Here is a 43,480-nt window from a genome sequence, read left to right as displayed (position 1 = left end):
TCCCTTCGGTTCTTAATATTTTCCTATACGGGAGAACCGAATGGTTTCCCAGACGGGGCTTTCCGACTCAATCCGCTTCGCAGGCTTCGCGGAGAAGCCTCGCGTCTTGACCGACCCCTCTCCGATTATTCTAGTCCCCTTAGAGCCACACCTACTGCTATTGCGTAACTAGGCCCTATTTCCTTTAAAGTTTTTTCAAGGATTGGGGGATATAAAATATTGGAAAAGGGATTAGCAATTTCTACTTCTTTTTTGAGACCTTCTGTGAGATATTCTTTTAGACCAGGAAGCAAGGCTATTCCTCCAGCTATAATAAATTTTTGGATTTCTTTTTTTTCAGCTCCATATAGGGTCCGAGAGGTTTTTTCCATTTCAATTAAAATTAAATCAATCAAGGGGATTAAAATTTCTCTAATATTTCTCTCTGAAGGTATTAACCCGTATTCTTTTTTTAAATTTTCTGCTTTTTTATAATCAACATTCAGAGATTTAGATATCATTTGGGTCAATTCATTTCCTGAAACATCAAAGCTATGTGATATTTTTAAAATTCCCTGATCAATAATGCTGACGGTAGTACTCTGGGCTCCAATATCTAACAAGGCAATTACTCTTTTATCCTCTTTAACTAAAGATCTTACCAGTGCAAATGCTTCTGCCTCTAGGGCTTTAATTTCGAGATTGGCCAGAATTGCTATTTGTTGATATTGGGAAATAATACTTTTTGGAACGGCGACTAATAATATTTTCAGAGGAGTTTTTTTTTGGTCAACTACTCCTCCGACTATTGACCAGTCTAAAACTATCTCAGATAAAGGAAGAGGAATATGATGTCGGGCCTCAAATCTTACTGCCTCGGCTATTTCTTCTTTAGTCATTGGTGGCAGTTCAAAATTGGTAAAGAAACTGGAGAAATCAGGAATGGAGAAAATAGTTTTTCTTTCTGAAATTTTTGTTTCTTTTAAAACAGCTGAGATTGCCCGGGCAATATCTCGACTAGAGAGTAAAAGGGTACTTTTTTCAGAAGTTCGGAATGGTTTTTCATAAAGGGTTTGAACCGCTATTTCACCATATCTTTCTAATTTTACTTTCTCTCCCCGGAGAGACAACTCAACAATTTTGATACTCGATGTTCCAATATCTATCCCCAAACATCTTTTAGATGCGATTTTAAAAGGGAATCGAATCATCTTTTCTATAATACCATTTTAAAGTAGAAAATGCTATCTGAAAATTAAGTTTTTAAAATTGGTGAATTATTATGATATATTAAATTATAACCTAAAATAGAAGAAATTGGAATGCTTCTCATTATGAGAATTTTTGCTAAATTGAAAAATTTTTTATTAGAACTCTTTTTTCCAAAATCTTGTCTAGGTTGTGGCCGAGAGGGAAAATACCTTTGCGAAGATTGTTGTTCAATAATTGAAATTTTAGAATATCAATTCTGTCCTGGCTGCCAGAAAAGAGTAATAAATGGAGAAACCTGCCGGGGCTGTAAAGAATTTATAAAACTAAATGGGCTTTACTTTGCTGCTCCTTATCAAGATTATCTCGTAAAAAAAATAATTAGTCAATTTAAATACCAACCTTTTATAAAAGAACTGGCCAAGCCTTTAGCTTCTTTAATAATAACTCATTTTTTAATTCTTGACAAAGAATTTTCAGATTCTGAATTTCTAATTATCCCTATTCCTTTGGATAGAAAGAGGTTAAAATGGAGAGGATTTAATCAAGCAGCTGAGATTGCAATTTTACTTTCGAAATCTTTAAAAATTCCTGTTTTAAAAGATGCTCTAATAAAAATCAAGGAAACCCTTCCCCAGGTTGAGATTGAGGATAAAGAAGAGAGGAAAGAAAATATTTTAGGGGTATTTCTTTGCCAAAATCAAGAAAAAATAAAAGGGAGAAAAATTCTCTTGGTGGATGATGTCTATACAACTGGTGCTACCATGAATGAGGGCGCCCGAGTTTTGAAGGAATCAGGCGCTAAAGAAGTCTGGGGAACAGCAGTGGCTAGAGGATAGAAATTAACAGCTATATTATTAAATAGTTAACAAAAAACCGGCGGAAGCCGGTTTTTGATTTAACGGAGAGGGCGGGAATTACCCCGCACTTTTGCGGCGGGAGGAGGATTCGAACCTCCGGTACCTTACGGTACACCTGTTTTCAAGACAGGCCGAATAAACCGCTCTCGCATCCCGCCCAAAGCGGAGGAGGTGGGACTCGAACCCACAGACGGGATTAACCGTCATGGCTTAGCAAGCCACTTCCTTGCCAATTCGGACACTCCTCCAGTTTATATTCTATCTATTAAAATTAATTAAGTCAATCTGGGTTGTGTATTCGAACAGAATATAGTATAATATTTAAAACTATCCGTTCAAATCAAAAAATGCAAAAAAAATCATATACACTAAAAGAGAAGGAAGAAGTAAAGCAATTGATATTAGCTGGGAAAAGTTATCGAGAAATACGAGAACTTTTAGGTGTACCGAAAAGCACTATAAGTACTTGGTTTGGAAAAACGATAAAAAAACCAATTACTAGAAAGGCAATGTTAGAGCATCTCGCCAAAATACGCAAATTAGCGGTGGTTGCTTTAAAAAATAAATGGAAGAAGAAAAGGAAAGAAGGGGCTCGATTACTAAAAGAAAAAATAGAAAAAGAAATAGAAAGCTATCCTTTAGGAGATATTGGGTTTTATAAATCATTGCTCGCTATGTTATATTGGACAGAAGGGAGTAAATATAAGGGTGTAAGTAAGACGACATTTATTAACACTGACCCCAACTTGTTACTTCTATATATAACGTTGCTCAGAAAGTGCTACGATATTGACGAAAGTAAATTCAGCATTTGGTTACGTGTACATTATTATCATTCAATAAAAAAGATTAAAAACTTCTGGTCAAAACTATTTAATGTCCCATTAAGCCAGTTCTATAAAGTTTCTGTAAAAAAACGCAGCAAAACAAAGCGATTTAGAAAAAACTTTGCGGGAATTTGTAGTATCCATTATAAAGATAGTAGTATAGGAAAAGAATTACTAGAGATAGGTCGTGTTTTACAAAAATTTATATGCAAAAATGCGCCCGTAGCTCAATGGAAAGAGCATCTGATTGCGGATCAGAAGGTTGTAGGTTCGACTCCTGCCGGGCGCACAAGCGCTTCGATGTTATATCGGAGCAATTTTTTGAATTCATGAATCTTTCTACTCCAATTGAGAGTCTGCCTCGAGTAGGTCCTAGATACCAAAAGAGGTTGAAGAAATTGGGAATTAAAACAATTGACGACCTTCTTTTTCACTTTCCTCATCGTTATGAGGATTTTTCAAAAATAATTCCTATTGCCAAAGTAAAACTTAATGAAACCTGCTGCATTCAGGGGAAAATTCTAGAAATAGAAAATACCAGAACCTGGAAAAAAAGAATGATTTTAACTCAGGCTATTATTGAAGATGAATCCGGAGCAATAAAGGTAGTCTGGTTTAATCAACCTTATTTAATAAAAGTTTTAAAGCCAAAAGGTTTTGTTTGTTTGGCAGGGAAAGTGGTCTTGGGAGATAAAGGGATCTATTTATCAAATCCAACTTATGAAAAAATTAGCAAAAAGGCTGACTTAATTCACACCGGAAGAATTGTTCCAGTTTATCCAGAAACTGAGGGATTATCTTCCAGGTGGCTAAGGTGGATTCTAAGACCTCTTTTAATTAAATTTCAAAATAAAATTCCTGATCCGTTGCCTGAGAAAATAAGAAAACAGTATCAACTTTTCCCCATCGAGCAGGCAATCTGGCAAATTCATTTTCCTAATTCCTTAAAATTAGCGAAAAAGGCCCGACAGCGATTCTCTTTTGAGGAGCTATTTTTTATTTCTCTTTTGGTTTTAAGAGAGAGAGTAAAAATTTCCCAGAGAAATTCTTTACCTATACCCTTAAACATTGAATTAATTCAGGATTTCACTAAGGCCTTGCCTTTTAAATTAACAAATGCCCAAAAAAAATCAGTCTGGCAGATTTTAAAGGATTTGGAAAGGTCTCGACCAATGAACAGGCTTTTAGAGGGCGATGTCAGCTCGGGTAAAACAGTGGTAGCGGTTATGGCCGCCTTGAATACAACAAAAGCTGGCTATCAAATAGCCATGATGTGTCCAACTGAGATTCTAGCTAAACAACATTTTCAGGAAATTTCTAAGACTTTAAGAGATTTTAATTTAAATATCGGTTTTTTGACCGGTAAAGAAAGTAAAATTATCTCAAAAAAAGCAAAGAGAGAAGTATTAAAAATTTCTCGAAAGAAACTTTTAGAGAAAGTAGTAAAAGGAAATATTGATATTTTAATTGGTACCCATGCCTTAATTCAGGAAAAAGTAAAATTTGGAAATTTAGCTCTAGTAATTTTAGATGAGCAACATCGATTCGGAGTTGAGCAAAGAGCTCGCCTCTGTCAAGATTCAGGGAAAAAACTTATTCCCCATTTATTATCAATGACTGCCACCCCTATTCCTAGAACCTTAGCTTTAACTATTTATGGAGATTTAGATTTATCAATAATTGATGAATTACCTAAAGGAAGAAAAAAAATAGTTACTAAAGTTGTGGCTCCGGCCAATCGAAAAGGAGCCTATGATTTTATTCGATCAGAAATCAAAAAGGGAAGACAAGTTTTTGTAATCTGTCCAAGAATTGAACCAAATCAAAAATCTACAGAGGGAAATCGAAAATCAAAAGAAGAGATTTTGGGTTGGGCAGAGGTAAAGGCAGTTAAGGAAGAATATGAAAAATTATCAAAAAAAGTCTTTCCCGATTTAAAAGTGAGGATGTTACATGGAAGAATGAAAACTAAAGAGAAAGAAAAGCAAATGTTAGATTTTAAAAATAAAAAAATTGATATTCTAGTTTCAACTTCGGTAATTGAAGTAGGAATTGATGTTCCTAATGCCACAGTAATGATGATTGAAGGAGCCGAAAGATTTGGCCTAGCCCAACTTCACCAATTTAGGGGAAGAGTAGGAAGATCTAAATATCAATCTTTTTGTTTTTTGTTTACTGATTCACCGGCTAAAAAAACAAATTTGAGATTAAAAGCCCTAGTATCCTCAGAGAATGGTTTTGAGCTAGCTGAGAAAGATTTAAAAATTCGGGGCCCAGGTGATTTTTTTGGAACAAGACAATGGGGAATTCCTGATCTGGCTATGGATTCTTTAAAAGATATACTTTTAGTCGAAAAAGCCCGAGAGGCAGCAAAGGAAATCTTAAGAAAAGATCCAGGGTTAAAAAAATATCCCCTACTGAGGGAGAAATTAAAGAGGGTTCAAAAAAGGGTCCACCTGGAATAGATTATTGTCGAATTTTCTCAGTCGGCCAAAAGTCGCTTCGCTCCCCAGACACCCACGGTTTCTGGCGCTTTCATCCTTCGCTAAGGCTTCGGAGAGTCGCTGTTTTCCTACACGGGGGACGCCACCCACCCACCACCCTCCCGCTTCGCGGGTCCCTGCCCAGTTCCCCCGACCCCCTTTCTGGTTTTTAGCCTCCTTCGAAATTCTTTCGGATTTTCTCGGTCGGCCAAAAACCCATGTATTTCCCTAACATCCACCTGGTCTGAGCATCTAAGGCTGGAAGGGAACTAAAAAATATCATAGTCAAGGGCAGGAACAACCATTGGAAGATTAAAATCAAGAATTTAAACCGACCATATTTGGGTGGCCGAGGAGGAAGTAAAAGGAGACTAAAATAAGCAGAACCTACTAAACCTATCATAGTTATGGTCAAGATATTTCTTGTTATTATTGGTAAGTTATAAGAAATTAAGGTTTGGGAAAACTCTTCTCCCCCTAAAATCAAAGGTAGCCACCCCAAGAGAAAGATTAAAATAGAGGCAGTGGCCCAAGACCAGTGACCCTCAATTGACTCAAATCCCAGAGAAAATTTTTTGGATATTGGGATTTTTTTATTTTTAAAAAAGCCAAAAAGAAAATAGGGTATATCCCCTACTCCATAAGACCATCTCCTTTGTTGTTTATAAATGTTAATTAATGTTCTCCAAAAACTTTTGGCTACATTAGCATCCATTGAAACTGGATAATAGAGAGGTTGAACATTATAATCTCCATCATATTTCAGAAAGCACTGCCAAAAAATTCTTGAATCGTCTGAAACAACATTTTTTTGTTTAAAATCAACATCAACTAGAGTTTTAAAACTCATTGAATGGGAAGAAAAAGTAATCAGTTTTTCTGGCCTTTCTTGGTTCATAGTATGCCAGAAAGTTGAGGAGAAAGAAAAAATTCGAGAAATACTAGGGGCCTGCCAGATATTATTAATGAAAAGGGGGACAGGTTGAAAACTGGTTCTAGCGGGCCTCTTTAAGGTTAAATAATGATAGGTTAAACAACTAAAATATTTCGGGAAAACACAGGTATCAGTATCAAAAGAAGAAAAAATGATATTTCGATAGGGAATTTTTAGAGGATCTATTAAAAGCTCTTTTACCCTTTTTGCCGCCCAGGCTTCGTTTGAACCCTTACCAGCAATTTCTCCTGGTAAATTTGCTGGATGAAAAGTGATTAAGAATTTAAAAAATTTTTTTCCAAATTCTTTTTCAATAATTTTAGCTGTTTTTTTTGCTTTCTCCCCTGCTCTTTCTTCACAAGCTAAAACCACAATCATTTTATCCTTAGGATAATCAGTATTTTCTAAGGCTCTAAAAGTCTCCCTAGCAATTTCCAGAGGCTCTTTATACATTGGGAAAATGATCAAATGATAAATATTTTTCCAATTTCTATTTTTCAGTTGATTAAGTCTCTCTAGCCAATTGGTATTCTCGTGCTCTTTCATTCTTTTAAACCCAGATCGAAGGTGAAAGGAAAGATAAATTGTTCGGAAAAACCAGTATATCACGAAAAAAATAATAAAAATAGCAACAAAAAAAGGTTTCTGCCAGGAGAGAATAATTACTAAAATTAATGTTCCCCAGGATATCAATCCTGGAAAAATCTCAAAAAACCTAAAAAGCGCCCTTTCTTTTGAATCCTTTAAATCAGAGGCCCGATTAACTTTAAGATAATAATCTTCTTCCATTAATAAAAATTATCAGAGCTGAGCTCTGAAAAATCTCTATGGCGCCAACGGGAATCGAACCCGTGTTTAGGGACTTGCCCCGCACCAAATTTATGGCCTCGACGGGAGTCGAACCCGTATTTCGACTTTGAAGGAGTCGTATCCTAACCACTAGATGACGAGGCCAGTCAAAGATTGATGCAGGGTTAAAAAAGCCCCTTGTCCTAGCCACTAGACGATGGCACCATTCCCTTTAAAATTTTAACTCAAAGGTCGCGGTACGCGTCGCTTTGCTCCACTAACACCGTTCCCCAGACACCCTCGGTTTCTGGCAGTCGTCGCTTCACTCCTCCCTGTCTTCCTATGCGGGGGACGCCACCCACCCGCCACCCTCCCGCTTCGCGGGCCCCCACCCAGTTCCCCCGACCCCCCTCTGTTTTTTTGCTAAATTAAATTTAGCAAAAAGATTGAAAAAAGGCAAGGAAAAATTTAAGATAGGTATATATATGATTATTTTAGCAATTGAGACATCCTGTGACGATACTTGTATTGCTTTAATTTTAGCTTTAGGAAAAAAAAGGCTTCGCTTTAAAATTTTATCCAATATTGTCTCGTCCCAAGTAAAAATTCACAGAAAGTGGGGGGGAGTCTATCCAAGTTTGGCTAAACGAGAACATCAGCACAATCTTGTTCCAGTATTAAAACAGGTCTTAATGGAATCGAGATTACTAAAATCAAATATCAAAAATCAAAAAGTAAAAAATAAACTTAGAATTAAAAATTTAGAAAAAATTTTGGAGCGAGAAGAATATCTTTTTGAAAAATTAAAAAAATTTTTAAGGGATTATAAAAAACCAAAAATTGATTTAATTACGATAACAATTGGGCCAGGACTAGAACCTTGTCTGTGGGTAGGAGTAAACTTTGCCAAGGCCCTAGCTTATTTCTGGGGATTAAAAATTTTACCAATTAATCATATTGAGGCTCACATCCTCGCTAACTGGCTTCCACCAGTTAGCTCAAATCTCAGGTGGCAAATCTCAAATCTCAAAAATATTTTTCCTGCGGTTTGTTTAGTGGTAAGTGGCGGACACACTCAGCTGATTTTAATGAAAGGTTTTGGAAAATACAAAATTTTAGGCGAGACAAGGGATGATGCGGCTGGAGAATGCTTTGACAAAGTAGCCAGAATTTTAGGGCTTGGCTACCCCGGAGGGCCAGCTATTGCCCAGATTGCCAAGCAATGGAAATCCCCCACCCCAATGACCAATAACCGAATTAAGTTACCAAGACCGATGATTAATTCTAAAGATTATGACTTCAGCTTCTCTGGTTTAAAAACGGCAGTTTTATATAATTTTAAAAGTCAATCTGAAAAAACCCAGAGGTCAAAAAAATATATCCGAAAAATGTGTGCTGAAACCCAACAGGCAATAATTGATGTCTTAATTAGAAAAACTCTCAGGGCAGCTAAAGAATATAAAGTAAAAACTATAATGCTTGGCGGTGGGGTTACTGCTAACGAAGAATTGCGCAAACAATTCCAAAAAATTATTAAGAAAAATTTGCCAAATACCAAATGCTTGATACCTGATACTAAATACTGCACTGATAATGCGGTAATGACAGGAATAACTGCCTATTGCCATTTGCTAAAAGGAAAAAAGAGAACTTGGCGAGAAATTAAAGTTAAAGCAAACCTGAGAATAAACTAAATGTTATGTTAAAATAAACCTAAGATGAAACTCTCAAAAGTTTACAATCCTAAAAAAGTTGAAGAAAGAATTTATAATCTCTGGCAAAGGTCAGGTTTTTTTAATCCTGATAAATTACCTCCTCGGCATAAAAAACCATACACCATTTTGATTCCTCCACCGAATATTACAGGTACCCTTCATATGGGCCATGCCCTAAATGCAACGGTTCAGGATATTTTAATTCGCTGGCAACGTCTTCGAGGTTTTAAAACTCTATGGCTCCCGGGAACAGATCATGCCGGGATTGCTACTCAAAACGTAGTTGAAAGAGAATTAAAAAAAGAAGGTAAAACTCGATTTGATTTAGGGCGAGAATTATTTATTAAAAGAGCAAGGTGTTGGAAAGAAAAATATGGAAATATTATTTTAGACCAATTAAAAAAGCTAGGTTCTAGTTGTGACTGGTCAAGAACTAGATTTACTATGGATAAGAATTATTGCCAAGCAGTAAAAAGGGCTTTTTTACATTATTTTAAAAAAGGCTGGATTTATCAGGGGAAAAGAGTTATAAATTGGTGCAAAAGATGTGGGACTTCTTTGTCAAATCTTGAGTTAGAATATAAAGAAGAAAAAGGGAAACTCTGGTATATTCGCTATCCGCTAAAAACTAAATCCTATATTGTTATTGCCACCACTAGGCCAGAAACCATGTTAGGAGATACGGCGGTGGCTGTAAATCCAAAAGATGAGAGATATAAAAATTTTATTGGGAAAAAAGCAATTTTGCCCTTAACCAATAGAGAAGTTCCTATTATTAAAGATTCGCTAGTTGATCCAAAATTTGGAACTGGAGCAGTTAAGGTTACTCCTGCCCATGATCTAAAAGATTTTGAAATCAGATTGCGTCATAATTTAGAAATTCGACAGGTTATTAATGAAAAAGGTCAAATCACAAAAGAAGCTCCTCTTCCCTATCAAGGATTAACTATTCTCGAGGCCAGAAAAAAAGTTGTTGAAAATTTAAAAAATCAAGGTCTCTTGAAGAAAATTGAAGATTATGTCCATCAAATTCCACGCTGTTATCGATGCAATACCAAAATTGAGTTAATTCCTTCTGATCAATGGTTTTTAAAAATGAAAGGTCTGGCAAAACTCGCAACTGGAGCTGTAAAAACTGGTAAAATAAAATTTCATCCAAAAAGATGGAAGAAGGTCTATTTTGACTGGTTGAAAAATATAAAAGATTGGTGTATATCTCGGCAAATCTGGTGGGGACATAAAATCCCGATTAAAGGTGAAAATGATGTTTTAGATACTTGGTTCTCTTCAGCCCTCTGGCCATTCGCTACCCTTGGTTGGCCCAAAAAAACAAAAGATCTTAAGAAATTTTATCCAACCGATGTTTTAAGTACTGGCCGGGATATTCTTAATCTTTGGGTGGCTAGAATGATTTTTTCTGGAATGGAATTTATGAAAAAAAATCCTTTTAAAACAGTCTATATTCATCCCACCGTCTTAACCAAAGGAGGGAAAAGAATGTCAAAATCCCTTGGTACTGGGATTGATCCAATAAATCTTATTGAAAAATATGGGGCTGATGCCACCCGATTCGGAATAATCTGGCAAGTCATGGGAGGTCAGGATATTCGATTTATTGAAGATAATATAATAATGGGAAAAAAATTCTGTAATAAAATCTGGAACGCCGCGAGATTTATCTTGCAACAAATCTTGGAGTCAAAAATCCCGCCAGAGGCGTCGCCTCGGGCGAACCTCGCCTTCGGCGGGAGGCTCGCCAAGGGCGGCAAAAATAAAAAAGCAAAAATACAAATCGAGATTAAAAAATTAAATAAAAGAAAATTTACCCAGGCTGATAAAAGAATATTAAAAGCATTAAATAAAACAATAAAATCGATTAACAAAGATTTAGAAAATTTTCTTTTTGGTCAGGCCAGCCATAAACTTTACAATTTTTTCTGGCATGATTTTTGCGATGAATATATTGAAAAAAGTAAATATCAAATGTCAAATATTAAATGTCAAAAAGAGACCGAAAAAATTTTACTTTATGTTTTATTAAATTCTTTGAAACTTTTACACCCTTTTATACCTTTTATAACTGAAGAAATTTACCAGAAATTATTATTGAAAAATAAAAAGAAATGTTTAATGATTGAAGAATGGCCCCAACGCGTAATTTGCTAATATGAATTATCCTCTTTATCTTATCTTTGGTCTTTTACCCAGTATTATCTGGCTTTTATTTTTTTTAAGAAAAGATGTTCACCCTGAGTCCAAGAGAATGATTTTAAAAATTTTCTTTTATGGGATGTTAGTGGCTATACCAGCAGTTTTTATTGAAATGGTAATTTTAAAAGGATTTTTAAAATTGAATCTTTCCCCAATTTTGATTCAAGTCTTAAATTTCTTTATCGGAATTGCCTTAGTAGAAGAAATTTTAAAATATTTAGTAGTTAAAGAAAAAGTGGTGTCTAATCCAGAATTTGATGAACCATTAGATGCTATGCTTTATATGATAATTTCAGCTTTGGGCTTTGCCGCCCTAGAAAATATCTTAATTTTTTTGTCTCCGAAAATATTTTTTTTACCCCTTGAGGAAACTTTAGTCTTAGCCTCTTTCCGTTTTATTTCTGCCACATTTTTACATGCTCTTTCCTCAGGGCTGATAGGTTATTTTCTTGCCCTGTCTTTTTTTGAAACAAAAAGTCAGGGCAAATTAATTGCTCAAGGCTTAGGGCTAGCTATAATCTTGCATGGGCTTTATAATTTTTCTATAATAGTAATAGAAGGAAATTTAAGATTAATAATACCAATAATCATTTTAATTGGACTAGCCCTATTTGTTTCTTTAGGTTTTAAAAAACTAGAGAAAATGGCCAGTGTCTGTAAAATTTAATAATATGGTGTCTTTTTTTGAAAAATTAAAAAAGGAAGGGGAAATGGAAGTTGAAGAAAAAATAAAAAAAGAGTCAGAAAAAGTTAAAAAGTTAGAAGTAGAAGAAGAACCAAAAAAAGTTGAGAAATCAAAAGAAAAGTGGCTTAAAGCAAAAGGGCAATTGGCAGTTGATGTTTACCAAACAGACGATAATCTTGTTATTCAATCTGCTATTGCGGGAGTAGAATCTGAAGATTTGGATATTTCAATAGAAAATGATGTATTGATGATAAAAGGAAATAGAGAAAAACCAGCTGAGGAAGTTAAGCAAAATTATTTTTATCAGGAATGTTATTGGGGACCGTTTTCTAGAGAAATCATCTTACCAGTGGAAGTTGACCCCTCAAGAGCTGAAGCCTCAATGGAAAAAGGAATTTTAACTATAAAAATACCAAAGATTGAAAAGGAGAGGAAAAGAAAGATAGTAGTAAAAGGCTAAAATTAATCATTAACTGATTTATCAAAAAACCGCTGTGTTTGAGGCAGCGGTTTTTTGTGTCCCTGGCAGGATTCGAACCTGCAACCCTCTCGGGATGTGGTCCTAAACCACACGTGTGTACCAATTTCACCACAGGGACAAAAAGTTGGGGATGCGTATTTCAGTTCTGCCACAAGGACATCTTAATTATCTTATCTTTTTAAAATCAAAAAATCAACCCCGCCTGGCGGGGTTGATTAAATTGAAATCACTATTGTTCTTTCCGATAAGAAAATCTCCTCCAACTTTCAATCCTACTAGTATATTCCTACTAGCCTTTTGGCAATGGCTGGAATAGCCCTGGCAAAAAGGGCAACTACCATACCTATTACTGCATACAAAATATAATTTCTCCCAGTGCTTACCTTATCAGGTGCTCCACCTGCCGTCACAAGCAAAAATGCTCCGGCAATTATCATAAGCCCAACAACACCCCCTATAATAAAAGTTAGCCATTTAGTAAGAATATAGATTGAATTCACTAAACAACACATCCCATACGTATCTAGATCTACGTCTGAACCGCTTGTACAGGTCGGGTCAATCTCGGTCAAATCTTCCTCTAAGTGACATGTATCTTGGGCTAGGGCTACCATTGGCAAAACTAAAAGACCTACCAGAGCTAAAACCGAAATAATTTTGTTCATATTTTTTATTTTTACTCAACCCTCTCTATAGTTTAAATTTAATCAAAATCTCTCGTTCTTTCCGAACAGAAGGTCAAAATCTTACTAATTTTTCTATCTCTATCCTCTAATTTTATCCTATTCCTAGAATTGCCTTTGCAATGGCTGGAATAGCCCTGGCAAAAAGGGCAACTACCATACCTATTACTGCATACAAAATAAGATTTCTTCCAGAGGTCACTTTCTCTGGATTACCACCTGCTGTTACAATCATAAATGCTCCGGCAATTATCATAAGCCCAACAACACCCCCTATAATAAAGGTTAACCATTTAGTAACAACATAGATTGAATTCACTAAACAACACATCCCATACGTATCTAGGTCTACTTCTGAACCTGCTGTACAATCTGGATGAATATCAGACAAATCTTCCTCTAAGGTACATGTGTCCTGGGCTAGGGCTACCATTGGCAATACCAAAAAAGTCAAAAGACTTACTAAGACTAGAACTGAAATGACTTTACTCATATTTTTTATTTTCTATTTTTTGTTTTTATTCGACCTTTATTTTTTTACTTTTTTCGACTTTTAACCTTCAGGTACTCCTAGTATTTGTTTTATCACAGTAATTAGTCCTTTGGCAAGTAAAACTATAGCAAATCCGATTATTGTCCAGAACATTATCTGCTTGGCAGTCCGAATTCTTCCCGGATCACCACCTGCGGTTACAAAATAAAAACCAGCTACAATAATCATTAAAGGAACTAAGGCTACAGCAATCACAAAAATAAAATCAATAATCCCCTCTACTATTTCTTCAAATGTATCATATTTAAGAGGATTTTCTATTTCTATCGCTTCAGCCAATAAGGGCATCAAAAGAAAAAATAGAAATGAAAAGAAAATTGTTTTTTTAAGACGGAGATTCATAAAATTATATTATTTTAGCATAAACTAAGTTCTAGTAAATATTAAGCCATAATGGTCGCTTTGCTCCTTAGAAACCCACGGTTTCTAACTCTCGCTCATTTCATTCGCTCGCTGTTTTCCTATACGGGGACGCGCCACCCACCCGCCACCCTCCCGCTTCAGACGCGGGCCCCTACCCAATCTCCCCGACCCCCTCTGTGCCATTATGGCTTAGAAAATATTAATCCATAATGGTAAGCCCCAGCTGTAAACTCTTTTTTTAATTTTAAATCAAGGTCTTCGGCTATTTTTTTTATATCTTTTAGGGCAACTCTTCCTTTTTTTGGACCTAGAGAAACCTCAGGTTTCCAATCAACAATCAAAATTTTCCCTCTTTTTTTTAATACTCTTTTAGCCTCAGACATTACTAATTTTTTATCCTCTATCTCAAATAAAAGATTGGTCATTAAAACCAAGTCTAAAAAATTATTAGCTAATTTTGAACCATTTTCCCTTTCCACATCAGAGAGAACTGTCTCAATATTTGAAATCCTCTCAATTTCGGCTTTACTTTTTAAGGCCGATAAAGGCTCCTCTAAGATATCAATAGCAAAAACTTTTCCATCTTTCAACCTTTTCGCCAAAGGTATTGCCCAACCACCAGAACCTGAGCCAAAATCAGCAGCAATCATATTTTTCCTTAGTTTAATTTGATTTAAAACTTTTTTTGGATTTAGAAATCCCTTTTCCACAGTTATAGATCCTGTCGTGAGCCACGGGTTATAAGGTCCCGGGCGAACGACACCTTATATTTCTTTGGCGGTTGGACACCTAGGGGCCCAAGCGAAGCTTGGGAGAATGGGTGGGCGGGTTGTAGTCTTTTGAAGAAAGGGGTCCAAGTGAATCAGATACAAGTTGCTGAGGCTACTTTATCTCCTTCTTCTAGCCTCATAATTTTTACTCCCTGGGTGGCTCGGGAAATCTTTGGAATCGAGGCAATTTTAGTCCTAATTACCTGGCCCTTTTGAGAAATAACAATTAAATCTTCCTCTAAACCAAATAGAATCTTTGAAACAATTAAATTTCCGGTTTTTTTAGTAATTTTAGCTGTCTTTATCCCGGAACCTCCTCTTTTTTGCAATCGATATTCTTTTAAATCTGTTCTTTTCCCAAACCCATTTTTACTCACCACCAATAGAATTTTTGATTTTTGCCGCCCTTGGTCCGCTTCGCCTGCGACGAGATTTTTGATTTTTGATTTTATTATGTCTATCCCTATCACCTCATCTCCTTTTCTTAATCTTATCCCTTTCACCCCGGCAGCACTTCTCCCCATGGACCTTATTTCTTTTTCCTTAAATTTTATAGCCTGACCCTTCTTTGTCACTAAAATAATTTCATTATCACCACTTGTTTTCTGAACACCTCTCAAGGTATCTCCTTTTTTAAGAGTGATAGCAATTAGTCCTGATTTTCTAATATTTTCAAAATCCTTCAAAGCTGTTTTTTTAATTATACCATCCTTAGTCGCCATTACCAGATATTTTATCCCCAGACTTTGATCATTCTTCCCCAAAGAAATTAGTGATAAAATCTTTTCTTGGGGAGAAATCTCTAAGAAATTAAGAAGTCCTCGGCCCTTGGCTACCCTGGTTCCTTGGGGAATTTCATAAACCAGAGTTTTAAAAACCTTTCCCGAGTCAGTAAAAAACAACAAAGAATCGTGGGTTTTTACTATTAGAAAATGCTCAACAATATCTTCCCCAATGGTTTTCATCCCCAAAATTCCCTTTCCTCCTCTTTTTTGACGTTTGTAAGTAGCCGGCTTTATTCTTTTAATGTAACCACCCTGAGTCAGAGTAATAATTGTTTCTTCAATAGGGATTAAGTCTTTTTCAGGAATCTCCCCGATCTTTCTAGCAAAAACTTTTGTTTTTCTTTCATCGCCAAAATTTTCTTTTATTTCCTTTAACCCCTCTCTGATAACCTCTTTTATCTTTTTGGGACTTTTTAGAATGGCTTGGAACTCTTTGGTTCTAACTAAAGTTTCCTTAAGTTCCTCTTGAATTTTTTTTCTTTCTAATCTTGCTAAGGCAGATAGTTTCATTTCTAAAATAGCATCGGCCTGAAGTAGGGTTAATTTAAATCTTTTTATTAAATTTTTCTGAGCTTGTTCTCTATCAGCTGAAGCTTTTATAGTTTTAATAACTTGGTCAATTTTTGAAAGTGCCTTAGCTAATCCTTTCAAAATATGAACTCTTTTTTTAGCTTTTTCTAATTCAAATTTTGTTCTTTTTAAAATTACTTCTTTTCGATGTAAAAGATAATAATTTAAATTTTCTACCAAATTTAAAACCCTAGGTTGGATTCCGTCAACCAAAGCTATCATATTTAAATGGAAGGTTTTCTGAAGATCAGTGAATTTATAAAGTTGGTTCAAAATCTTCTGGGGATAGGCATCTCGAGAAAGGTCAATAACAATTCTTAAACCTTCTTTGTCGGACTCGTCTCTAATATCTTTTATCCCTTCAACCCTTTTTTCCTGATAAACCTTGGCGAATTGCTCAACCAAAGTTGACTTCTGGACTTGAAAAGGAATTTCAGTAATTATAATTTGACTTTTACCTCGCTCGGCCTTAATCACTTCTGCCTTTCCTCTAATGACAATTGGTCCCTTCCCTTGGGAATAGACAGTAATTATTCCTTTTTGATCAAAAATCTGCCCTCCAGTTGGAAAATCTGGGCCTTTAATAAATTTGAAAAGGTCTTCGGTATCAGCTTTGGGGTGGGAAATTAAATAAATTAGAGCATCACAAACCTCAGAAAGATTATGAGGGGGAATATTAGTTGCCATCCCAACCGCAATTCCAAGAGAACCATTTAATAAGAGTTGAGGAAGGGGAGAAGGCAAAACAATTGGTTCTTTTCTTGTTCCGTCGTAATTTTCAACAAAATCAACAGTATCCTTGCCAATATCTTTAAGCATCTCCTCGCCAATTTTTGAAAGCCTGCATTCTGTATAGCGTTGGGCGGCCGGAGGGTCATTATCAATCGAACCAAAATTTCCCTGACCTTGAATTAAGGGATACCTTAAAGAAAAATCTTGAGCCATTCTAGCTAATGCATCATAGACTGCCTGATCACCATGGGGATGGTAATGGCCAAGGCAAAATCCAACTACTGTGGCTGATTTTCTAAATTTCGAGTCATGTTTTAATCCCATTTCATGCATTGCATATAAAATTCGGCGATGGACTGGCTTTAACCCATCTCTGACATCAGGTAAGGCCCGGGAGATAATCACTGACATTGCATAATCAATATAAGATTCTTCCATCTCTTTTGTTATCTCCCGAGGTTTAATATAGCCTATTTCAATTTTTTGTTTTTGAGATTTATTTGGCATTTTATTTTTCTTCTAGAGATTGTTTCTCAGCCTCTTTTATTAATTCTTCCATCTCTTCTATGGATTTTTCCAGTTCTTCTTCAATCTCATTTTTTGGTAGCTTTTCTAATTCTTCTTTAAGTTCTTCTTCGAGTTCTTCTTCAAGTTCAGGTAATTTTAATTCTTCAAAAAATTCTTCTTTTTGAAAACCTCTAATTCTTTTTTGGGCACTTTTTACCCAAAGAGTGCCTAAAATCAATCCTAAAATAACTACTATTGACCATAAAATAATTTTTCTTTTAATTAATGGCAGACCTTGAATTCTTTTTAAAAAATCACTCATTTTTATGGTTTCAGGATTACAATTTTCATTTCTTCGGTGGGTAGGTTTTTTTCCTTGACAAATAATTTAACTAAAGGTTCAATTGATTTTTGACCCATAGTCTTTAGAAATTTATCCAAACTTTCTAATTTTATATTCAATCTGGGAACTTGATAGTGCATGGGAATAACAATTTTTGGCTCAATTTGAGAAATTATTTTTGAGGCTTCTTTAGAAGAAATCGTATAAATTCCCCCTACAGGAATCATTAAAATATCAATCTGGCCAATTTTCTCAAGTTGATCAGGGTTCAATTCCCTTTGACCAATATCTCCTAAGTGGCAAAGTCGCATTCCTTCAGTTTCAATAGTGAAAATTGTCACCTCTCCTCTTTTTCGGCCTTTGGAATCATCGTGGAAGGCCGGAATTCCCTGAATAAATACATTTTTTATCTCATATTCGCCAGGCCCTGTAATTAAAAATGGCGAGCCCTTTACTGCCTTAACATTATCATGATCGTGATGATAGTGGCTAACAAGTAAAATATCAGCTTCCAATGAAGGAAGTTTTAATCCAATATCTTCTGAAAAGGGATCAACGATAATATTTACTCTATTCCCTTTTCCAAAACTGGCAATAATTTGAAAGCAGGATTGACCATGCCAAATAATTTGCATAGTAGTAATACATAGAGAGATCGCTCGCCCTCTCCCAGCCTTCGGCTGGCGCCCTTTGGGCTTCGGGCTCGCTCTTTAAAAACCCTAGGACGGGAGTTTCCGCAGAGCTAAGAACTCTCGCGTCCCTTCGGTTTTTAATATTTTCCTACACGGGAGAACCGGAAGGTTCTCCCAGGCGGGGCTTTCCGACTCAATCCGCTTCGCAGGCTTCGCGAAGAAGCCTCGCGTCTTGACCGACCCCTCTCCGATTTGGGTTGTTATTAGAATTTAATTTTATTTTACCATGAATTTATTTTAGCTTCAACCCTTGCCCCGTTAGAGAAATCACTAGATAATCTAAAAATCATGCTCTTCAGTTTTCTAACAGGGCTTGCCAAAATTAAAAATTTATTTTAAATTAAAGAGTATGAAAAAGATTTTAAAAACTCAGGGTAATTTATTAATGCCTCCAAAAATAGGTGAAATTGTCAAGGGTAAAATCATTGGTAAGGGGAGATCGGCGGTCTTTTTGGATTTAGGGGCCTTAGGGACCGGAATAATTTATGGGAAAGAGTTTTATGAAACGAAGGAGATCTTAAAAGACTTTAAGACTGGAGAGAATATCTTCGCTAAAATAATAGACCTTGAAAATGAAGAAGGCTATATTGAACTCTCAGTAAGCCAAGCGGGAAAAGAATTAACCTGGGAAACACTTAAACAAAAAAGGGAAGGGGATGAAACTCTAAAAGTGAAAATTTTGGGAGCAAATAAAGGAGGGTTATTGGCAGAAATCTCAGGAATCTCGGGCTTTCTACCGGTCTCCCAATTATCTGTAGAGCATTATCCCAGGGTAGAAGGAGGAGACAGTGCAAAAATTTTAAGAGAACTCCAAAAATTTATTGGTAAGGAATTGGAGGTGAAAATTTTTGACCTCGATCAAAAGGAAAAAAAGCTTATTCTGTCAGAAAAGGCAACAGAAACCGGAAGAATAAAAGAAACCTTAAAAAACTATAAAGTCGGAGATGTAGTTGAAGGCGAAATCACCGCTATTTTAGATTTCGGAGCCTTTATTAAATTCGGAGAAGAGAATTTAGAAGGATTAATTCATATCTCTGAACTCGATTGGCGAATAATAGAAGATCCTTCAGGAATAGTCAAAATCAACCAGAAAGTAAAGGTAAAAATTATTAAGATTTCTGAGGAAAAGGTCTTTTTATCTTTAAAGGCTTTAAAGAAAGACCCCTGGAAAAATATCGAAAAGAAATACAAAAAAAGAGATAAAATTTCAGGTGAAGTTACTAAATTTAATCCCTTCGGTGCTTTTATCAAAATCACTCCAAAAATCCAAGGATTATGCCATATTTCTGAATTTGGCTCTCAGAAAAAAATGGCAGAAATTTTAGAAATTGGTAAAAAATATGATTTTGAGATTTTATCAATTGAACCAACTGAGCATCGAATGAGCCTAAAATTAGTTAAGTAGAAAATTGAAAACGGCTCCAAAATTAAGTCGTTTTTTAATTTCAAAAAAGTTGATTTTTTAGAAAACCTTTGCTATCCTAAAAAGGGGAAATGAAAAATTTAATCAAAAATTTTATAGTTATTTTATTCATTTTTTTGATTATTTCAGCTATTTTTAGTTTATTTTTCCAACCTTTTGAAAAAGAGAAACAACTTCCTTTAAGCCAGTTAGTCGAAGAAATCAATCAAGAAAAGATTAAAAAAATTATTATTTCTGGTAATGAACTACAAATAACCTATCGAGACGAAACAAAAGCCAAGTCAAGAAAAGAAGCAGAGATAGATTTATCCCAATTTTTGCTAAATTATGGAGTAGACGTTGAGAAACTAAAAAAAGTGGCAATTGAAATAAAAGAAGAAGGGGGAATCTTAACCTGGCTCGGTCCAATTCTATATTTTCTTCCTTTTTTATTTTTTTTCCTTATTTTCTGGTTTATCTTCCGCCAGGCCAAGGCCGGGGTAACCCAAACTTTTGACTTTACTAGAGCTCGGGCACGACTCTTTGGGGCTGAAGGACATCCTAAAGAAAAAATTACTTTCAGAGATGTGGCTGGTCTAAAAGAAGCAAAAGAAGAATTAAAAGAAATTGTTGATTTTTTAAAAAACCCAAAAAAATTTTTGAAAATGGGGGCGAGAATTCCCAGAGGAGTTTTACTAATGGGACCTCCAGGAACTGGAAAAACTTTACTGGCAAGAGCGGTAGCTGGTGAGGCCAATGTTCCTTTCTTCTCAATCTCGGGATCAGAATTTGTAGAAATGTTCGTTGGGGTAGGGTCAGCTAGAGTAAGAGATTTATTCTCTACCGCCAAAAAGAATGCTCCGGCAATAATTTTCATTGACGAACTGGATGCCATTGGTCGTCATCGGGGAGCAGGAATTGGAGGAGGTCACGATGAAAGAGAACAAACTCTAAATCAAATTTTGGTTGAAATGGATGGTTTCGAAAGAGATACAAATTTAATAGTTGTTTCAGCCACCAATAGACCCGATATTTTGGATCCTGCCTTGCTCCGACCGGGAAGATTTGACAGAAGAGTGGTTCTAGATTTACCAGATATCAATGAGAGAGAGGCGATTTTAAAAATCCACTGTCGGGGAAAACCCTTGGCTTTAAATGCAAATCTACGGGAAATTGCTGAAAGAACTCCAGGATTTTCTGGGGCCGATTTAGCCAACGCAATTAATGAAGCAGCGATTTTAGCAGCCAGAAAAAATAAAGCTCAGGTCTATCAAGAAGAAATACTGGAATCAATTGAAAAGGTTTTATTGGGACCAGAAAGAAAAAGCCATATTCTATCTAAAAAAGAAAAGGAAATTGCCGCCTATCATGAAGCAGGTCATGCCCTAGTCTCTGTTTTGCTTCCCGAGACTGAACCGGTTAGGAAAATTTCAATTATTGCTCGAGGTTTAGCTTTAGGTTATACTCTCAGGGTGCCTACTGAGGAAAGAAAAATGAAGACTAGGTCCCAATTTTTGGCTGAAATGACAACTTTGCTTGGCGGCTACACAGCAGAAAAATTGAGATTTGGGGAAATTACTACTGGAGCCAGTAATGATTTAGAGAAAGCTTCTAGACTGGCGAGAAAGTTAGTTAAGGAATATGGAATGTCATCTTTAGGGCCGGTCTCTTTTGGCGAAAAAGAAGGGTTGGTCTTTTTGGGAAAGGAGATTTCAGAACAAAGGAATTATTCAGAAGAAGTAGCAGCCAAAATTGATAAGGAAGTAGATCGCTTTATTAAGAATGCCCAAAAGCAGGCAAAAAAGATTCTAATTAAAAAAAGAAGGCTTTTGGAAAAAATCGCTAGAACTTTGATTGAAAAAGAAACAATTGAAAAAGAAGAGTTTGAGAGATTGGTAAAAGGCCACACCACCTCCTCTCGTCGAAGACAAGCCCAAAAGAAAATCCCCCGAAAAAAGAAAACTAAAATTCCCAAAATTCGCTCTCTGAAAGTAAGAGAAATAAAATAAAATGCGCACGTAGCTCAGTGGTAGTAGCACAGACCTTATAAGTCTGGGGTCGGTGGTTCGAGTCCACCCGTGCGCACCAAGGGCGCGTAGCTCAGAGGTTAGAGCGTCTCACTGACATTGAGGAGGTCACAGGTTCAAGTCCTGTCGCGCCCACATGGAATTGAAAATTTTATATGAAGATGGAAATATTTTAGGAATTGAGAAGCCGGCGGGAATCATTGTTTATCCTGAAAGACCTATTGTTGAAAAAACTTTAATTGATCATCTTTTAAAAAATTGTCCTGATTTAAAAAATGTTGGTAAGGCTCCCAGGTATGGAATCATCCATCGTTTAGATAGAGATACTTCGGGAATTTTATTGATAGCCAAAAACAATAAAACCTTAAATTTTTTACAAAAACAGTTTAAAGAAGGAAAAGTAACCAAAAAATACTTAGCCTTGGTCATTGGAAACATTAAACAAAATTTTGGCGAAATTAAAACTTTAATTGGTAGATCTCTGAAAAATCGAAAAAAACAAAGAGCTTATTTAATTCACGAACCTCGGGCGAAGAAAAGAGGTAAAAGATTAGCAATTACCGAATATTCAGTTTTAAAAAGATTCAAAAACTATACTTTAGTTGAAGTGGTTCCTAAAACTGGGAGACACCACCAAATTAGAACTCATCTCGCTTATCTTTTCCATCCCATTGCCGGAGATGAATTATATAGATTTAAAAATCAGCCAAGACCTAAGGATTTGAAAAGACAGTTCCTACATGCTAGTTATTTAAAGATAAAATTGCCTGATGGAAAGGAGAAAGAGTTAAAATCAAAATTACCAGAGGATCTAAAAAAAATATTAAAAAATTTAATCTCCTATGGCTCCTAAACTTGAAACTTTTTTCCAACCATTTTTAAAAAAAGACCTGCCTGACATCCGTCCGGGTGACACTGTTCGGATTTACCAAAAAATTAAAGAAGGAGAAAAAGAAAAAACTCAAACTTTTGAAGGCTTAGTTTTAGCTAGAAAACATGGCAAAGAAATTGGGGCAACAATTGTAGTTAGAAAAGTAATTTCTGGAATTGGAGTAGAGAGAATTTTTCCAATCCACTCCCCTACTATTGAAAGAATAGATATTTTAAAAAGAGGAAAAGTAAGAAGAGCAAAACTTTATTATTTAAGAAAGGCTAAGGGGAAAAAGGCAAGATTGAAAAAAATTGAATTAAAAGAAAAGGTTAGATTATCCGATAAAGTTGTAGCAAAGCTAGAAAAAGCTGTAGAGAAAAAAGGCGAAAAAGTTGAGGAAAAGAAAGAAAAATAAATAAGCCCAGGTGGCGGAATTTGGTATACGCAGCAGCTTGAGGTGCTGTGCTCGTAAGAGCGTGCGGGTTCGACTCCCGCCCTGGGCACCAACAAGTAAAAAAGGGCGGCTAGCTCAATGGTTAGAGCGTCTGACTTACATTCAGGAGGTTATAGGTTCGAGTCCTATGCCGCCCATAAAATTAGGTTAAATTTTTGAAAAATGTGATAGAGTAAAATTAGCCGGGGTAGCTCAGTGGTAGATGCGCTTCTCTGAAAAAGAAGAGGTCGAGGGTTCGATTCCCTCCCCCGGCACCGCCTCGAAAGCGGTAGCCACGTTAGACATGGTACAGTGCGGGAGTAGTTCAGTGGTAGAACGTCTCGTTGCCAACGAGAAAATCGCGGGTTCAAGTCCCGTCTCCCGCTCATCTTTACTGAGCGAGGCTCGCCCATTCGGGCGGCCCGCTCTTTTTTTATTTTTGATACTTCGATAAGTTCAGCATCGACTGTGGACTCCACCGAAGGGGTTGACACCACCTTGTGGATAAGTTAATATGGTAAAACCCCAAAAAGGGGTTTTAAGATGAGTAAGAACTTAAAACACCTCAATTTTGAGGACAAAAATATCTTAATTATTGTTTTAATAGGAATTGGTTTTTTTATTGGCGGTGGGTCTATATTTGAGGCTAGAACTCAAAAAATAGATGCTAATTTATCTGATTCTTTTATTGAAGAAGTTTTAGAAGATGAATTGGCTATTATTCAGGAAAATAGCCTTTTACCAATATCTGACCACCTCGGTCCTGAACCAAAAGTCGCTCGAAAGATAAAAGTAATTGTTACGGCTTATTCTTCTTCGGCCCGGGAAACTGATAATAATCCCTATTTGACTGCTGCTGGAACCTGGGTTAAAGAAGGAATTGTGGCAAATAATCTTTTGTCTTTTGGAACAAAAGTCAGAATACCAGAAATTTATGGAGAAAAAATTTTTGTTGTTGAAGACAGAATGCATTGGAAAAAAGGGAATTTCCATATAGACATCTGGTTTCCCTCCTATTGGGAGGCTCTAAATTTTGGAGCGAAAAGAACTTATATTGAAATATTGGAAGGCTAAGGTTATTAAAGAAAAAAACCGCGCCATATGGCGCGGTTTTTTATGTGCCGCGGGTGGGACTCGAACCCACACGGGTAAATATACCCAACAGATTTTAAGTCTGTCCTGTAAACCAATTCCAGCACCGCGGCAGATTTTGAGGCTATGGCGAGATTTGCATTTGCCTATAGCAATTTTGCTCACCCGCCAACGTTTAAGCTGAGGCCTGGGCGGGAATTGCACCCACGTATAACTCTTTTGCAGAGAGTTGCCTTTGCTACTTGGCTACCAGGCCACTAATTTATTCTATCAATTTAAATTTTTTTTTCAAATTTTTTTATTTTTTCTAAAATTTCCTCAACCCTAGCTGCTTCACTGGTTTTTATTTCTTTAAAGAATTTTATTTTAGGAACCGGTCTCATTTTCAATCTTTTGTTAATTTTTTGCTGAAATTTGTAAATTTCTCGATTTAAAATTTGTAAAATTTCTTTAATCTGGCTTTCTGGTATTACACTAAAGAATACCTTAGCCTCTCTTAAGTCAACTGAAGCCTCAACTCGAGTTATGGTAACTAAAGTATTTTGAGGGAACTCAGCTTCCCTGAGAAGGATCTGGCTTAATTCCCTTTTTAGGAGTTCATTAACTTTTTGGATGCGTTTGGACAAAAAAGTGAAGAAAATTTAAACTTTACAGCTCTCTTTTTCTCTTTTCCTCAATATATATTAGCAAAACATCACCTTCCTCAATTTTTTCTGGCCCCTCATATAATATCCCACATTCCTCTCCTTTAATAGCCCTTTCAATATCTCTTTTATTTTTTTGAAGAGAAATCAACTTGCCCTGGCCAATTTTTTCTTCTTTCTCGCCTCGCTTTGCGGGCGAAGCGGGTCTAAAGATTTCAATTAAAACTCCCTTCTTGACTTCTCCCTCAATAACTTTTCCACCTACAATCTGGCGATTTTTTTCAGTCCGAAAAATTACTAAAATTTTTACTTTTCCTAAGTTTTCTCTTACTAATTCTGGTTTAATTAAACGTTCCATGACCTGACGGATTCCCTGGACTAAATCGTAAATTATATCAAACCCCATTATTTTAATTCTTTCTCTTTCAGCTAAATTTTGAGCAATCGGATTTGTTTTTACCCGAAAACCTAAAATCTTTGCCCTGGCTGATTTAGCTAACTTAACATCAGACTCGTTGATATCTCCAGCTTCAGCTTTTAAAATCCTTAGAATAACATTTTCTTGAGGAAGATTTTTTAAAACTTCCTCGATCGCCTCAATCGATCCTAAAACATCAGTTTTCAAAATTAAATTTAAAACTTTTTTACCAGGTTCAATAAAAAATACCCTTCCAGCTTTTCTCTTTTCCGGTTTCTGAAGATAATCTTTAGCTGACTGAATTTCATCAAAAACCCTAAATTTTTCTCCAACCAGGGGGACATTTTCAAAACCGAGCAAAATAACTGGCATTGAAGGTAGAGCAGTTTTGATTGGCTGGCCTTGGAAATTTTCTAAAATCCTAGTTTTACCAAAAGTTGAAAAAGTTCCAACAATATCACTAATTTTTAAAACTCCGTCTCTTAAAAGTAAAGTAGCGGTTGGGCCTCGCAAATCATCTAAATAAGACTCGATTACTACTCCCTCGGCCGGTTTTGAGATATCTCCTTTGAGATTTTCCATTTCAGCTAATAGCGATATTAATTCCAGAAGGTCTTTGACTCCTTTTCCAGTTTTAGCTGAAACCTCAACCGAAGGGATTTTTCCTCCCATTGATTCAACTAAAATATTTTCTTTTGCTAATTCTCTTTTAACTTTTCCTGGATCAGCTTCAGGCTTATCTATTTTATTTATAGCTACAATCATTAGAATTTGAGATTTTTTTATATGAGAAATAGCCTCTTTGGTCTGAGCTTTTACCCCCTTACAACCATCAATTACTAAAATTGAGATATCAGCTACTTTAGCTCCTCGAGATCTCATAGCCGAAAAAGCCTCATGACCAGGGGTATCAATAAAGGTAATCTTTTTATCTTGGTACTCAATTTCATAGGCTCCAACATGTTGAGTAATGCCGCCTGATTCTTTTTCAGCTATATGGGTTTTCCTTATCCGGTCAAGTAAACTTGTCTTGCCATGATCAATATGTCCTAAAACTACCACCACCGGAGCTCGAGACACCTGTCCGTCATCGGCTTGCATCGAAGATACTGGCAGGCGGGTTAAATTTTCCTTTTTTTTAGCCATAAAAAATAGATTGTTAATCTTTATTATCTGACTCCTCATTTTTATTAACTTTTTATCGCTCTTTCTATAGCCTCTTTTTCCTCGTCAGAAAGAGGATGTTGGGAATTGCCTTTTTCAATGGATTTAGCATAAACTCGGTTTCCTTCCCGACCATAAATACTGGTGACAACCACTCCGGTATTACTTTTATCAAGTAAAGCCACAGAGAAACTCTGATCACCACCAACTCCAGAGAAAGGATTAAATCTTACTATTCCTACTTTTTGTAAAGAAAATTCGCTTTCTTTTTTCAATTTTTCTAATTCTTCAGAAAGCTTCTCAAAATTCTTTTCTAAATCCTTGAGATAAACTAAAATCTCTTTGAAATTTTTTGGCTCTTTTTTTCTTTTTTTAAAAAAATTAAACATAAAACTGCGGTGGGTGTAGGATTCGAACCTACAAAGGATTAAACCCCACTGGTTTTCGAAGCCAGCGCATTACCATTCTGCCAACCCACCTTTTGAAAATATTCTACAAATAGCCGTGTTTTTTATACCAATCCACTGCCCTCTCAATTGATTCCCGAAAGGGTCTAAATTTTATTCCCAGTTCTTTTTTGGCTTTTTTTGCTGAAAAATAAAAATAAATTTTATTGAAACGAGCCCTGGCCGGAGTAATCTTTGGTTTTCTTTTAGTTAAAAAAGATAACCAATTTGAGATATGGGCAATTGTTAAAAAAATTGGGTAGGGAAGACGAATTCTAGGTGGCCTTTTTCCTAAAACTTCAGAAATTGTTTTCCTAATTTCAAAAAAGCTCAGGTTTTCCCCCACTAATAAATATCTTTGACCTGATTTTCCTTTTTTCCAGGCCAAAATTTCACCTTCAACCACATCCTCAACATCAACAGTTGCTAATCCTCCTTTTATATAAAATAAACTAAAGATTCCTCTAGGATAAATTGGATCTTCCTTAATTCTTCTTATATCTCCAGGACCGTACATTGAGGCTGGGCAAATAATTACCGCATCTAATCCTTTATCTATTCCTTTATAAACCTCCCTTTCTCCTAAATATTTGGTGTTGCAATAGCTTACACCGAGATCCCAGAGATTAAAACTCGTTTCCTCATTGGCCAGTTTTCCTCCAGGCTCAATCCCAACTGCTACCGTTGAACTGGTGTGAATTAGACGGGAAACTCCCTCTTTGAGGCAGGCTAAAACTATATTACGAGTACCATCGACATTTATTTGATACTGAAGAGAATTTAATCTATCCCAATAAGAAATCAATCCTGCTAAATGGAAAACAACTTCACACTCTTTAACTGCTCTTTTAACCGCTTCAAAATCTCTAATGTCACCTTCTACCACTTCTAATTTTAAACCTTCAAGTAAATCCATTGGGGCTGATTTTTCTTTAAAAATCCTAACATTAAAACCATCCTTTACCAGCCTTTTAGTAAGATGGTGACCGAGAAAACCAGTTGCTCCGGTAACTAATATTTTCATAAAACAATGGGCTATGCCTGACGTGGTGGACCCAGCGAGATTTGAACTCGCGACCTCATGTATGCCATACATGCGCGCTACCAACTGCGCCATGGGCCCGTGCCCCTGATAGGAGTTGAACCTATATCTAGAGTTTAGGAAACTCTTACTCTATCCATTGAGCTACAGGGGCAATCGAAATCATTTTATCAACTTTTCCTTTTCTTGACAAGGTCTTTTGTGCTAAAATATATTATATGCCAGAAAAATCACCAATAATTGAAGCGGCAAAAAAAGTCTGTCCAGCAGTAATTACTATTATTATTTCTAAAGACCTGCCAAAAATTGAGAGTTTTTACCTCTTCCCATTTGGTAACCAACGATTTATTATCCCTCGAGTTGAAAAAGGTAAAAAAGAGAGAACTAAAATTGGTGGAGGTTCAGGGTTTATAGTTTCTCCAGATGGTTACGTTATAACTTGCAGTCATGTGGTTGGAGATCCGGAAGCAGATTATACAGTAATTGTAGGACCTACAAAAAAATATTCAGCAAAGATTTTAGCTAAGGATCCCTTAGTTGATGTAGCTGTTTTAAAAATAAACGCTAAAAATCTCTCCCATCTAGAATTGGGTGATTCAAAGAAAATTGAATTGGGAGAAACGGTAATAGCAGTTGGAAATCCATTAGGAGAATTTGAAGACACAATCTCAGCTGGAATTGTCTCGGGATTAAGCAGGAAGATTACTGCCTATGGGAGAATACCCTTTAAAGCAACTAGTTTAAGGGGTCTAATTCAAACTGATGCCGCAATTAATCCCGGGAATTCTGGAGGACCTTTGGTGAATATGGAAGGGGAAGTAATTGGAATCAATACGGTAATGGTAATGGGAGCTCAAAATATTGGTTTCGCCATACCTATAAATTATGCAAAAAGAAGTTTGGACGAGGTGATGAAATACGGAAAAATAAAAAGACCATTTTTAGGAGTGAGATATTTTATTTTAAACAAGGTAATAGCAAAAACAAATAAACTTCCAGTAGATTATGGAGCATTAATTGTTAGAGAAAGTTTAGGAGAAAGTCCAGTGATTAAAGGGTCAGCGGCTGATAGGGCAGGCCTGAAAGAATATGATATAATTTTAGAATGTGATGGAAAAAAAATCAGTGAAGAAAATACCTTGGCTGATATTTTACAACAACACGAAATTGGTGATGAGGTTTCTTTAAAAATTTTAAGAGAAGGGAAAGAAATAATATTAAAAATAAAACTCGGAGAGAAAAAATAAGATTTCTTTTTAAAAACTTTAGTTTTTAAAATAGCTCGCTAGCGAGCTATTTTTATTTTTGACTGAACGATATTACTTTATTCGCCAAAGTTCTCTTGTTCTTTGAAGCTTTAGCGGGGGAGGAAATGAAGGCAAAGAACCTATTTGGTAAACAGGTTCTAAGTCTTGAATATTATACCAGCAATTATCCGGAGTTTAAATTGAGACTGACAACCACAAGGTCCATCCCCCAACAATAGTGGCTAAAACAGCCACAACTAAAAGAAGTTTCCAGTCAGTTCGTTGGTCCTTTAGAAGATTCATATTGTTTTATTATAACTTAATTATCTACAAAACAAAAGTCCGAGACTACAATCCTCCCGATCACCCTTCCATAAGCGGGTCCTTAACCTCTCGGGTAGTAGCCTATCCTGAGCGAAATTAAAAGGGGGTCCCCTAGTGGACGATGTTAGAACCTGTTTGGTGGGGGTTTAAATAAAAAAGGAAGGGTTGAAATTCGCCAAGCTCATATTTTTCTTCTTAAAAGAAGGAGGCCACAAATAAAAAGTAATGACCCTATAAAAACTAATATAAATCCTATAATCAATAAGGAGAGGACGAAGATGCCTACCCCCGCTCCCGCAACATGCCACGATCCTAGAAATGCAAAAAAGAGCGCTCCTAAACCACCTAGTATTCCGCACCCTCCAAAAACTACCATTATCCAACCAGCAATTCTTCTTCCTGTTGATAGCTGGCCTTTTTCTACAGCCTTCGTTATTTTAATGATTGGTTCATATCCAACCATTGACGGAACAGCAGTTTCCCAATAATTCTTGCGGTCAAGAAGTAAGAGAATAAAGGAAGGTAAAAGGATAACAAGCGGAAAAATAAAAAAAAGAAAGTCTGACTCAAAACCGAAAAACAAAAAATTATCAATAACAACGTAAGTAAATATTGCTATTCCTATAAAAAGTATTATAGTAGCATAGGTCCAAGCCCATTTTTTTCTTTGCAAAAGAAAAAAGCCGGGGAGAAGAAGGAAAAATAAGCTAGGTAATATCAATACGCCTCCAAGTCTTCCCATTATTGCCGTCCTTATAGATACAACTGAACCTAGTCCTCCGATTGCCATCATCCACCAGGCGGCAATCTTTGTTTTTATCGGTAGTCTAGCCTGTTCCATATTATCCTATTCTACCAAAAAACCGCCTTCTTGGCGATTCTTTTTTCGATTGGTCCCCTAGTGGACGATGTTCGAACCTGTTTGATTAAGGTTTCTTCGTGATTTTGTCGTAAATCCAGATTGTGAGACAGGAAAGGAGATATGAAGGAATTAAACCAAATACAACATAGCTCATTAAAGAAGGCTGAGGTTCAACAGGTTGGAGTAAAATACTGATAAAAAATAAAATTACAAATATCACAATCTTTCTCCAGTCTGGTTTTAGGAAGTTCATATTGTTTAATTATACCCTACTCGCCCGCAAACCAAAACCCCGAGAAAAACTCTCGGGGTGACGGCTCCCCGGGTGGGACGATTTTCTCTCCTTGAGATGGATGAAAATATACGAATATCCTGAGGTGATTTTAGGGCAAATGAAGGAATTATTAGAAATTATGTAAGATTATAGCCCCATTATTGGCGTTATTCCTGGGCCGATATAAAAGACTGCTATCACACAACCCACTAGAAATCCAATAATTACGGTAGCTAAGCCTACCTTGAAAGCGGTTTTCTTATTACTGAGTTTGAATAAAGGAAACACAAGTGGGAAGAGGATAATTTGTCCAACAGACATAACTGCTCTCCTTATAAGATTAATAATGTAATCACGCCCAAAAACCCCCGTTCTCCATCCAATTATTGGGCCTACAAACCAATTAATTACTATGCCACTTAGTGTGATAATGAGAATAGCAATAAAATAAATAGAAGTTCTTTTAGCTGAAATATTTTCCCCAAATAATGAGAAAAATTTAGCTGCTACAAAAAAATTGAATATTATATCAATGGCTAAAAATAAGATAAGAATATGAAACTGGGGCCATATGTCATTTGGAATTAAAATAATATCCGCTAAAGCTAATTGTGGTAACAAACCCAGGGTCACTAATAATAACAAAAAGATGCTTTCTGGTTTTTTAACTATCTTTAATATTTGATTATTTTCTCTTTTCATATTCTTCTATCATAGCACAATAAACCCCCGAGAAAAACTCTCGGGGGGCGGGCGGCGGGTAGTGGACGATGTTAGAACCTGTTTAGTATAAAAATCTAAAAGTATCCTCGATTTTCTCAATTAATTCACGGTATTGGGCAAAATTCTCCTCAGTGCTACTTGCTCCACGCAACACATAGATATAACCATCGTCTTGCACAAAATATGTAAATATCCCAGGGAATTCTTCGTTAATTTTTCTTACTGCGGTTTCTTTTCCTATTATAATTTTTTTGCCTCCTATAAAATCGACTTGATGAGAAAGAAGATAGTCCAAAGAATGATTTTCTTCATTTGGAAAACGGTAAATATCTATAGTAGCTTTTTCGTGGGGACCTAGATCTTGAGGCCATGGATCTGACACATTACTAATTCTAATACTGAAGCGTTTATCCTCTATTAAATAAAATTTCTCAGGATACCTAATCTCGTAACCCCATAATTCATTCCTATAAGTCTTCCAATCAGCAGTTTCATTTTCTGGTTCTTGTTTTCTTAGGCAGATAAAAGTCGTACCATCACAGTAGTTTATTTTACCAGGATTTATGATAGTTTCTTCAATGGTTCCAGCACTATCTATACAAAAATATTCTCCCTTATTCAACTTAACATAAGCACAGTATTCTTTTTCAGATTGATGGATAGTTGGTTTAACGCCTACTTGTTTTTCAATATCGTTGCACAACATTCTCATATCCTCGTCGTGGTCACAATCGAGACTAGTATAGTTTCTTTCTTCCTCATAAACCATTTCGGCTTTAACTTTCATTTGGCTCATATCAGCGATTGCGCGTGCATCTTGCGCACGAGGAAGGGGTGGAGGTGGTGGAATAACAATCCAATATATTAAATTTCCAAAGATCAAAATATTAATAACTACTAAAATCCCAATTAAGATTTTTGTTTTTGTAGTCATATCTCCTTTCTTTATTATACCCTACTCGCCCGCAAACCAAAACCCCGAGAAAAACTCTCGGGGCTACTAACGGCAGGTGGCTAAGCGGATTCGAACCGCCTCCGGGAACTCCACAGGTTCCAGTGCTAACCATTACACTATAGCCACCATAAGTGCCCTCGGCAGGAGTTGAACCTGCACTCTTGACCTTAGAAGGGTCCTGCTTTATCCAATTAAGCTACGAGGGCTTTTATGCCTTACTATTATAGAAAAATTTATCTATTCAGTCAACTAACTCTTCAACTGGAGCAGGTATCAGAAATGGATTAGAATATTCTTTTTCTTCAGTTCCTTTAAATCTTTTTTCCCGACTTTCCCACTCTTTCAAGATATCCCTGAAAAGGCTTTCTTCAAACCTAAGGGGTTCCTCGGTAACCTGAGGTTTTACTTTTTCTGCCAAAAAACTATATTTATAAAAAATAAAACCGCCAGAAATTAAAACCAAAAAAAAGAGGACAAAAAAACTTAAAAAAATATGCTCTTTAATAATCTCTGGAATTTTTTTAAAGAATTCTTTGATTTTTTTGAGTTTTATTTGTGAAAATAATTTCATTTTGCTTATTTAGTAAGAACTTTTATTAAAAACAGAGCGTTAGTATCGCTAAGGGAGAAAGTTTCGAATCTCTTTACTCGTAGTTCTTTCTCGGTTATTTTTCTTACATTCAAATTTGAAATCTCAATTAAATAAGGGCCGGTTTCTAATTTCTCTAAAAATTTTAAGAAATTAGAAAAAGAACCAATAGTTGAGATTTGAAAAAAAAGACTAGGCCAAGGCCCTGTTTCTTTTTCAGCCATTGGGGAAATTTCAATTGAGAGTTGAGATTTCTCGGCATTTTTTTCTAAGAAATTAATAAATTCAATTGGGGCTTCTGGCTCGGCAAAGAGATCGTCAATTTTTTCTATATTTGATTGATAAGTTTTATAAAGAGATTCTATTTCTTTGAAGCTTTTTATTTCTTCTTGAAGTGAAATTTGCCTCTTTTTTTGGGAAATTAACTCTTTAGAGTTTTTTTTAATCTCTTCAAAAAAGGGGTAAATTATTAAAACAATTAATAAAATAGTTATTATTCCAAAAATTGCTAAAGATAGATAAATTTTTCTCTTGGGCTCCAATTTCATTAAATAATCTAATTACTTTTTTTAGCCCCACTAGAAATGGGTGACCGTAGTGAAACGGAGGTCATAAGCTACTTGTAATTTTGAAATTTACCTGAAAATCAATTTCTGTTGGTTTAACCCAGTTTTGAGGTGGAAAATAAATTTCACTAACCCTTTTCTCCTTTTCAAGATTTTTCTTAAAATCGAACAGGGTCTCTCTGTTTTGGGCAAATCCGGAAAGAGAAATTTGGGAAGTTTCTTTTTGATAAGAAAGAGAGTTTAAATACATTCCTTCAGGAAAAACTCCAGAAATTTTTTCCAAAATTTCAGTTAAATTGGTTTGACTCTGGTAAAAAGAATTTAATTTTGAGAGATCCTGATTAGCTGAAGTAATCTTTTCTCGAAGAGCTTCGATTTCAAAAGTTTTAAATTTCTTTTCTTCTCGATCTACTAGAGTTTTTTGAAATTCAACTTTTCCAGAAATATTAATTTTAATTGCAAATAGAATTGAGGCTAAACAAAAAAGAGAAATTAAAACTAAAATTCCTAAAATTAAAACTAGTTTCCAGTTTTCTTCCTGGATTAAATCCGTTTTTTCCTTTGGTGGCAAAAGATTAATCATAGTTTTCTATCCCTCTTAATGCTAAACCTAAAGCAGTAGTATAACTAAGAGATTTTTTAAAAGGTAATCCCGGTACTTCCTTGAGGGGTTCTGGTAAAATATTTATCCAGGGATTACTTAGTTCAACGGGAATTTTTAGTTCCAGGGAAAGAAAATCAGAAAGCCCTTTAAGGTTAGCGCCTCCTCCACAAAGAAGAATTTTTTCCACTCTTTTTCCGTCGGGAGGCAAATGTTCATGGGAAGCATGAGACCGATAAAAGCTTAAATATTTTTTAATTTCTTCAACTAAACTGGTTAAGGCCGGGGCCATCGCCTCAAAAATTTCTCCTCTTTCTGCTTCTTTTTTTGTACCATTTTCAATTTTTAACCGATACCTTTCTTGTAATCCATACTTTATTTTTAATTCTTCAGCTTTTTTCAAATCAACTTTCAGGCTTCTGGAAATAGCTTGGGTTAAATTCTGTGAAGAAATGGGAATAGAGCTTGTAAATCTTAAAGAGTAACCTGAAAAAATAATAAAACTAGTTCTGGTTGCCCCAAGGTCAATTATTAAAACAGGAAAAGGTGATACCTCATTTTTTATTAGAGCTCTAATAATAGCTAAAGATTCAATTTCAAGAACCCTGGGAATAAGCCCAGCTTTTTTAAGACAAGGTACATAAGGATCAATTGTTTTTTTTGGTAGGGCGGCAATAAAGACGTCAATGTGATCTAAATGATTATAAAGGGGCTTAACTATTTGGGAATCTAAATAAACCTCTTTGATTGGCAAGGGAACATAATTCTCTGCTTCAAAGTAAATAGCTTTTTTCAATTCCTCTTCTTTCATTATTGGAAATTGAATCACCTGCAAAAAGGCTTTTTCCTCGGGCAAAGAAGCAATAACATAATTTGTTTTTAATTTCCTTTTGTTCTTGGAAATTGCTTCTTTTATAATCTCCACCAAAGCCTCCCCATTTTTAATTTCTCCTCCCTCAATTACGCCTGGTTTTATCGGAAACTCCCCGAAAGAGACCAAATTTAAAACTCCCCTCTTTTTTTTGAGCTTGATAATCTTTAAAGATAAATCAGAAATGTCTAGCCCAAAGGCTTCTGGTTTTAAAGTAAAAAATTCAAACATTTACTAATTAAATTATATCATTAAAAAAATAAGAACAAAAAGTGGCTCTAAGCCACGTTTATAGTTTCAGATCTCTAGGGACTCTACTCTATCTCTCTCCAACTTACTACTGTCCAAGTACCTCCAGGACCACTGCTAAAATTAGTCTTTTCCAAACCGGATTCATATTCAATCTCTGCATTATTATCAAGATAAACTTTATATCCGGTAGCTTCTCTAATTTTCATATTATTCCTTAATCGCATTATACCTTGAGTTGTATAGAAAATCGCCCCTTCAGCCGAGTTCTTTACATAAATAGCGGGATTAGCTTCGTCTAAAGAAGAATCGGTGGAAAGAAGCATTATATAACTCTCTGGCTGACCAGAACCACGGAGAATTGCATTATTCTCAACAATAATTTTTCCATCAGCGAGAATTAGACCACTTAGTGACTCATAGTCTGGATCAAGTTCAATGATAGCATTGGGATTAATAGTAATATTACCAGTTACGTGGATTGTGGCAACCATTATTAAGATTGCACTGTTACCGAGAGTCAAATTCCCTTCAATTCTCAAAGGGCCAAGGGATTCTGTCACCCCGCCAGGAATCGTATAGTCTCCAGTATAAATACAAGCTGGATCATTATTACGGCTAGCATCATTTTTCCAGTTTTGAATTTGTTCATCAGAAATAGGTAAATTTTCTTCTTCGATTTCATTAGGAAGAACCTTTATTTCTTCATCAACAATACAATCGCCAGCACTGCCACCACCTTCTGAAACATAGTAAAGAATTCCGTGGATTAGGCAACCAACACAAGTATGAGCTTGGGCTTTATCAATTGGAGTAGCCGGATCAGGATCGCCAATTTCTAATCTCTCGATTTTTTGTCCATTCCGGGCAACAATAAGATTATTAGTAATAAAAGCTCGGCCAGTTGGATCGGGACAAACAACAGTGCCATTTGAAAAGACATTCCCCATAATCTTGCTATTAGGCTCCATAACCATTCCTCCTCTCCCAGCCTGAGCACCGTAATGAAAAGAGACTTCCTCGCTAGTAATTTGATAAACTATTTGAATCTTTCTTTCTCGATTTTTTACTTCGCCATTAGAAGTAATTATTCTCGAGCCGCCAATGATATCTGATATCTCGATTGCCGCCGTCCCATTGCCGGCACTCAAATTATAGGGGCTTGACCATTGCTTTACTTTGGCAAGCCTTAATAAAGCATCTTCAATCCCTGCCTCAGCTGTATAATAAGCCTGGCTTGATTTAACAATGTTTCCTGAAATTCGCTGTTCACCTAAAGTCAAAATGGCAATACTCAGGGCAATACCAAACATCACCGCTAAAACTAAAATGGTTATAAAAAAGGCGGCAAATCCTTTCTGATTATTTTTTAGACTTAACATTTTAATAATTCCTTAAAGAAACAGTAGACTTTAAATTAACTGAAGCTTGGTACTCTGGTCGATTAGCTGGATTTTTATAATCAATCTTTAGGTCAACCTGAAGAGAAGGGGTTTCTCCAGAGACAACTCGGCTAAAAACTAAATTACCTATTTCCACACTATCTGAAGTTAAAGCAAAGGAAGCCTGAGATTCCTTTTTAAAACAGAGTTTAGTATCACAAAGATAAAAATCAATATAAGTATTTTTTTCTCCTTCTGGCAAATATTTTACTGTTTCTAAAGAAAGTTGACCGGGATGGGAATTAAAAACACTAGTAGGGATATAAATGCTTTTTGCTTCTTTTATTTCATAAGTCATCATTTCCATAACTCTTCTAGCATTATTTAAAGTCTCTCTCATAACTTTAGCTTTGGTATTGGAATGAATAGACCAGATTAAAAAAGAAGAAATAGCGATGATAACAATAGAAAGAACGGCAATATAAACTAAAATTTCCATTAGGGTGAACCCTACCTCTTTCATTTTGTTATCCCCGTACCGGTACTTTTTAAGATTTGAAAAGTGCGGGGTAAAATTTTTTTGAAATAGCTCGTTCATTATCTCCAATTAGTCAGATAGGTTACTATTTCTACTTTTTTATCTCTCCAAGAAACAGTCGCAGTTACCTTTTTTGTATTAGGATCGTTTGTTCCCCCGGTTTCGACAATATTATCATTAGCATCTCGCTGAACATCTGAAAAAATAACTTTTCGAACAAAACCATTAATTGTCTCTTCACCTAAAACCAAATTCCACTGAGGAGGAATATCAGCTGTCTTTTCTAGATGATAAGTATTTTCAACAGTTAAGGTCCCCAATCCATTGATATTCCAGTCTGTCCCATCTCGAAAATTTCTGACTACTTCAATTGTCTCTTGGGCTAAAACATTAGCCTGATTGGTCTCTTTTATTAAAGTAGAAACCCTTAGGGAAAAAGTGGCTACACCCAAAAGACTAGCAAAGGCAATGACAATGATAGCAATAACTATTAAAATCTCTATGATTGATATTCCTTTTTTATTGTTTTTCCATGGTGTTAACATGAAAACCTTTTTCTACATTATCTGCTATATCGGCTAAATAATGAGTAATGTCTTTATCTATTCCCCCATCAACAATATAAATTATTACTTCTTGGTTATTTTTTCCGTTGTTTCGATCACGATGAATACAGAGGAGAGTATTAAATGCATCAAGAGAATGGGTATGAACCTGGAATACTTGATCATTTCCACCTACAGAGAATATCCCTTCCCAATCAAATTCTGTCTTATCAGCATTGAAATAATCTGCCATGCCTATAATCTCTGTTTGGGGAGCATTGGGAAAATAAAATTTTAAATTAGTGGAGTTTTGAATACTCCATCCCAAATCAAAATGAACATGCCTGGAATCTCTTATCCGACCGTTAGGAGGAACTGAGGAGGCAGTTAGTCCCACCTGGCCAGAACTTTCAATATAGATAGCCTTAGCCTTTGTAATATCAGTTTTTAATCTTAAAGAAATATTGCCAGATTGCCCGGTTTCTCCCGTTACTCGAATAAAAACTACCTCATTTTCTCCACCTAAATTAATTTCATAAATTTCTACTGTCTTTGGTAATTTATGAATTTCATCAAAAGAACTATCTCTGGAGGCGAAATCTGTGCCTTTAAATAATGTGTATTGATGAGACGAGGTAGTGTTATCAAAGTAGACTCCGTATTGACTAGCTTCCTCAGAAGCTAAGGTTTTATTTTGGGCTAATCTTAAAGTATTAATAATTTCCTCGGTGCTATTATTTAAATCTGATTCTCTTTGAAAGAAGCGAAGGCTTGGAGTGGCAATGAGAGTTAAAATAATTATAATTCCAATAATTACCAATAACTCAACTAAGGTAACTCCAAAATTATTTTTCATTTTTTTCCTTAATTACTTTATCGCTCCTAACATAGAATATATTGGCTGAATCATTGACACGGCAAAAAGCCCTACAACCGCTCCGATAAGAAGCATTAAAACTGGCTCAATAACTGCCGTTAAGTTTTTAGTAGCATTAGTAACCTCTTCTTCAAAAAAATCAGCTAATTTTGCTAATATATCTGAAGTTTGGCCGGTTTCTTCTCCTACTTCAATCATCTGAATAACTAAAGGAGGATAAATATTCTGATAAGGCCTCAAAGCTTTAGATAATTTAGAGCCTTTTCTAACTTTTATGGCAGAGGCTGCCATTGCCTCTCGAAAATGAACATTTCCTAAAGCCCCAGAAGTAATCTCTAGAGATCTCACAATCGGCACTCCTGAGGTGATAAGAGAACTTAAAGTTCTGACTGTATAGGCAGAGTTAGTTTTTCTAATAATGGGTGAGACAATAGGAATTTTTAAAATTAAGGTATCGATTATTCTTTTTCCTTCTTTTGTCTTTAAAATCAATCTGAATAAAAATAAAGTGGCAAAAACGATTAAAATAGCAAGGGGCCATTTTTCAGCCAAAAAATTACCTAAAGAAATTACTAATTGGGTGGTGGGAGGAAGTTCAACATTCAATTCCTCAAAAGTTTCGGCTAATCTCGGGACAACCATAACCAGCATTAAAATTCCAATCCCTATCATTGCGCAAATGATAACTGCTGGGTAGATCATTGCCCCCTTTACTTTTGATGATAATTCGTACTCCCTTTCCATCTGTCCGGTTAAAGTTTTTAAAACATCTTCCAAAGTTCCTGCCTCTTCCCCTATCTTTACCATGCTGGAGAAAAGTTCAGAAAAAATATCAGGATATTTAGCCAAAGAGTCAGAAAAATTCTTCCCTTTAGTTATCTCTTCGGCTATATCTAATAAAGCCTCTCTAAACTTTTTACTTTTTGACTGTATGGCCAAAGTTCCCAAGGCCCGAGGCAAAGAAACGCCGGCAGCAATCATCACCCGAAGGTTTCTAGTAAACATCATTTTCTCAATCAGAGAAACTCCTCCAAAAAAAGGAAGGGAGATCTCAAATTTTCTTTCCTTAACCTCCCTTCCCTCCAAAGTTGCCGAAATTAAAATATATCCTTCTTGGCGAAGAGTTCTGGCTAATTGATGGAGGTCTTCGGCTTCCAAAACTTCTGATTTCATTTCTCCTCCAAAAGATTTGGCAGTATAAAAATACTTAGGCATAGTGGTACTACAGATTTAGATCGCTCGCCCTCTCCCAGCCTTCGGCTGGCGCCCTTTGGGTTTCGGGCTCGCTCTTTAAAAACCCTAGGACGGGAGTTTCCGCAGAGCTAAGAACTCTCGCGTCCCTTCGGTTTTTAATATTTTCCTATACGGGGAAACCGAAAGGTTTCCCAGACGGGGCTTTCCGACTCAACCCGCTTCGCAGGTTTCGCGGAGAAGCCTCGCGTCTTGACCGACCCTCTTCCGATATGGGTTTTTACTCAATTATAACTCTTAACACTTCCTCGATTGAGGTTATTCCCTGGGCAGCCTTTAAAAATCCATCTTCAATCATTGTTCTCATCCCTTCTTTCTGGGCCTGGACCTGAATCTGGTCAGAAGTAGCCTGTTTCACAATTAACTCTTTTATAGTTTCAGTAACTGGTAAAACTTCAAAGATTCCAATTCGGCCCTTATAACCTTCTGGGCATTCTTTTGAGGACTTTGGCCGATAAAATTCAATGTCTTTAAAGGTTTGATCTTTTTTAATCAGCTTTTCTTCTCTTAAAATTTGCAAAATTCTATCCAAATCGCAATATTTTTTTAAATTTTCTATTTCTGATTCTGATGGATTGTATTTTTCTTTTTCTTTACAAAATCTTCTGACCAATCTTTGGGCTAAAATGCAATTTAAAGTTGAGGAAATCAGAAATGGTTCAGCCTTCATATCGATTAATCGAGGAACGGCGCCAGCAGCATTAGTGGTATGTAAAGTTGATAAAACTGAATGTCCGGTCAAGCTAGCATTAATAGCTAAGGCAGTGGTTTCATTATCTCTAATTTCCCCAACCATAATAATATCTGGATCTTGCCTAACAAAAGCTCTTAATCCTGAGGCAAAAGTCAAACCTATCTTGGGATTAACCTGGGTCTGATTGATTCTTGGCATTCGATATTCGATTGGGTCTTCAACGGTTGAAATATTAACTGCCGGAGTATTTAAAATCTCCATCATGGCATACAAAGTTGTGGTTTTTCCACAGCCAGTAGGGCCAGTAACCAAAATCATTCCTACTGGTTTTCTTAAATTAGTTTGAATTCTTTCTAGGGCTTCCCCCCTCAGTCCTAGACCTTCTAAAGTGAAGGCTTTAGCCTTTTCTGGTAATAATCTCATGACAATCTTCTCTCCATTAAAAACTGGGAGAATGGAAACTCGAAGAGAATAGCGATATTCCTCAGTTTCAATTTTAAACCGGCCATCTTGGGGGAGTCGATGTTCATCCAATTTTAGACGAGAGAGGACTTTAATTCTGGCTACAACTCCTGAACTGGCCTGTTTTGGAAGAACCATGGCATCACGTAAAATTCCATCAATTCGATATCTAATTATTACCTCTTTTTCTGTTGGTTCTATATGAATATCAGAAGCTCTCTGTAAAACGGCGTGCTTTAACAAAGTGTCAACAATCCGAATGACTGGTAATTCCTCGGCTACTTTTTTTAGTTCCTCTTTTTCTTCCACCATCTCTTCTTCTCTTATTGGAATTATTTCCCCAACCTCTTTTTTTATTATCTCTCCAAATTCAGCCTCCAAAGTCTTTTGGTATTGACGCAAAACATTTTTAATAGAATCTGGGGTGGTTAGTCTTGGTAAAATCCTCAGATTGGCCTTCTTTTTAATGAACTCAATAGTCCTTAAATCTTCTGGATCTAGCATGGCTACTTCTAATTTTTTCCCTTTTTTTCTATAAGCAACAATATTATGGGATCTGGCAATTGGTTCAGGAATAATCTTTAAAATTTCAGGTGAGATTTTCTGCTTTTCTAAGTCAATAAAGGGAATTCCCAGAATATAGGCCTCGAGCTTGATTAATTCCTCCTGGGTAATTAAACCTTCAGAAACTAAAACATCGCCGACCCTCTGTCTATTTTTTTCCGCTTTTTTTAGGGCTTTTTCAAATTGCTCTTTAGTCACCAAACCAGCATCTAAAAGAAAGGCTTTTAATTGTCTTGGTTCAATTCTCATATTCTAAACTATGAATTTTTTAGCGTTCTCCTAAGATTTTTTTGATTTTCTCTAATACTTCTTCTGGGCTATAACTTGCCTTTACTAAGTAAGTTGTTGCTCCCAATTCAAGGGCTTTATTTATGTTTTCCATATCTTCAAGGTTAGTTATAATAATAACCGGGATTTTCTTTATCTCTTTTTCCTCTTTTAATCTCTTTAAAACCTCAAAACCATTGATCTTTGGTAAAATAAGGTCCAAAAGAATTAAATCTGGTTTTTCAGTTTTTATTAATTTGAGGCCTTCTTCTCCATCAAAGGCCGAAATCATTTCATAACCCTTCTCTCTTAAAATATTTCCAAAAGTTTGGTGAAGAGCTAATTCGTCTTCAATAAATAATATTTTTTTCATATATTTAGCTTTTTAGCTTCTTAGCCGGTTAGCTTTTTAGTATGTTATAAATTCCTAATAAGCTAATAAGCTACAAGCTAATCAGTTATTTAATTGGTAAAGTGAACCAAAAAGTTGTCCCTTTATTCTCCTTAGATTCAAACCAAATTTTCCCTCCTAATCTTTCAATAATTGATTTGGTAATAAAAAGGCCCAGACCACTTCCTTTGATTTCCGACCTCTTTATGTTTTTTGCCCGAAAAAATTTCTGGAAAATATATTTTTGATCTTCTTTAGGAATACCAACTCCATTATCTTTGATTTCAAAAAAAATTTCGTTTTCCTTTTTCCTTAAATAAATCTCAATTTCTCCTTTTCCTTTAATATAGCGAATAGCATTATCCAAGAGATTCTCCATCACGTTTTTTATTTGGTGAAGGTCAGTAAAAACTTCTGGTAGACTTGGAGTTGATTTAAATTTTATCTTAACATTTGAAGCTTTAGCAAAAGGTTGGAATTTTAAAATTAAGTTTTTTATTATTTCTTCTAAAGAAATTTTTTCTTTCCCAAAGTGTAAAGATCCCTCCTCAATTCTTAAAACATTAAGTAAATCCTCGACTAATTCTTTCATCCGGCCTGAATTTTCTTTTAGAATTCTTAAATATTCTACTTGTCCTTCTCTAATGCTTCCTAATTCTCCAGACATTAAAGCATCAATCCCCCAACTTAAATTAGTAATGGGAGAACGCAACTGATGGGAAACAATTTTAACAAATTCCGACTTCATTCGATTGGCTTCAGCCAATCTTTCAAAAGAACTAGTAATGACAAAGGCGATAGTAAATAAAACCGCGGTTAATAAAAGGACAATTAGGGCTATCATTTCCGGATCCTCAAAAAAAACTCTACCTACTGAATAGGTAGTGGTAACTGTTCCAATAATAAGTACTCCCATGAGCAAAAAAAGGGTCTGAGGACATTGCCAAAGAGGAGTTTCATATTTTCTACACTGAGCAGGAATATTCAACTGGTCAAGGATTTTCTTGAAGTTCATCATTTTTATTATAACATATTTAAAATATTTTGACACAGGAAAAGATTGCTGTTATATTAAAAGATGCGGAGCGTGGCCTAGTGGTTTAGGGCGCCTGCTTTGGGAGCAGGAGATCGAGGGTTCAAATCCCTCCGCTCCGACTTTCATTAACTAAAGCCACCGACTACAACGCCTGAAGGCTGATGCGGGTGTAGCTTAGTGGTAAAGCCTCAGGTTTCCAACCTGATGATGTGGGTTCGATTCCCATCACCCGCTCCATCAGGAAGGTAGAAAGTCTGCTGGAACGAAGCCCACATAGCTCAGGGGCAGAGCACTTCCTTGGTAAGGAAGAGGTCATGGGTTCAAGTCCCATCAGCAGCTCCACAGGGAATGTGTCTAACAATGATCGGTTTTATTGCGTAGCACCGCGCCAACAGTCGGATGGGCGCCGGAAGCGTTCAACCCGTAAACAATGTCCTCGGTAAGGCATGGGAACTGAGGGAGGATAAGGACCAATGGCGAAGAAGGAGAAGTTCGAGAGAAC

Annotated in this window: 41 protein-coding genes and 20 tRNA genes; 21 read left to right on the top strand and 40 right to left on the bottom strand. The window is 35.9% G+C overall.

Annotated features, from left to right (window positions below):
* Positions 1 to 125: 125 nt before the first annotated feature.
* On the bottom strand, positions 126 to 1,190 hold the full coding sequence (gene pilM, locus KJA15_02015; GenBank protein MBZ9572080.1) for a type IV pilus assembly protein PilM: 1,065 nt from the start codon (positions 1,188 to 1,190) through the stop codon (positions 126 to 128).
* Positions 1,191 to 1,313: 123 nt separating this feature from the next.
* Here pilM (KJA15_02015) and KJA15_02010 point away from each other — a divergent pair, with 123 nt between their 5' ends.
* The gene (locus KJA15_02010; GenBank protein ID MBZ9572079.1) at positions 1,314 to 2,027 is read left to right on the top strand and encodes a ComF family protein; all 714 of its coding nucleotides are present in this window, start codon (positions 1,314 to 1,316) and stop codon (positions 2,025 to 2,027) included.
* Positions 2,028 to 2,121: 94 nt separating this feature from the next.
* Here the strand turns inward: KJA15_02010 and KJA15_02005 are convergent.
* Together KJA15_02005 and KJA15_02000 are read right to left on the bottom strand one after the other, a co-directional pair.
* Positions 2,122 to 2,206: transfer RNA gene (locus KJA15_02005), tRNA-Ser, on the bottom strand.
* Positions 2,207 to 2,211: 5 nt separating this feature from the next.
* Positions 2,212 to 2,296, bottom strand: a tRNA-Ser gene (locus tag KJA15_02000).
* Between the two features lie 795 nt (positions 2,297 to 3,091).
* Here KJA15_02000 and KJA15_01995 point away from each other — a divergent pair.
* Positions 3,092 to 3,164: transfer RNA gene (locus tag KJA15_01995), tRNA-Arg, on the top strand.
* Positions 3,165 to 3,204: 40 nt separating this feature from the next.
* The gene (gene recG, locus KJA15_01990) at positions 3,205 to 5,340 is read left to right on the top strand and encodes an ATP-dependent DNA helicase RecG (protein MBZ9572078.1); all 2,136 of its coding nucleotides are present in this window, start codon (positions 3,205 to 3,207) and stop codon (positions 5,338 to 5,340) included.
* A 187-nt stretch (positions 5,341 to 5,527) separates the two neighbouring features.
* Here the strand turns inward: recG and KJA15_01985 are convergent, their stop codons facing one another.
* Entirely contained in the window at positions 5,528 to 7,081 is a 1,554-nt protein-coding gene (locus tag KJA15_01985; protein ID MBZ9572077.1) for a hypothetical protein, read from the bottom strand.
* A gap of 93 nt (positions 7,082 to 7,174) precedes the next feature.
* A tRNA-Glu gene (locus KJA15_01980) sits at positions 7,175 to 7,246 on the bottom strand.
* 281 nt (positions 7,247 to 7,527) lie between these two features.
* Here KJA15_01980 and KJA15_01975 point away from each other — a divergent pair.
* Genes KJA15_01975 through KJA15_01960 form a run of 4 tightly spaced genes read left to right on the top strand, consistent with a single transcriptional unit; the run spans position 7,528 to position 12,152 of the window.
* On the top strand, positions 7,528 to 8,775 hold the full coding sequence (locus tag KJA15_01975; GenBank protein ID MBZ9572076.1) for a tRNA (adenosine(37)-N6)-threonylcarbamoyltransferase complex transferase subunit TsaD: 1,248 nt from the start codon (positions 7,528 to 7,530) through the stop codon (positions 8,773 to 8,775).
* A 24-nt stretch (positions 8,776 to 8,799) separates the two neighbouring features.
* Positions 8,800 to 10,962, top strand: a complete 2,163-nt coding sequence (gene valS, locus KJA15_01970) for a valine--tRNA ligase (protein ID MBZ9572075.1) — start codon at positions 8,800 to 8,802, stop codon at positions 10,960 to 10,962.
* 1 nt (position 10,963) lies between these two features.
* Positions 10,964 to 11,674, top strand: coding sequence for a PrsW family intramembrane metalloprotease (locus KJA15_01965; GenBank protein ID MBZ9572074.1), 711 nt, complete (start codon positions 10,964 to 10,966; stop codon positions 11,672 to 11,674).
* Between the two features lie 4 nt (positions 11,675 to 11,678).
* The gene (locus tag KJA15_01960) at positions 11,679 to 12,152 is read left to right on the top strand and encodes an Hsp20/alpha crystallin family protein (protein ID MBZ9572073.1); all 474 of its coding nucleotides are present in this window, start codon (positions 11,679 to 11,681) and stop codon (positions 12,150 to 12,152) included.
* Positions 12,153 to 12,209: 57 nt separating this feature from the next.
* Here the strand turns inward: KJA15_01960 and KJA15_01955 are convergent.
* The 8 genes from KJA15_01955 to KJA15_01920 all read right to left on the bottom strand — a co-directional run bounded on the left by KJA15_01955 (position 12,210) and on the right by KJA15_01920 (position 18,114).
* A tRNA-Leu gene (locus KJA15_01955) sits at positions 12,210 to 12,291 on the bottom strand.
* A gap of 157 nt (positions 12,292 to 12,448) precedes the next feature.
* On the bottom strand, positions 12,449 to 12,838 hold the full coding sequence (locus tag KJA15_01950) for a hypothetical protein (GenBank protein MBZ9572072.1): 390 nt from the start codon (positions 12,836 to 12,838) through the stop codon (positions 12,449 to 12,451).
* Between the two features lie 112 nt (positions 12,839 to 12,950).
* Positions 12,951 to 13,349 (bottom strand): hypothetical protein, encoded by a 399-nt coding sequence (locus KJA15_01945; protein ID MBZ9572071.1) that lies wholly within the window; start codon positions 13,347 to 13,349, stop codon positions 12,951 to 12,953.
* A 60-nt stretch (positions 13,350 to 13,409) separates the two neighbouring features.
* Entirely contained in the window at positions 13,410 to 13,751 is a 342-nt protein-coding gene (locus KJA15_01940) for a hypothetical protein (protein ID MBZ9572070.1), read from the bottom strand.
* A 203-nt stretch (positions 13,752 to 13,954) separates the two neighbouring features.
* Positions 13,955 to 14,422 carry a class I SAM-dependent methyltransferase gene (locus tag KJA15_01935; protein MBZ9572069.1) on the bottom strand — a complete coding sequence of 156 codons (468 nt, stop codon included), beginning with the start codon at positions 14,420 to 14,422 and terminating at the stop codon, positions 13,955 to 13,957.
* A gap of 212 nt (positions 14,423 to 14,634) precedes the next feature.
* Positions 14,635 to 17,136: a DNA gyrase subunit A gene (gyrA, locus tag KJA15_01930; GenBank protein ID MBZ9572068.1), complete on the bottom strand. Its 2,502-nt coding sequence runs from the start codon at positions 17,134 to 17,136 to the stop codon at positions 14,635 to 14,637.
* 1 nt (position 17,137) lies between these two features.
* A complete protein-coding gene (locus tag KJA15_01925; GenBank protein MBZ9572067.1) occupies positions 17,138 to 17,458 on the bottom strand; it encodes a hypothetical protein in 321 nt (106 codons plus the stop codon).
* Positions 17,459 to 17,460: 2 nt separating this feature from the next.
* The gene (locus tag KJA15_01920) at positions 17,461 to 18,114 is read right to left on the bottom strand and encodes an MBL fold metallo-hydrolase (protein ID MBZ9572066.1); all 654 of its coding nucleotides are present in this window, start codon (positions 18,112 to 18,114) and stop codon (positions 17,461 to 17,463) included.
* 406 nt (positions 18,115 to 18,520) lie between these two features.
* On the opposite strand from KJA15_01920, the gene KJA15_01915 reads away from it, so the two are divergent.
* The 11 genes from KJA15_01915 (at position 18,521) to KJA15_01865 (ending at position 23,978) form a co-directional block, all read left to right on the top strand.
* Positions 18,521 to 19,576 (top strand): S1 RNA-binding domain-containing protein, encoded by a 1,056-nt coding sequence (locus tag KJA15_01915; protein ID MBZ9572065.1) that lies wholly within the window; start codon positions 18,521 to 18,523, stop codon positions 19,574 to 19,576.
* Positions 19,577 to 19,665: 89 nt separating this feature from the next.
* The gene (ftsH, locus tag KJA15_01910) at positions 19,666 to 21,582 is read left to right on the top strand and encodes an ATP-dependent zinc metalloprotease FtsH (GenBank protein ID MBZ9572064.1); all 1,917 of its coding nucleotides are present in this window, start codon (positions 19,666 to 19,668) and stop codon (positions 21,580 to 21,582) included.
* 3 nt (positions 21,583 to 21,585) lie between these two features.
* Positions 21,586 to 21,661, top strand: a tRNA-Ile gene (locus tag KJA15_01905).
* Position 21,662: 1 nt separating this feature from the next.
* Positions 21,663 to 21,735: transfer RNA gene (locus tag KJA15_01900), tRNA-Val, on the top strand.
* 1 nt (position 21,736) lies between these two features.
* On the top strand, positions 21,737 to 22,453 hold the full coding sequence (locus KJA15_01895; protein ID MBZ9572063.1) for an RluA family pseudouridine synthase: 717 nt from the start codon (positions 21,737 to 21,739) through the stop codon (positions 22,451 to 22,453).
* The gene (rplS, locus tag KJA15_01890) at positions 22,443 to 22,886 is read left to right on the top strand and encodes a 50S ribosomal protein L19 (protein ID MBZ9572062.1); all 444 of its coding nucleotides are present in this window, start codon (positions 22,443 to 22,445) and stop codon (positions 22,884 to 22,886) included. The genes KJA15_01895 and rplS overlap by 11 nt, the downstream gene beginning before the upstream one ends.
* A gap of 4 nt (positions 22,887 to 22,890) precedes the next feature.
* A tRNA-Leu gene (locus tag KJA15_01885) sits at positions 22,891 to 22,977 on the top strand.
* A gap of 12 nt (positions 22,978 to 22,989) precedes the next feature.
* Positions 22,990 to 23,062: transfer RNA gene (locus tag KJA15_01880), tRNA-Val, on the top strand.
* Positions 23,063 to 23,106: 44 nt separating this feature from the next.
* Positions 23,107 to 23,179 (top strand) — tRNA-Phe (locus tag KJA15_01875).
* Between the two features lie 39 nt (positions 23,180 to 23,218).
* Positions 23,219 to 23,290: transfer RNA gene (locus KJA15_01870), tRNA-Gly, on the top strand.
* A gap of 157 nt (positions 23,291 to 23,447) precedes the next feature.
* Positions 23,448 to 23,978 (top strand): 3D domain-containing protein, encoded by a 531-nt coding sequence (locus KJA15_01865; protein MBZ9572061.1) that lies wholly within the window; start codon positions 23,448 to 23,450, stop codon positions 23,976 to 23,978.
* Between the two features lie 45 nt (positions 23,979 to 24,023).
* Here the strand turns inward: KJA15_01865 and KJA15_01860 are convergent.
* From KJA15_01860 to KJA15_01820, 9 genes are all read right to left on the bottom strand, one after another.
* Positions 24,024 to 24,109 (bottom strand) — tRNA-Leu (locus KJA15_01860).
* A gap of 70 nt (positions 24,110 to 24,179) precedes the next feature.
* Positions 24,180 to 24,252, bottom strand: a tRNA-Cys gene (locus tag KJA15_01855).
* Between the two features lie 19 nt (positions 24,253 to 24,271).
* Entirely contained in the window at positions 24,272 to 24,622 is a 351-nt protein-coding gene (gene rbfA, locus KJA15_01850; GenBank protein MBZ9572060.1) for a 30S ribosome-binding factor RbfA, read from the bottom strand.
* A 22-nt stretch (positions 24,623 to 24,644) separates the two neighbouring features.
* Positions 24,645 to 26,204, bottom strand: a complete 1,560-nt coding sequence (infB, locus tag KJA15_01845) for a translation initiation factor IF-2 (protein ID MBZ9572059.1) — start codon at positions 26,202 to 26,204, stop codon at positions 24,645 to 24,647.
* Between the two features lie 44 nt (positions 26,205 to 26,248).
* A complete protein-coding gene (locus KJA15_01840) occupies positions 26,249 to 26,611 on the bottom strand; it encodes a DUF4446 family protein (protein ID MBZ9572058.1) in 363 nt (120 codons plus the stop codon).
* 7 nt (positions 26,612 to 26,618) lie between these two features.
* Positions 26,619 to 26,701: transfer RNA gene (locus KJA15_01835), tRNA-Ser, on the bottom strand.
* A gap of 13 nt (positions 26,702 to 26,714) precedes the next feature.
* A complete protein-coding gene (locus KJA15_01830) occupies positions 26,715 to 27,692 on the bottom strand; it encodes an SDR family oxidoreductase (protein ID MBZ9572057.1) in 978 nt (325 codons plus the stop codon).
* A 23-nt stretch (positions 27,693 to 27,715) separates the two neighbouring features.
* A tRNA-Ala gene (locus tag KJA15_01825) sits at positions 27,716 to 27,791 on the bottom strand.
* A gap of 1 nt (position 27,792) precedes the next feature.
* Positions 27,793 to 27,864, bottom strand: a tRNA-Arg gene (locus tag KJA15_01820).
* A gap of 64 nt (positions 27,865 to 27,928) precedes the next feature.
* Here KJA15_01820 and KJA15_01815 point away from each other — a divergent pair.
* Complete coding sequence (locus tag KJA15_01815) at positions 27,929 to 28,957, top strand: trypsin-like peptidase domain-containing protein (protein MBZ9572056.1); 1,029 nt, start codon at positions 27,929 to 27,931, stop codon at positions 28,955 to 28,957.
* Between the two features lie 505 nt (positions 28,958 to 29,462).
* Here KJA15_01815 and KJA15_01810 read toward each other — a convergent pair.
* The 18 genes from KJA15_01810 to KJA15_01725 form a co-directional block, all read right to left on the bottom strand.
* A complete protein-coding gene (locus KJA15_01810) occupies positions 29,463 to 30,122 on the bottom strand; it encodes a hypothetical protein (protein MBZ9572055.1) in 660 nt (219 codons plus the stop codon).
* Between the two features lie 85 nt (positions 30,123 to 30,207).
* Positions 30,208 to 30,396 carry a hypothetical protein gene (locus KJA15_01805; protein MBZ9572054.1) on the bottom strand — a complete coding sequence of 63 codons (189 nt, stop codon included), beginning with the start codon at positions 30,394 to 30,396 and terminating at the stop codon, positions 30,208 to 30,210.
* Between the two features lie 168 nt (positions 30,397 to 30,564).
* Complete coding sequence (locus KJA15_01800) at positions 30,565 to 31,119, bottom strand: hypothetical protein (protein ID MBZ9572053.1); 555 nt, start codon at positions 31,117 to 31,119, stop codon at positions 30,565 to 30,567.
* A gap of 82 nt (positions 31,120 to 31,201) precedes the next feature.
* Positions 31,202 to 32,074, bottom strand: a complete 873-nt coding sequence (locus KJA15_01795; protein MBZ9572052.1) for a hypothetical protein — start codon at positions 32,072 to 32,074, stop codon at positions 31,202 to 31,204.
* Between the two features lie 75 nt (positions 32,075 to 32,149).
* Positions 32,150 to 32,221: transfer RNA gene (locus KJA15_01790), tRNA-His, on the bottom strand.
* 6 nt (positions 32,222 to 32,227) lie between these two features.
* Positions 32,228 to 32,301: transfer RNA gene (locus KJA15_01785), tRNA-Arg, on the bottom strand.
* A gap of 35 nt (positions 32,302 to 32,336) precedes the next feature.
* Complete coding sequence (locus KJA15_01780; GenBank protein ID MBZ9572051.1) at positions 32,337 to 32,666, bottom strand: hypothetical protein; 330 nt, start codon at positions 32,664 to 32,666, stop codon at positions 32,337 to 32,339.
* 5 nt (positions 32,667 to 32,671) lie between these two features.
* Positions 32,672 to 33,232 carry a hypothetical protein gene (locus tag KJA15_01775; protein ID MBZ9572050.1) on the bottom strand — a complete coding sequence of 187 codons (561 nt, stop codon included), beginning with the start codon at positions 33,230 to 33,232 and terminating at the stop codon, positions 32,672 to 32,674.
* Between the two features lie 61 nt (positions 33,233 to 33,293).
* Positions 33,294 to 33,833, bottom strand: a complete 540-nt coding sequence (locus KJA15_01770; protein ID MBZ9572049.1) for a PilN domain-containing protein — start codon at positions 33,831 to 33,833, stop codon at positions 33,294 to 33,296.
* Positions 33,826 to 34,953 carry a type IV pilus assembly protein PilM gene (gene pilM, locus KJA15_01765; GenBank protein ID MBZ9572048.1) on the bottom strand — a complete coding sequence of 376 codons (1,128 nt, stop codon included), beginning with the start codon at positions 34,951 to 34,953 and terminating at the stop codon, positions 33,826 to 33,828. The genes KJA15_01770 and pilM (KJA15_01765) overlap by 8 nt, the downstream gene beginning before the upstream one ends.
* Before the next feature lie 83 nt (positions 34,954 to 35,036).
* Entirely contained in the window at positions 35,037 to 36,353 is a 1,317-nt protein-coding gene (locus KJA15_01760; protein ID MBZ9572047.1) for a pilus assembly PilX N-terminal domain-containing protein, read from the bottom strand.
* A gap of 1 nt (position 36,354) precedes the next feature.
* Positions 36,355 to 36,876, bottom strand: a complete 522-nt coding sequence (locus KJA15_01755) for a type II secretion system protein (GenBank protein MBZ9572046.1) — start codon at positions 36,874 to 36,876, stop codon at positions 36,355 to 36,357.
* A 74-nt stretch (positions 36,877 to 36,950) separates the two neighbouring features.
* Positions 36,951 to 37,436 carry a prepilin-type N-terminal cleavage/methylation domain-containing protein gene (locus KJA15_01750; protein MBZ9572045.1) on the bottom strand — a complete coding sequence of 162 codons (486 nt, stop codon included), beginning with the start codon at positions 37,434 to 37,436 and terminating at the stop codon, positions 36,951 to 36,953.
* Positions 37,411 to 38,292: a hypothetical protein gene (locus KJA15_01745; protein ID MBZ9572044.1), complete on the bottom strand. Its 882-nt coding sequence runs from the start codon at positions 38,290 to 38,292 to the stop codon at positions 37,411 to 37,413. Before KJA15_01745 ends, KJA15_01750 begins: the two co-directional genes overlap by 26 nt.
* Before the next feature lie 12 nt (positions 38,293 to 38,304).
* Positions 38,305 to 39,528, bottom strand: a complete 1,224-nt coding sequence (locus KJA15_01740; GenBank protein MBZ9572043.1) for a type II secretion system F family protein — start codon at positions 39,526 to 39,528, stop codon at positions 38,305 to 38,307.
* A 256-nt stretch (positions 39,529 to 39,784) separates the two neighbouring features.
* Positions 39,785 to 41,533: a Flp pilus assembly complex ATPase component TadA gene (gene tadA / locus KJA15_01735; GenBank protein MBZ9572042.1), complete on the bottom strand. Its 1,749-nt coding sequence runs from the start codon at positions 41,531 to 41,533 to the stop codon at positions 39,785 to 39,787.
* A 19-nt stretch (positions 41,534 to 41,552) separates the two neighbouring features.
* A complete protein-coding gene (locus KJA15_01730; GenBank protein ID MBZ9572041.1) occupies positions 41,553 to 41,924 on the bottom strand; it encodes a response regulator in 372 nt (123 codons plus the stop codon).
* 85 nt (positions 41,925 to 42,009) lie between these two features.
* Positions 42,010 to 42,960, bottom strand: coding sequence for a HAMP domain-containing histidine kinase (locus KJA15_01725; protein ID MBZ9572040.1), 951 nt, complete (start codon positions 42,958 to 42,960; stop codon positions 42,010 to 42,012).
* 63 nt (positions 42,961 to 43,023) lie between these two features.
* On the opposite strand from KJA15_01725, the gene KJA15_01720 reads away from it, so the two are divergent.
* A tRNA-Pro gene (locus KJA15_01720) sits at positions 43,024 to 43,097 on the top strand.
* A gap of 44 nt (positions 43,098 to 43,141) precedes the next feature.
* Positions 43,142 to 43,215, top strand: a tRNA-Gly gene (locus KJA15_01715).
* Positions 43,216 to 43,480: the final 265 nt, after the last annotated feature.

The sequence above is a fragment of the Patescibacteria group bacterium genome, from assembly GCA_020148145.1.
Lineage (GTDB): Bacteria > Patescibacteriota > Minisyncoccia > Minisyncoccales > JAHCRE01 > JAHCRE01.
The sequence above is the reverse complement of the archived record's forward strand: the minus strand, read 5'-3'. Positions and strand labels throughout refer to the sequence as shown.

Excerpts from the sequence above, each read along its gene's own strand:
- pilM (MBZ9572080.1), bottom strand. The coding sequence starts at position 1,190 with ATGATTCGATTCCCTTTTAAAATCGCATCTAAAAGATGTTTGGGGATA.
- KJA15_02010 (MBZ9572079.1), top strand. The coding sequence starts at position 1,314 with ATGAGAATTTTTGCTAAATTGAAAAATTTTTTATTAGAACTCTTTTTT.
- recG (MBZ9572078.1), top strand. The coding sequence starts at position 3,205 with ATGAATCTTTCTACTCCAATTGAGAGTCTGCCTCGAGTAGGTCCTAGA.
- KJA15_01985 (MBZ9572077.1), bottom strand. The coding sequence starts at position 7,081 with ATGGAAGAAGATTATTATCTTAAAGTTAATCGGGCCTCTGATTTAAAG.
- valS (MBZ9572075.1), top strand. The coding sequence starts at position 8,800 with ATGAAACTCTCAAAAGTTTACAATCCTAAAAAAGTTGAAGAAAGAATT.
- KJA15_01965 (MBZ9572074.1), top strand. The coding sequence starts at position 10,964 with ATGAATTATCCTCTTTATCTTATCTTTGGTCTTTTACCCAGTATTATC.
- KJA15_01960 (MBZ9572073.1), top strand. The coding sequence starts at position 11,679 with ATGGTGTCTTTTTTTGAAAAATTAAAAAAGGAAGGGGAAATGGAAGTT.
- KJA15_01950 (MBZ9572072.1), bottom strand. The coding sequence starts at position 12,838 with ATGAACAAAATTATTTCGGTTTTAGCTCTGGTAGGTCTTTTAGTTTTG.
- KJA15_01945 (MBZ9572071.1), bottom strand. The coding sequence starts at position 13,349 with ATGAGTAAAGTCATTTCAGTTCTAGTCTTAGTAAGTCTTTTGACTTTT.
- KJA15_01940 (MBZ9572070.1), bottom strand. The coding sequence starts at position 13,751 with ATGAATCTCCGTCTTAAAAAAACAATTTTCTTTTCATTTCTATTTTTT.
- KJA15_01935 (MBZ9572069.1), bottom strand. The coding sequence starts at position 14,422 with ATGATTGCTGCTGATTTTGGCTCAGGTTCTGGTGGTTGGGCAATACCT.
- gyrA (MBZ9572068.1), bottom strand. The coding sequence starts at position 17,136 with ATGCCAAATAAATCTCAAAAACAAAAAATTGAAATAGGCTATATTAAA.
- KJA15_01925 (MBZ9572067.1), bottom strand. The coding sequence starts at position 17,458 with ATGAGTGATTTTTTAAAAAGAATTCAAGGTCTGCCATTAATTAAAAGA.
- KJA15_01920 (MBZ9572066.1), bottom strand. The coding sequence starts at position 18,114 with ATGCAAATTATTTGGCATGGTCAATCCTGCTTTCAAATTATTGCCAGT.
- KJA15_01915 (MBZ9572065.1), top strand. The coding sequence starts at position 18,521 with ATGAAAAAGATTTTAAAAACTCAGGGTAATTTATTAATGCCTCCAAAA.
- ftsH (MBZ9572064.1), top strand. The coding sequence starts at position 19,666 with ATGAAAAATTTAATCAAAAATTTTATAGTTATTTTATTCATTTTTTTG.
- KJA15_01895 (MBZ9572063.1), top strand. The coding sequence starts at position 21,737 with ATGGAATTGAAAATTTTATATGAAGATGGAAATATTTTAGGAATTGAG.
- rplS (MBZ9572062.1), top strand. The coding sequence starts at position 22,443 with ATGGCTCCTAAACTTGAAACTTTTTTCCAACCATTTTTAAAAAAAGAC.
- KJA15_01865 (MBZ9572061.1), top strand. The coding sequence starts at position 23,448 with ATGAGTAAGAACTTAAAACACCTCAATTTTGAGGACAAAAATATCTTA.
- infB (MBZ9572059.1), bottom strand. The coding sequence starts at position 26,204 with ATGGCTAAAAAAAAGGAAAATTTAACCCGCCTGCCAGTATCTTCGATG.
- KJA15_01840 (MBZ9572058.1), bottom strand. The coding sequence starts at position 26,611 with ATGTTTAATTTTTTTAAAAAAAGAAAAAAAGAGCCAAAAAATTTCAAA.
- KJA15_01830 (MBZ9572057.1), bottom strand. The coding sequence starts at position 27,692 with ATGAAAATATTAGTTACCGGAGCAACTGGTTTTCTCGGTCACCATCTT.
- KJA15_01815 (MBZ9572056.1), top strand. The coding sequence starts at position 27,929 with ATGCCAGAAAAATCACCAATAATTGAAGCGGCAAAAAAAGTCTGTCCA.
- KJA15_01810 (MBZ9572055.1), bottom strand. The coding sequence starts at position 30,122 with ATGGAACAGGCTAGACTACCGATAAAAACAAAGATTGCCGCCTGGTGG.
- KJA15_01805 (MBZ9572054.1), bottom strand. The coding sequence starts at position 30,396 with ATGAACTTCCTAAAACCAGACTGGAGAAAGATTGTGATATTTGTAATT.
- KJA15_01800 (MBZ9572053.1), bottom strand. The coding sequence starts at position 31,119 with ATGAAAAGAGAAAATAATCAAATATTAAAGATAGTTAAAAAACCAGAA.
- KJA15_01795 (MBZ9572052.1), bottom strand. The coding sequence starts at position 32,074 with ATGACTACAAAAACAAAAATCTTAATTGGGATTTTAGTAGTTATTAAT.
- KJA15_01780 (MBZ9572051.1), bottom strand. The coding sequence starts at position 32,666 with ATGAAATTATTTTCACAAATAAAACTCAAAAAAATCAAAGAATTCTTT.
- KJA15_01775 (MBZ9572050.1), bottom strand. The coding sequence starts at position 33,232 with ATGAAATTGGAGCCCAAGAGAAAAATTTATCTATCTTTAGCAATTTTT.
- KJA15_01770 (MBZ9572049.1), bottom strand. The coding sequence starts at position 33,833 with ATGATTAATCTTTTGCCACCAAAGGAAAAAACGGATTTAATCCAGGAA.
- pilM (MBZ9572048.1), bottom strand. The coding sequence starts at position 34,953 with ATGTTTGAATTTTTTACTTTAAAACCAGAAGCCTTTGGGCTAGACATT.
- KJA15_01760 (MBZ9572047.1), bottom strand. The coding sequence starts at position 36,353 with ATGTTAAGTCTAAAAAATAATCAGAAAGGATTTGCCGCCTTTTTTATA.
- KJA15_01755 (MBZ9572046.1), bottom strand. The coding sequence starts at position 36,876 with ATGAAAGAGGTAGGGTTCACCCTAATGGAAATTTTAGTTTATATTGCC.
- KJA15_01750 (MBZ9572045.1), bottom strand. The coding sequence starts at position 37,436 with ATGTTAACACCATGGAAAAACAATAAAAAAGGAATATCAATCATAGAG.
- KJA15_01745 (MBZ9572044.1), bottom strand. The coding sequence starts at position 38,292 with ATGAAAAATAATTTTGGAGTTACCTTAGTTGAGTTATTGGTAATTATT.
- KJA15_01740 (MBZ9572043.1), bottom strand. The coding sequence starts at position 39,528 with ATGCCTAAGTATTTTTATACTGCCAAATCTTTTGGAGGAGAAATGAAA.
- tadA (MBZ9572042.1), bottom strand. The coding sequence starts at position 41,533 with ATGAGAATTGAACCAAGACAATTAAAAGCCTTTCTTTTAGATGCTGGT.
- KJA15_01730 (MBZ9572041.1), bottom strand. The coding sequence starts at position 41,924 with ATGAAAAAAATATTATTTATTGAAGACGAATTAGCTCTTCACCAAACT.
- KJA15_01725 (MBZ9572040.1), bottom strand. The coding sequence starts at position 42,960 with ATGATGAACTTCAAGAAAATCCTTGACCAGTTGAATATTCCTGCTCAG.